This window comes from Paraburkholderia lacunae, from assembly GCF_003353175.1.
GTDB lineage: Bacteria > Pseudomonadota > Gammaproteobacteria > Burkholderiales > Burkholderiaceae > Paraburkholderia > Paraburkholderia lacunae.
Genome location: NZ_QHKS01000028.1, coordinates 1 through 57,671, shown reverse-complemented (window position 1 = coordinate 57,671; position 57,671 = coordinate 1). Strand labels below are relative to the sequence as shown.

At 60.7% G+C, this 57,671-nt stretch carries 45 protein-coding genes and 7 pseudogenes (1 of these 52 running past the window's edge); 16 read left to right on the top strand and 36 right to left on the bottom strand.

Annotation, left to right across the window (positions count from 1 at the left end):
* From DLM46_RS31285 to DLM46_RS31265, 5 genes are all read right to left on the bottom strand, one after another.
* Window positions 1-374, bottom strand: the beginning of a protein-coding gene (locus DLM46_RS31285) for an efflux RND transporter permease subunit (RefSeq protein WP_115107200.1). Its footprint begins 1,987 nt before the window's first position; only the first 374 of its 2,361 coding nucleotides appear in the window; the start codon lies at window positions 372-374; the stop codon falls past the left edge of the window.
* A gap of 45 nt (window positions 375-419) precedes the next feature.
* Window positions 420-2,249, bottom strand: a complete 1,830-nt coding sequence (locus tag DLM46_RS31280) for a DUF1302 domain-containing protein (protein WP_115107197.1) — start codon at window positions 2,247-2,249, stop codon at window positions 420-422.
* Window positions 2,250-2,325: 76 nt separating this feature from the next.
* Window positions 2,326-3,690: a DUF1329 domain-containing protein gene (locus tag DLM46_RS31275; protein WP_115107195.1), complete on the bottom strand. Its 1,365-nt coding sequence runs from the start codon at window positions 3,688-3,690 to the stop codon at window positions 2,326-2,328.
* A 76-nt stretch (window positions 3,691-3,766) separates the two neighbouring features.
* Window positions 3,767-4,180 (bottom strand): RidA family protein, encoded by a 414-nt coding sequence (locus tag DLM46_RS31270; RefSeq protein ID WP_115107193.1) that lies wholly within the window; start codon window positions 4,178-4,180, stop codon window positions 3,767-3,769.
* A gap of 17 nt (window positions 4,181-4,197) precedes the next feature.
* Window positions 4,198-5,031 (bottom strand): phytanoyl-CoA dioxygenase family protein, encoded by an 834-nt coding sequence (locus tag DLM46_RS31265; RefSeq protein WP_115107190.1) that lies wholly within the window; start codon window positions 5,029-5,031, stop codon window positions 4,198-4,200.
* 1,411 nt (window positions 5,032-6,442) lie between these two features.
* Between DLM46_RS31265 and DLM46_RS31260 the strand changes: the two genes are divergently transcribed.
* Window positions 6,443-7,042 (top strand): lytic transglycosylase domain-containing protein, encoded by a 600-nt coding sequence (locus DLM46_RS31260; protein WP_115107188.1) that lies wholly within the window; start codon window positions 6,443-6,445, stop codon window positions 7,040-7,042.
* Window positions 7,043-7,104: 62 nt separating this feature from the next.
* Here DLM46_RS31260 and DLM46_RS41170 read toward each other — a convergent pair whose 3' ends face one another.
* Both DLM46_RS41170 and DLM46_RS31255 read right to left on the bottom strand, forming a co-directional pair.
* Window positions 7,105-7,206: a hypothetical protein gene (locus tag DLM46_RS41170; RefSeq protein ID WP_341868613.1), complete on the bottom strand. Its 102-nt coding sequence runs from the start codon at window positions 7,204-7,206 to the stop codon at window positions 7,105-7,107.
* Window positions 7,207-7,315: 109 nt separating this feature from the next.
* A complete protein-coding gene (locus DLM46_RS31255) occupies window positions 7,316-7,636 on the bottom strand; it encodes an integrase core domain-containing protein (protein WP_115107186.1) in 321 nt (106 codons plus the stop codon).
* A gap of 32 nt (window positions 7,637-7,668) precedes the next feature.
* Between DLM46_RS31255 and DLM46_RS31250 the strand changes: the two genes are divergently transcribed.
* From DLM46_RS31250 to DLM46_RS31240, 4 genes are all read left to right on the top strand, one after another.
* Window positions 7,669-7,908: a DUF5372 family protein gene (locus tag DLM46_RS31250; protein ID WP_165848087.1), complete on the top strand. Its 240-nt coding sequence runs from the start codon at window positions 7,669-7,671 to the stop codon at window positions 7,906-7,908.
* 209 nt (window positions 7,909-8,117) lie between these two features.
* Window positions 8,118-8,579, top strand: a complete 462-nt coding sequence (locus DLM46_RS31245; protein ID WP_115107181.1) for a helix-turn-helix domain-containing protein — start codon at window positions 8,118-8,120, stop codon at window positions 8,577-8,579.
* Window positions 8,580-8,590: 11 nt separating this feature from the next.
* The gene (locus DLM46_RS39185; protein ID WP_133300398.1) at window positions 8,591-8,884 is read left to right on the top strand and encodes a hypothetical protein; all 294 of its coding nucleotides are present in this window, start codon (window positions 8,591-8,593) and stop codon (window positions 8,882-8,884) included.
* Window positions 8,881-10,962 (top strand): recombinase family protein, encoded by a 2,082-nt coding sequence (locus DLM46_RS31240; RefSeq protein ID WP_115107179.1) that lies wholly within the window; start codon window positions 8,881-8,883, stop codon window positions 10,960-10,962. Before DLM46_RS39185 ends, DLM46_RS31240 begins: the two co-directional genes overlap by 4 nt.
* A gap of 35 nt (window positions 10,963-10,997) precedes the next feature.
* On the opposite strand, the pseudogene DLM46_RS41355 reads toward DLM46_RS31240, so the two are convergent.
* The 6 genes and pseudogenes from DLM46_RS41355 to DLM46_RS31210 all read right to left on the bottom strand — a co-directional run.
* A pseudogene (locus DLM46_RS41355) lies at window positions 10,998-11,624 on the bottom strand (IS3 family transposase); the annotation flags it as partial.
* Window positions 11,621-11,935: a transposase gene (locus DLM46_RS41350; protein ID WP_165848086.1), complete on the bottom strand. Its 315-nt coding sequence runs from the start codon at window positions 11,933-11,935 to the stop codon at window positions 11,621-11,623. The gene DLM46_RS41350 and the pseudogene DLM46_RS41355, both read right to left, overlap by 4 nt.
* Window positions 11,936-11,978: 43 nt before the next feature.
* Window positions 11,979-12,956 (bottom strand): IS110 family RNA-guided transposase, encoded by a 978-nt coding sequence (locus DLM46_RS31225; protein WP_115107326.1) that lies wholly within the window; start codon window positions 12,954-12,956, stop codon window positions 11,979-11,981.
* Between the two features lie 363 nt (window positions 12,957-13,319).
* A pseudogene (locus tag DLM46_RS40640) lies at window positions 13,320-13,505 on the bottom strand (FMN-binding negative transcriptional regulator); the annotation flags it as partial.
* 1,134 nt (window positions 13,506-14,639) lie between these two features.
* Window positions 14,640-14,963 (bottom strand): type II toxin-antitoxin system RelE/ParE family toxin, encoded by a 324-nt coding sequence (locus DLM46_RS31215; RefSeq protein ID WP_115107171.1) that lies wholly within the window; start codon window positions 14,961-14,963, stop codon window positions 14,640-14,642.
* Window positions 14,960-15,235: a CopG family ribbon-helix-helix protein gene (locus DLM46_RS31210; RefSeq protein ID WP_115107168.1), complete on the bottom strand. Its 276-nt coding sequence runs from the start codon at window positions 15,233-15,235 to the stop codon at window positions 14,960-14,962. The genes DLM46_RS31215 and DLM46_RS31210 overlap by 4 nt, the downstream gene beginning before the upstream one ends.
* 317 nt (window positions 15,236-15,552) lie before the next feature.
* On the opposite strand from DLM46_RS31210, the gene DLM46_RS31205 reads away from it, so the two are divergent.
* A complete protein-coding gene (locus DLM46_RS31205) occupies window positions 15,553-15,888 on the top strand; it encodes a DUF4148 domain-containing protein (protein WP_115107166.1) in 336 nt (111 codons plus the stop codon).
* Window positions 15,889-16,098: 210 nt separating this feature from the next.
* Here DLM46_RS31205 and DLM46_RS31200 read toward each other — a convergent pair whose 3' ends face one another.
* The 5 genes and pseudogenes from DLM46_RS31200 to DLM46_RS31180 form a co-directional block, all read right to left on the bottom strand.
* Window positions 16,099-16,821 carry an IS6 family transposase gene (locus tag DLM46_RS31200; protein ID WP_208866357.1) on the bottom strand — a complete coding sequence of 241 codons (723 nt, stop codon included), beginning with the start codon at window positions 16,819-16,821 and terminating at the stop codon, window positions 16,099-16,101.
* 56 nt (window positions 16,822-16,877) lie between these two features.
* Window positions 16,878-17,027, bottom strand: a pseudogene (locus DLM46_RS40635) (IS6 family transposase); the annotation flags it as partial.
* A 450-nt stretch (window positions 17,028-17,477) separates the two neighbouring features.
* Entirely contained in the window at window positions 17,478-18,248 is a 771-nt protein-coding gene (locus DLM46_RS31190; RefSeq protein ID WP_115107163.1) for an ATP-binding cassette domain-containing protein, read from the bottom strand.
* Window positions 18,248-19,249 carry an ABC transporter permease gene (locus tag DLM46_RS31185; RefSeq protein ID WP_115107161.1) on the bottom strand — a complete coding sequence of 334 codons (1,002 nt, stop codon included), beginning with the start codon at window positions 19,247-19,249 and terminating at the stop codon, window positions 18,248-18,250. The genes DLM46_RS31190 and DLM46_RS31185 overlap by 1 nt, the downstream gene beginning before the upstream one ends.
* Window positions 19,246-20,325, bottom strand: coding sequence for a sugar ABC transporter substrate-binding protein (locus tag DLM46_RS31180; protein WP_115107158.1), 1,080 nt, complete (start codon window positions 20,323-20,325; stop codon window positions 19,246-19,248). Before DLM46_RS31180 ends, DLM46_RS31185 begins: the two co-directional genes overlap by 4 nt.
* 382 nt (window positions 20,326-20,707) lie before the next feature.
* On the opposite strand from DLM46_RS31180, the gene DLM46_RS31175 reads away from it, so the two are divergent.
* Complete coding sequence (locus DLM46_RS31175) at window positions 20,708-22,450, top strand: IlvD/Edd family dehydratase (protein WP_115107156.1); 1,743 nt, start codon at window positions 20,708-20,710, stop codon at window positions 22,448-22,450.
* A gap of 35 nt (window positions 22,451-22,485) precedes the next feature.
* Here the strand turns inward: DLM46_RS31175 and DLM46_RS31170 are convergent.
* Window positions 22,486-22,893, bottom strand: a pseudogene (locus DLM46_RS31170) (FadR/GntR family transcriptional regulator); the annotation flags it as partial.
* 1,227 nt (window positions 22,894-24,120) lie between these two features.
* On the opposite strand from DLM46_RS31170, the gene DLM46_RS31165 reads away from it, so the two are divergent.
* A complete protein-coding gene (locus tag DLM46_RS31165; RefSeq protein WP_115107154.1) occupies window positions 24,121-26,109 on the top strand; it encodes a thioredoxin domain-containing protein in 1,989 nt (662 codons plus the stop codon).
* A gap of 40 nt (window positions 26,110-26,149) precedes the next feature.
* Here DLM46_RS31165 and DLM46_RS31160 read toward each other — a convergent pair whose 3' ends face one another.
* Genes DLM46_RS31160 through DLM46_RS31145 form a run of 4 tightly spaced genes read right to left on the bottom strand, consistent with a single transcriptional unit; the run spans window position 26,150 to window position 30,637 of the window.
* The gene (locus DLM46_RS31160; protein ID WP_115107151.1) at window positions 26,150-27,316 is read right to left on the bottom strand and encodes an ABC transporter permease; all 1,167 of its coding nucleotides are present in this window, start codon (window positions 27,314-27,316) and stop codon (window positions 26,150-26,152) included.
* A gap of 8 nt (window positions 27,317-27,324) precedes the next feature.
* Window positions 27,325-28,479: an ABC transporter permease gene (locus DLM46_RS31155; RefSeq protein ID WP_115107149.1), complete on the bottom strand. Its 1,155-nt coding sequence runs from the start codon at window positions 28,477-28,479 to the stop codon at window positions 27,325-27,327.
* Window positions 28,480-28,500: 21 nt separating this feature from the next.
* The gene (locus tag DLM46_RS31150; RefSeq protein ID WP_115107147.1) at window positions 28,501-29,193 is read right to left on the bottom strand and encodes an ABC transporter ATP-binding protein; all 693 of its coding nucleotides are present in this window, start codon (window positions 29,191-29,193) and stop codon (window positions 28,501-28,503) included.
* A 1-nt stretch (window position 29,194) separates the two neighbouring features.
* On the bottom strand, window positions 29,195-30,637 hold the full coding sequence (locus DLM46_RS31145; RefSeq protein WP_244306427.1) for an efflux RND transporter periplasmic adaptor subunit: 1,443 nt from the start codon (window positions 30,635-30,637) through the stop codon (window positions 29,195-29,197).
* A gap of 93 nt (window positions 30,638-30,730) precedes the next feature.
* Here DLM46_RS31145 and DLM46_RS31140 point away from each other — a divergent pair, with 93 nt between their 5' ends.
* Complete coding sequence (locus tag DLM46_RS31140) at window positions 30,731-31,657, top strand: M28 family peptidase (RefSeq protein WP_115107144.1); 927 nt, start codon at window positions 30,731-30,733, stop codon at window positions 31,655-31,657.
* Window positions 31,658-31,993: 336 nt separating this feature from the next.
* Here DLM46_RS31140 and DLM46_RS31135 read toward each other — a convergent pair.
* A pseudogene (locus DLM46_RS31135) lies at window positions 31,994-32,272 on the bottom strand (cysteine synthase B); the annotation flags it as partial.
* 4 nt (window positions 32,273-32,276) lie between these two features.
* Between DLM46_RS31135 and DLM46_RS31130 the strand changes: the two are divergent.
* Both DLM46_RS31130 and DLM46_RS31125 read left to right on the top strand, forming a co-directional pair.
* Window positions 32,277-32,597: pseudogene (locus DLM46_RS31130) on the top strand (tyrosine-type recombinase/integrase); the annotation flags it as partial.
* A gap of 3 nt (window positions 32,598-32,600) precedes the next feature.
* Window positions 32,601-33,134, top strand: a pseudogene (locus DLM46_RS31125) (Crp/Fnr family transcriptional regulator); the annotation flags it as partial.
* Between the two features lie 494 nt (window positions 33,135-33,628).
* On the opposite strand, the gene DLM46_RS31120 reads toward DLM46_RS31125, so the two are convergent.
* The 6 genes from DLM46_RS31120 to DLM46_RS31090 all read right to left on the bottom strand — a co-directional run bounded on the left by DLM46_RS31120 (window position 33,629) and on the right by DLM46_RS31090 (window position 42,185).
* Complete coding sequence (locus tag DLM46_RS31120) at window positions 33,629-35,074, bottom strand: IS1182 family transposase (protein ID WP_115107141.1); 1,446 nt, start codon at window positions 35,072-35,074, stop codon at window positions 33,629-33,631.
* Window positions 35,075-35,212: 138 nt separating this feature from the next.
* Window positions 35,213-35,953 (bottom strand): OmpW/AlkL family protein, encoded by a 741-nt coding sequence (locus tag DLM46_RS31115; RefSeq protein WP_115107139.1) that lies wholly within the window; start codon window positions 35,951-35,953, stop codon window positions 35,213-35,215.
* A gap of 525 nt (window positions 35,954-36,478) precedes the next feature.
* On the bottom strand, window positions 36,479-38,485 hold the full coding sequence (locus tag DLM46_RS31105) for an acyl-CoA synthetase (protein WP_115107133.1): 2,007 nt from the start codon (window positions 38,483-38,485) through the stop codon (window positions 36,479-36,481).
* Window positions 38,482-39,438, bottom strand: coding sequence for a fumarylacetoacetate hydrolase family protein (locus tag DLM46_RS31100; RefSeq protein ID WP_115107130.1), 957 nt, complete (start codon window positions 39,436-39,438; stop codon window positions 38,482-38,484). Before DLM46_RS31100 ends, DLM46_RS31105 begins: the two co-directional genes overlap by 4 nt.
* Before the next feature lie 34 nt (window positions 39,439-39,472).
* Entirely contained in the window at window positions 39,473-40,543 is a 1,071-nt protein-coding gene (locus DLM46_RS31095) for a VOC family protein (RefSeq protein ID WP_115107127.1), read from the bottom strand.
* 13 nt (window positions 40,544-40,556) lie between these two features.
* The gene (locus tag DLM46_RS31090) at window positions 40,557-42,185 is read right to left on the bottom strand and encodes a bifunctional 3-(3-hydroxy-phenyl)propionate/3-hydroxycinnamic acid hydroxylase (RefSeq protein WP_425274033.1); all 1,629 of its coding nucleotides are present in this window, start codon (window positions 42,183-42,185) and stop codon (window positions 40,557-40,559) included.
* Between the two features lie 193 nt (window positions 42,186-42,378).
* Between DLM46_RS31090 and DLM46_RS31085 the strand changes: the two genes are divergently transcribed.
* Window positions 42,379-43,134 (top strand): TetR/AcrR family transcriptional regulator, encoded by a 756-nt coding sequence (locus DLM46_RS31085; RefSeq protein ID WP_115107317.1) that lies wholly within the window; start codon window positions 42,379-42,381, stop codon window positions 43,132-43,134.
* 429 nt (window positions 43,135-43,563) lie between these two features.
* Here the strand turns inward: DLM46_RS31085 and DLM46_RS31075 are convergent, their stop codons facing one another.
* Genes DLM46_RS31075 through DLM46_RS31065 form a run of 3 tightly spaced genes read right to left on the bottom strand, consistent with a single transcriptional unit; the run spans window position 43,564 to window position 49,264 of the window.
* On the bottom strand, window positions 43,564-45,027 hold the full coding sequence (locus tag DLM46_RS31075; protein ID WP_115107125.1) for an efflux transporter outer membrane subunit: 1,464 nt from the start codon (window positions 45,025-45,027) through the stop codon (window positions 43,564-43,566).
* A 2-nt stretch (window positions 45,028-45,029) separates the two neighbouring features.
* Window positions 45,030-48,203: an efflux RND transporter permease subunit gene (locus tag DLM46_RS31070; protein ID WP_115107122.1), complete on the bottom strand. Its 3,174-nt coding sequence runs from the start codon at window positions 48,201-48,203 to the stop codon at window positions 45,030-45,032.
* A complete protein-coding gene (locus DLM46_RS31065) occupies window positions 48,200-49,264 on the bottom strand; it encodes an efflux RND transporter periplasmic adaptor subunit (RefSeq protein WP_208866356.1) in 1,065 nt (354 codons plus the stop codon). Before DLM46_RS31065 ends, DLM46_RS31070 begins: the two co-directional genes overlap by 4 nt.
* 551 nt (window positions 49,265-49,815) lie before the next feature.
* On the opposite strand from DLM46_RS31065, the gene DLM46_RS31060 reads away from it, so the two are divergent.
* Window positions 49,816-50,589 carry a TetR/AcrR family transcriptional regulator gene (locus tag DLM46_RS31060; protein WP_115107119.1) on the top strand — a complete coding sequence of 258 codons (774 nt, stop codon included), beginning with the start codon at window positions 49,816-49,818 and terminating at the stop codon, window positions 50,587-50,589.
* A 230-nt stretch (window positions 50,590-50,819) separates the two neighbouring features.
* The gene (locus tag DLM46_RS31055) at window positions 50,820-51,875 is read left to right on the top strand and encodes an AI-2E family transporter (protein WP_115107116.1); all 1,056 of its coding nucleotides are present in this window, start codon (window positions 50,820-50,822) and stop codon (window positions 51,873-51,875) included.
* 478 nt (window positions 51,876-52,353) lie between these two features.
* Here DLM46_RS31055 and DLM46_RS31050 read toward each other — a convergent pair whose 3' ends face one another.
* Complete coding sequence (locus DLM46_RS31050) at window positions 52,354-53,274, bottom strand: LysR family transcriptional regulator (protein WP_115107114.1); 921 nt, start codon at window positions 53,272-53,274, stop codon at window positions 52,354-52,356.
* Between the two features lie 78 nt (window positions 53,275-53,352).
* Here DLM46_RS31050 and DLM46_RS31045 point away from each other — a divergent pair, with 78 nt between their 5' ends.
* Window positions 53,353-54,363 carry a quinone oxidoreductase family protein gene (locus tag DLM46_RS31045; RefSeq protein WP_115107111.1) on the top strand — a complete coding sequence of 337 codons (1,011 nt, stop codon included), beginning with the start codon at window positions 53,353-53,355 and terminating at the stop codon, window positions 54,361-54,363.
* 356 nt (window positions 54,364-54,719) lie between these two features.
* Here the strand turns inward: DLM46_RS31045 and DLM46_RS31040 are convergent, their stop codons facing one another.
* Together DLM46_RS31040 and DLM46_RS31035 are read right to left on the bottom strand one after the other, a co-directional pair.
* Window positions 54,720-55,877, bottom strand: a complete 1,158-nt coding sequence (locus DLM46_RS31040) for a PDDEXK nuclease domain-containing protein (protein WP_115107109.1) — start codon at window positions 55,875-55,877, stop codon at window positions 54,720-54,722.
* On the bottom strand, window positions 55,874-56,152 hold the full coding sequence (locus tag DLM46_RS31035) for an HU family DNA-binding protein (protein WP_115107106.1): 279 nt from the start codon (window positions 56,150-56,152) through the stop codon (window positions 55,874-55,876). Before DLM46_RS31035 ends, DLM46_RS31040 begins: the two co-directional genes overlap by 4 nt.
* A 657-nt stretch (window positions 56,153-56,809) precedes the next feature.
* On the opposite strand from DLM46_RS31035, the gene DLM46_RS31030 reads away from it, so the two are divergent.
* Complete coding sequence (locus tag DLM46_RS31030; protein ID WP_115107103.1) at window positions 56,810-57,187, top strand: DUF3564 family protein; 378 nt, start codon at window positions 56,810-56,812, stop codon at window positions 57,185-57,187.
* Window positions 57,188-57,671: the final 484 nt, after the last annotated feature.

The window sequence follows — 57,671 nt, the reverse complement described above, 5'->3', positions numbered from 1 at the left end:
TCGTCGGTGATCTCGTTCACGTAGGCGTTCGGCGTCCAGAGCGACTGCACGCCGATGCGGTCCACGTTCGGCAGATACGTGACGGCCTGGGTTACCTGGTACAGGCGCGTAAGCCCCTCCTTCGTCCAGATCGAACCCTTGCGGGCCCGCACGACGAAGGTGATCCGGTTCGCACCGAGCAGGTCGGAGCGGTACTTCTGGAAGGTCTGGATGTACTCGTGGCCGATCGGCATCTGTTTCTCGAAACCAGCGTCCATGCGCAGCTGCACCGCGAACACGGCCATGACGGCAGTAAACACACCGATTGTCACGAGCACGGCGATCCGATGGCCGAAGCACACCCTTTCCAGACTATTAACCAGGCGATTTAACACGGCATTCTTCCCTCAGGTGATTCAAAGGCCCACGGCATCGGGCGATCAGAAGTTGCGGGTGACGAACATCCCGACGAAATTCCTGTCCGCATATGGCTGGCCGACCGTGTTGTGGCCTCCCCAGAACAGCGTGTAGTTGATGCCCGCCTGCCAGGTGGTCGGGTTCTGGTTGAACAGCACGTAGAGGTTCAGCGACTTCGCGCCCTGCAGATAGTTCGCGTTGAGTGTCGGCGTATAGCCGTAGAGTCCATCGGCGAAGGTGATACCCGGCGTCACCTGCCAGCCGTGAATCAGCGTGCCATCATAGGTCCAGTTGAAATCAACGGTTGCTCCCACGGAGCTCGACGTGCCTTGCGCCATCCCGATCGGATAGCCGAGACTCGAGTTGTTGTTCAGCCAGGGAAGGTAGCCCGCCTGCGGCAACTGCGTTACCCCCTGTCCGTTGATCGTGCGCGTGATGCCGCTCGAACTCAGGCCCGGGTAGTAGATCCACGTCAGCTCCGCGCTCAGCGTCGCCGAATCCGCGCCGATCAGCTTGAGAAACGGATACTCGCTGCGCGTGAGGGCGAGGATGCCGTTGATGTCGTACTGAAACTTCTTCATGTCGGCCCACTGCTGGCAGTTGATGCCTGGCACACCATTGGTGTTCAGATCGGGCGCACCACCAGCGCCATAGCAGCTCGACAGCGCCACGGCGTCATGAGGCCGGTACGACAGCTCCGTGCCGATCGCCCAGTCGCCCAGCCCGAAATTCGCGCTGACACCGAACAGTTGCCGGTTCTGCAGATACGACCACTGCTCGGTCCCGTTGGCCAGTGACGAAAGCACAGGGGACTTGTCGGTATAGTTGATGTAGTAGAACGCGAAGTTCGCACCGAAGGAGCGCGGCGCGTAGTTGAACTTGAAGCCGAACTGCGGCTTGTACTTCGACGGCGCCTGCCAGTTGACCGGAAGACCGATATCGAAGAAGGGCGGCCCGGCGAATGCGCCATTGACGAGACCGTTGTTGATTCCGTCGAGCACATTCTGGTTGCCGCTATTCGAACCGGCAATCGTCCCCGCACTGGGACCCGCCACGTTGAGGTTGGCCGTGCTGATCGTGAGCGGCTGCGTGCCGCGGCCCAGGCTGTTCGTCGTTGACCAGTAAGATCCGACGGGCGGATAGCGGTTGCCGTTCCAATTGAACTGGTAGTAGTCCTCAGTGCTGAATCCATGCGAAAGATCGGCGGCGAAGCTCACCATCGGTGCGGGAAGTAGCGCCTGCTTGAGTTGCGAACCCGGTACCAGCAGCTTCTGGATATCGAGCGAGTTCGTGGCATTGATGCCGCCCTGTGCGAACAAGCTCTCGCCCCAGTTGATCACCTGGTTGCCCAGTCGCACGTGAGCGGACCGCCCGCCGATCGCGAAATCCTTCTGGCCCCACAGATCGAGCAGTTGCGCATCGTAGACGACCTGCGCCGATGCAGTGCTCGACAGTGGCGTTCTCGCCGTGTCTTTCGCGAGGAAGTCGTACATCCCCGTGCCGCGGATCATGAACTTGAGACCGGCGCTCGGCATCTTCATCAGCAGCTCGCTGGTCGCGCTCACGTAGGTACTGAAGGCCTGTCCTTTACGGTAATTCAGGTCGCCGTTGTCGCCGAATCCCCATTGATTGGTGTTGGCCGCCGCGCCGCAACCCTCGGAATTGGGATCGCCCGTAAGCGAGCAACTCGGGCTCTTGGTCCGGATCCCCGCGCCTGCCGTCAGGTTGGTCACCCACGAGCCCGTGAGATCGTTGATTCCTGTCGAAAACTCGTAACCGTACGCGCTCGACGCTGCCGCTCCGAACATGGCCAGCGATACCGCAACATATCTGCCGATGATCTTCGTTTTCATGAGTCTCCCCTGCCGTCACCCTCGATGCCGACACACACCACCGGCGCGCGTCGGTCCCCTGCACCTGCGCCGAACCTCAGCGCTCGCTCACCGATCTCAACGATTCTGCCGTGAAGAAATCGGTCTTGAAACGCGGGTCGCTGACCTGCTCGTACCAGTGAAGGTCCTTGCCCTGGCCAATCGACGAAGCGTCGAACACGTAGCGTCCGTTGTTGAGGTCGTACTGCGCCATCGGCTCGTTATCGCAGGCGCCACCCAGCTCCCACACCGGGATCGGATAGCTCTCGCGCACCTTCCAGAGCTTGCCCTGCGCGTCATAGTCCTCGCCTACAAGCGCTAGCCAGCTATCCTCGTCCAGGTAAAAAACCTTCTTCGACGCGACGTGACGTGCCGTGGGCTTGAGCGTCGCCTCGACCACCCAGACGCGGTGCACCTCGTATCGACGATGGTCGGACGCGATGCCATTGGGCGTGGCGACGTCACGCAGCTTGTCCCTGAAGGTGTACATGCCGAAATCGTCGTACGGAACGATCATTTCCTTCTTGCCCACAAGCTTCCAGTTGAAGCGGTCGATGGAGCCGTTGAACATGTTGGATTCGTCGATCAGGTACTGATTCTCGAAACCGATCAGCGGTGCATCGTGCGTATAGGCCGGCATACGCCTCACGCGGCGCTGGCCCGGAAAGTAGTAGTACGTCTCAGAATCCTTGTCGAAATACTGACGCTGCACGAAGGCTTGCCCGGCCAGCGCAGCCGGTGAATCGACCGAGAAATACGCGCCGAGGTTAAACTGGTCGACGTCCTGCGGTGTGGTCTTGCCTTCCTTGCCCGCCGGGAAAAAGAACGACTGGGGACCGATTGCGTCAATCCAGTCACTGCTGCCGGGGCGCGGGGCGATGGACGTGACAACCGGCGACCACTCGACGCCCTCGCCGCGATAACGTGTCTCGTAGTTGAGGATCGCTTCGGCGCCGTTCTTCGGCTGCGGGAAGGCCACGCCGGGGAGCACTGCGGCCTGCACCGTCTCGCCGTCCGAAGCGAGTTTCGCCGTCGTGAGATTTGCCTTCGAATTCTGCTCGGCAAAATCTGGCAACTGGCACTCGCGATGCGACGGATAGACGTCCATTCGATAGCCCTTCAGTTGCTTGACGAGCTGGATCAGCCCCGGGGAAAGCTTGTCGGCATATTTGTCGACGTTCGATGCATCGATCGTGTACAGGGGCTTTTCATTCTTGTGCTTCCAGAAGTCGCCGCGAATCTTGCCCCACTCCCAGCCGGCCGGCGTCGCTTCCCGGCCGGCAAACGCCGGTACGAGCCCGTCCTTGCTGGCCGAGCGCTCCGCGCCTACCGACGTGAGGTCGTCGGCAACGGCGGCCCCGGCCACGAGCAGTAAGGCTGCCGCAATGGCCGACAAGGCTCCGATAGTGTGCTTTCTCATCATGACTCTCCTTTCGATTTCAATCTAATTCGCAGTACGAAGTGTCAGATTCAATCCTGACGCATCGAGACCAAACCGCTCAGCCCTCGCCGCACCCTGCCACGGCCACCGCCCGAATCTCGATGCACAACTCGGGTAATGCCAGTTGTGTTACGCCGACCGCCGTCCACGAGGGATAGCACGCCGGGAAGTACGTGTCCTTGACCGCCGAAAAGGCCTCGATTTCGCCGCGCAGATCTGTATGGAACGTGGTCAACTCCACCACATCAGAAAGGCTCGCGCCCGCCGTCTCGAGCACGGCCTTCAGGGACTCGAAGGCGATACGGGCCTGCGCCGACATGCCTTCGCCGGCTTTCATATCCGGACCGATGCCGACCTGGCCGGAGACCCAGATCGTGTCCCCCACGCGGGTCGCGGGTGAGAAATGATAGGCGTCGTAGAACGCCTGGAACGGCGGCGGGATGATTGATTGCCGCGTAGTGGACATTGTCATGATGGTGGCCCCTTTGGTCAGACTAGTTGACGGAAACACGGTGCGCGAAACGGATCCCCTTCTCTCAACGCGGCAAGTTCTTCAACGAACAACACACCAGCCGGCGTGAAGCCCGAGAGGCTCGGTTGCGGCAGCGGGCTGAAAACCGCGTCGTCGCCGAAGAAGCGCAGCACGAGCGTGTGGCGATCCGGAAACGCGGTGTCCACCGCGCCGCCACCGTGTAGCACCCCCGGATGCAGCAGCAGGACGTCGCCGGGCTCTGTCGCCCAGGAAATGATTTCGTAAGCAGACGGGCTAACGCGGCGCTCAGCCTCGATATTCGGCAGGCGTGGCCAGACATCGCCGCCATGCAGAGGATCAGTCGGATCTTCAGCATTTTGAAAGGTCGTGCCGTCGTGCCGCGGGCCTCGATGCGATCCCCGCACAATCTCGAGCGCGTTCTGTTTGGGTACGGCCTCGAAACTGATCCAGGCATTGCCGAAATGCATGCCCTCCCATGGCAGGTAGGAAGTGTCCTGATGCCACGGCGAGCGACCGCTCCTGCCCCCGCTTTTGAGGAACAGTTCCTCCGCGAAATACCAGACGTTGTCTGAGCCCCAGAGATCCGCGAACAGTCGGCCGAACGGCAGCTCTCCAGCGAGCTCGTCCAGACGCCCCTTCGCATACGGATTGGCGTTGTCGTTGTGCGTCTTGTGCACTGTGCCGTCGAAGAGGCTGCAGGCCATAGGCCCGGGGTTCTCTATACCCCAGTCGAAGACCTGTCGGCACCGGGCCAACTGTTGCTCGCTGAGAAGGCCCTTGACCAGAACGGCGCCGTCCTCCGCGAACGCCTTGCGCGTGGCTTCATCCATAGCTGAACTCCTGAATCGTCAACAGGCGACCCGGTTGCAAACGCTTCCTGCGGCGCCTTCGTAGAAAATACTACCAAAGTTAGGTCATAATACAAAAATAAGAAAAAGAAAAAAGACAGGGAATTCCCTGTGTTCTGCGGGTTACGGCCAATGGCGAAGTATCAAACGTGCCCCAGATCCTGCCAGACCAGCGAACAACCGGTCGAACCGCGACTGCCCGACCAGTTCGCCCGGGCGGCCTTCGCGAACGGATTCGCGTTTCGGCCGTGAGTCTTGTGCGCCGTGCCTTCAAGAAGCAGGCAGCCATGGGTCCAGCTTTTCCATCCTCTGGTCGTAAATCAGGAGGCGCCGGGCCAGCTACTGCTCGCCAGGAAGATCCATGGCCAGACGACACCTTCCTCGTCGAATGCCTCGCACGCCTTCATCGATCGTTGAACCCTTGAAACGTCGTTGTGTGCTCCGGTTGCAATCGCTTCCAGAATAATAATAGGAAATGGTACCGAAAGTAGGTCAGAAAGAAAAACATTGTGCAAGAGGAAAAGAGAGGGTATTCCCGGTCTTCCCATGGTTACGCACTAGCCTGCCAGCCCCACGACAACTCCCGGGAAGCGGTTCCGGCACCCGCAAGCAGCTTGAGCGCTCGAGACCGCCTTTTCAGGCGCGAAGCCAGTGGACACGCCGCCAAAGTTTTTCTTGACGTCGTTGGTATGTTTACCTATCTTAGTCATCATGTACTATCTATTGGTAGCGACGTGCTGCAGGCGAACGAGTTTGCAGCCCGGCGCCTTGGCATCGGAGGACATGAAAGCCGGCATGGAGCGGCCTTTGTTGTAAAACCGGCGCCCATTAATGGTGGAAAAAGTAGGAGACGATGATGTCCAGCATTCTCAGCAATTGGATTTATGTGGGCAGCAATGCATACGACGAATACACGTTCGTGCCATGGCTGAACAGGAACGTCTACCGGCGGACTGTAGATTTTAATACGGTATGCTTACTGTAGCGTCGAGGATTAGTTGGCATTGAAGGAAAATTGTGATGGGTATCGAAAAGACTTCGAGCGACCCGGGCATGGCTGGTCGAGCTGGATGAACAAATCAAACGTGAAGAATGCAAGAGCGTGGACAGGTGCCTGCAGCGCACCAACGCTATGCCAACAGCGTTCGCGAGTTGGTTGCGAGCGAAACGTGCGCAGCTTGCATTGATCGGGCGCTCGAGCGTCTGGCTTGACGACTCTGCTGTTTCCGCTGCGGAAGGTCTGGGCAGATTGTTTAATTTCTTAAAGACTGAATTGGACAGTACACGATACTTCGATTTTCTACTTTGTTGTTTTCATCTATTCGTCGTCGTGTCGTTCCATGGAAGACCGATTGAACCGATCGTGACCATGGAATATTGAGGAACATAGACCATGTTCACGAACCTGAGCGAAGATTCAATTGGGTGGCTACACACTCTTGCTCGCCGCCTGCGCGACATCGTCCTCTCGGCTATTGTGGTTTTCTGCTCGCTAACGGGGCTGTGTTATGGCGCCGTTGCGCCGGCTTGGCCGACGTCGGCTGAAGCGGTCGACCTGCCGCTAGAGGAAGCACCCACAGCAGAGGAAATCGCAGCTGTTGTGAGTTCTCGTTTTCATATAGGATTACACGACGCCTTGGGAATCGGTCACGCGGTGCTAACTGCGGCAAGGCGTTACACAATCTCGCCGTTGTTATTGCTTGCAGTGATCGCAGTCGAATCTAGTTTCGACCGATTTGCGATAAGTGTTGTTGGCGCCAAGGGACTCATGCAAGTACTTCCATCTCAACACAGAGACCGTGTCCTTCGCACGTCCGATTTGACCGACCCGCGCACCAACGTCCATATCGGGTCCGCGATTCTCCGAGACTACATAAGGGCGTCAGGTGGAGACCTCGAGGGCGCGCTATGTCGCTATAGCGGGGGCGCCAAGGGCTATGCACGACGGGTTGCCGATCGCTTGAGCATGATGAAAACGGCATTTGGTTTGTAGACGCAGCCTTGTTTGGATTCGGTTGTGAGGTAGTGCCTGGACGCATCGACCATGTTCCATGGTTATGGCTGCGAGGCTTTGTGCGCGCGCGTCAACCGATCGATGACACTGCGCGCATAACGCTTGTCGTCGATGATCGCGATGCGTCCGCGAGCATGGAGAATTATGTAATTTCAGGTCGGCACCCGCTCGTGCAGTTCATGCTTGCCCGGATACCAGTTTGAGGTTGACCCGGTTCAGCGGACAGATCTGCAGTCAGAAATTGAATGTGATTTAGCCTCCATTGAGCGTTAAGCAGCGGGTTGTCCATGGACGGGCAGCGGGGCGCCTCTCTCGCCCATGACGCTGCCCGTCGGTGGGCAACCCGCGATGCGACGAGGTTTGCGTTTGCGCGTGCAGCTGTTCGAACTCCAGCGGTGAACGGTAGCGCAGGCTGCTGTGCAGGCGGCGCAGGTTGTACCAGCTTTCCAGATACCAGAAGATGCGGCGCCTGGCCTGTTCGTGGGTATCAAAGTGTTCGCGATCGAGTAGTTCCGCCTCGAGCGTGCCAAAGAAGGATTCGCACATCGCGTTGGAGTCCGCAGACAACTGCACCCGTGAGTGACACTGGAAGCCGACGTTTTCAGGTGACCCATCCGTACCATCCCCTTCATTTGCAAGAATTCGAACGGGTCCTTCATGCCCAGAACTGGCATGAGGACAGGGTTTGGTTTCACGACGCGAATGGCCGATTTCGGGCGCTGCCCGCCAGTTGGACGAGCGTCGTCGGCGAGGACCCATTCAACGTGGTCGCTGCCGGGCGCGCCTTGTTTCGCGTGGAAGAACTGCTTGAACTGGGGCGTTTGATCGCCACGCTGGAGCCATGAACAGCGCTAGCGCGTGTAAAGCAAAATACGCCGGTGATGTAAAGTTAACTATGCCGGCACGCTCCTTCCACGACTACCTTTGTTGCCCACATTATTGCCTTTATTTGGCGGATTTGTCGCATGTTTCCGAGACATCTAACTTGTAACGTTAGAAATATGGTACATAATTGTATTTACATTGATTTGGGCGCTTTCCCTGGAGTTCATGCATGGCGACAGACCGACGCAAAGAGGACAAGCACCGCGTGCTGCGGCAGCAGGCGAGCCTCAATCCGCGTCCAGACGCCGTGACGCATCCGCTGTTTCGGGACGGAGAGTTCTTCGATCCCCACGATCTGCTGCAGGTCAAGTACGAGATGCTGCGCGCGGTACGCGTGGACAAGCGGCCGATCAGCGAAGCGGCCCGGGCGTTCGGCTTCTCCCGACCGTCGTTCTATCAGGCTCAGACGGCTTTCGAACAGGGTGGACTGGCCGCGTTGATTCCGCAGAAGACCGGGCCGCGTAGCGGCCACAAGTTGACGCCGGTGGTGATGGAATTTCTGAACCGGGCGCGGGTTGCCGAGCCGGCCGTGCGGGCGGAGCGACTGGCCAGCCTGGTGCACGAGAACTTCGGCGTCCAGGTACATCCGCGCAGTATCGAACGGCAGTTCCTGCGCCAAAAAAAACCGTAACGAAACCGTCCGTGTCCACTCCGGACCGTGCGCTGTGCAATGACGGACTGCTCTCGCGTTATGAAGATCTGAGACAACAGGCACTTGGATTGCCGTGCGAGATTCCTCGCGGCCAGGGCCTCGCGCTGTTGATGCGCAGCGGCATGAGAGCGTGGATGCAGGCATGGGCCCTATGCGCGACCACGGTTGTACGGCGGCAGCCGCCGCCTGGTGAGGCAGAGATCGTCCCCTTCACGCTGCATCAGGAGGCGACGTTGATTCTGGCTTCAATGCTTTTACACCGGCGTCAGGAGGCAGCAGCATGAAGAGCGATCCTCACCAGAAGGTCCAGGCGAGCCATCTGAAGCGCAACGCCTATCTGTATATCCGGCAATCCACATTGCGTCAGGTGTTCGAGAACACCGAGAGCACCAAGCGCCAATATGCGCTGCGCCAAAGGGCGGTCGCCCTGGGGTGGTCCGAGGACCGCATTATTGTGATCGATAGCGACCTGGGCCAGTCCGGCGCGTCATCGGCGGACCGCGAAGGATTCCAGCGTCTGGTCGCCGAAGTCGGCGTGGGCCATGCGGGCATCGTGCTCGGCCTGGAGGTGTCGCGCCTGGCGCGCAACTCCACCGACTGGCACCGGCTGCTCGAGATCTGCGCAATCACCGACACATTGATACTTGACGAGGATGGCGTATACGATCCTGCTCACTTCAACGACCGGCTGTTATTGGGGCTCAAGGGCACCATGAGCGAGGCCGAATTGCATGTGCTGCGGGCACGCCTGCAAGGAGGAATCCTAAGCAAAGCGAGGCGCGGCGAACTGCAGATGCGCCTGCCCGTCGGCTTCGTGTACAACGCGGTGGGTGCGGTCGTTCTCGATCCGGACCAGCAGGTCCAGCACTGCCTAAGGTGGCTGTTCGATACCTTCCGGGGTACGGGATCGGCGATGGCTACCGCGCGCGCCGCGCATCATCTCGAACTGGCGTTTCCGCGACGGTGCTGCAAAGGTCCGCACAAGGGCGAATTGCTGTGGGGCAGCCTCGGACACAGCCAGGTCGTGCGCATTCTGCACAACCCGCGGTATGCCGGCGCATTCGTCTATGGTCGCACCCATACACGCAAGACAGTCGATGGACGCACGCGTGTGATTCGCGCCCCGCGGGACCAGTGGGATACGTTGATTCCGGGCGCCCATGCCGGTTATCTGTCCTGGGAAGAGTACGAGCAGAATCAGAAGCGTTTGCATGAGAGCGCGCAGGCGATCGGAGCCGACCGGCGCCGAGGCGCGCCGCGTGAGGGTCCAGCACTGCTTCAGGGAGTCGTGGTCTGTGGTCGATGCGGGAACCGCATGACGGTTCGTTACCACAGCCGCCAGGGCTGCCTGTGTCCCGAGTACATCTGCCAGCGCGAAGGCATTGAGCAGGCCGAACCGGTCTGCCAGCGCATCCACGGGGCTGCCATCGACGAGGCCATTGGCGAGCTGCTCGTCGAGGCGCTCAACCCGCTTGCCATTGAGGTAAGTCTGGCGGTTCAGAGCGAACTCCAGTCCCGCATCGAAGAAGCCGACTGTCTGCGTCACAAGCAGGTGGAGCGCGCCCAGTATGAAGCTGATCTGGCGCAGCGCCGCTACATGCGCTGCGATCCGGAGAACCGGCTGGTTGCCGACTCACTTGAGGCTGACTGGAACCATAAGCTGCGAGCGCTGACTGAGGCTAACGAGGAATATCAGCGTCGCCGTGAACAGGACGCGCGTATTCTGACGGACGAGCAGCGCGCCGTCATCGTCTCGCTGGCGTCCAACTTCCCCCGGCTATGGCGTGATCCCGCCACGCCCGACCGGGAACGCAAACGCATGATCAGGCTGCTTCTGGAAGACGTCACCCTGAACCGGGGCCAGCAGGTTACCGCACAGATCCGTTTCAAGGGCGGCGCTCACCGGACCCTCAGGCTGCCGTTGCCGCTAAAATCATGGCAGCAATGGGTCACACCCGCCGCGGTGATCGAGGAGATTGATGAGCTGCTCAATCACCATACTGTCCTGCAGATCGCGAATATCCTGAACGAACGTGGCGTCCCGTCGGGCAAGGGTGGGCCCTTCAATGCAAAAATGGTCGCACGCCTGCAGCGCAACTACTGTCTGAAGCCACGTTATGATCGGTTGCGCGAAGCGGGTCTCCTGACGCTGCAGGAGATGGCCGACGCGCTGCACGTCACGCCGACGAGCGTGAAAATATGGAACCGTCGCGGACTCATCCACGGCCACGCCTACAGCGACAAGAACGAGTGCCTGTACGACCCACCGGGCACTGACTCGCCCAGAAAGGCAATGGGCGTCAAGCTGTCCCGCCGGCGTCGCCATCCCGACGTCGTTTCTGATCGCCGCAAGGAGGTGTAGTGTGAAACGCAATCCTTGTCGTAGCAGTCGCCGGCCGTCCCCATTGAGGGCTGCACGCCCGCCTCACGGCAGCGCCGCCCGAAGGCAATCGACGTGTACTGGGCGGAGTGATGGATCACGCCGTCGGGTCGCCGCTGCAGCAGCGCCATGTCCAGCGCGCGCAGCATCAGCTCGGTGTACAGATGGTTGGACATGGCCCAGCCAACGATACGCCGACTGAACACGTCCAGCACCACCGCCAGGTACAGGAATCCCTCGCCGGTCGGGATGTAGGTGGCATCGGCCACCCACAGCACGTTTGCCGCTTCGGCGCTAAAGTGCCGGCGCACCAGATCCGGTGCGCGCCGGGCTCCCGCGCGCCGATGCGTGGTGCCCTTCCAGCGCCGTCGGCTGGCCCCACACAGGCCGGCCATACGCATCAGGCGCGCCACCCGCTTGCGCCCGACGTGCACGCCCTCACGCGCGAGCTGCGCATGGATACGCGGCGCGCCGTAGGTGCCACGTGAGCTCGCGTGGAGCGTGCGGATGCGCGCGAGCAGTTGCGCATCGGCCGACGTTCGCTTCGATGGCTCGCGTCTAAGCCACGTGTAGTAACCGCTGGGGGAGACCTGCAGCAGCCGCGCCATCATGGCAATGGGCCAGCGAGCCCGGTTCGCCTTCATGAATCCGTACCCTTCGGTGGTACGGCCCCGGTCTCGCGGGCGAACCAGGCGGCCGCGTGAGAGAGGATGTCGCGCTCCATCTCAAGCTGGCGTACCTTGCGACGCAGGCGCGTGAGCTCCTGCCGCTCGGCCGTGGTCAGTCCGTCCTGGCGTACACCAGCATCACGATCGGACTGTGCCACCCAGTTGATGATGGTCTGCGCCGTTGGCTCGAACTCGCGCGCAAGCTCCTGCGGTGTGCGTCCGGCCTTGACCAGTTCCACCATCTGCGCGCGGAATTCGGGCGGGTATGGGTTTCGGTGCTTTGCCATGATGGGCACCTCCTCTTGAACAGGATAGCAACTGTCTTGGAGGTCAAGCATTTCTGAGGTCCGTCTCATGAAACGATGCGTCCCACGGCCTGCCGGCTTTGACCATCGCGTTCAGAATGGTCAGCAGCTTGCGCATGCAGGCCACGAGCGCGACCTTCTTTGGCTTTCCGGCTTCGACGAGGCGGCGATAAAATAGCATGATCGCCGGGTTGTGACGGGCCGCCACCAAGGCAGCCATGTACAGGACACGTCGCACACTGCCTCGGCCCCCAAAGATCGTTCGTTTGCCGCGCATCGTGCCTGAATCGCGATTGATTGGCGCGACGCCAATCAGCGAACTGATTTCCCGCCGCGTCAGTTTGCCCAGCTCAGGGACTTCGGCAATCACAACTGAGATCGTTGCATCGCCCACGCCTTTAACGGTACGAAGCAACGCTGACAGGTCGGCAAAGTGTGAATGGATATGCCCGCCCATATCCCTATCGATACGGGCTATTTCATCCTTCAGCGTCTGGATAATGGTTTCGATGCTTTTGCGGGTTTGGGCATGCGCCAGCGCCAGCCGGTTGCGCTCGGAGACGAGCATCGTGATCAACTGCCGACGCCGCGCAACGAGTGCCGCCAGCGCTTGCTGTTCGACGGTCGGCAGGGTCTTGACGAATTTCTCGCGCTCGGGATGACGTTCGATCACTTCGCCGAGCTGGGCGAGAATGCGCGCATCAATGCGATCAGTCTTCGCAAGCTTCCCCATCGCGCGAGCAAAGTCTCGTGCCTGACGTGGATTGATCACTGCCACGGCATATCCGGTGGCCTGCAATACGCAAGCAACTGCCATTTCCAGCCCACCTGTGGCTTCGAGGACGATCAGCGCAACCTGGTGGCGCGCCAGCTCCTCAAGCAAAGTATCGAAGCCATCCGTCGTGTTGGAGACACTCAGCGGCTTTGCCTTGACGCCAATCGCTACATCCAGCGTAGCCTTGGAAACGTCAATGCCAACGGTGATCGGTTTCGGATCTGGCAAGCTCGTCACTACCCCTCCTTGTACATGCGAATTTTTTTCAAACAACTGTTCGGGCTTTTGATGAGCGGCTCAGCTCGTGCGCCATTCGCTATCCTGCGGGCTGCAAACCCAAGGTGTCATCAGGCTGCACGAGCCTTGCCAAACCGACACAAACCAAGGCTGTGGATTTGTGGACGATGCGCCTGCGGCGCACCGGAAAGCTTACCGTGGACAACGCTGCGCGTTGCCCACCGCGCTCTCCTTCGCCCACAAGCTCCACAGCCTCCAACTACGAATGATAAAGAGAAGCTTCAAAGCCGCACTTCAAGATACAAGGTGTCCACGAAAGCGGGTCAACCTCAGTTCGGCGACATGCAGGCTTCGCCCGGCATGAAAGACCACAAGCACCTCGTCGCCATTCGCGACTTCCCGGCATACGTGGCTCGCCCGCGCGACGCACGCGCAGTACGCCCTGACCTCCCTCTCCCATCGCTAGTTCGAAAGGAATGTGTTGGCGTCGAGTCCGCTTTTCCCATGCGCGACTAACGTGCCAAACGGATGTTGGGCAATGCGATCACAGGCCGGTGTTGATGCAAGTTAAGCGAGGCTCGTGCAGCCAGAACTTCCATGGGGTTTGAAGCCCGTCTCTAAGCATTAAGGCGCAGTGCCGAACTGCTCATCGAAAGCCCGAACAGTTGTCTGTACCGAATTCGCATGTACAAGGAGGGGTAATGACGAGCTTGCCAGTTCCGAATCCGACACTGGTCATTGCTGGCATCGACGTGGCGAAAGCCACTTTGGACATAGCAGTTGGTGTGACATCCACTCCGTTGACTCTTCCGAATGATCATGTCGGCTTTGACTCCATGCTTGAGAAGTTTGCAGGTCACCACGTCGCGCTAATCGTCATGGAGGCGAAGGGGGCCGGGAGATGTCTTTTACCTGCGCACCGCAAGCTTCCCGGCACTCGGCGGCCGTCATCAATCCCCGGCAAGCCTGCGACTTGCACGTGCCACGGGCAAGTTGGCGGAGACTGACCGCTCGCCCAGCTCGATGAAGGGTCGCATAGCGACGGTCATTTTGAGTGCATACACCGCCGCCTATATGTGTACCCAACACAGGTAGACAGCAACTAGCTGATTTTTATATAAAAATATTTGGGGACGCAAGGCAATGCGCCGCCAGGCAAGGGCGCCCTAACGGGAAACCTGCGCGAAAATCAAGGCCACACCCGGCTCCACGGCGTTCGCGCAATCGGAGGATGTGCAAGTCATTGATCGATAACGATTTTTAGGATCAAACCGCCATAAATTGCACGAAAGGTACGAATACCCCCATCTGAACGTTAGTCTCGCCGACTTGGTTATCCGGCTGCCCGTCCTATACTGAAAGGAGCCGCGCGGAAGCCGGCCCCTGAAGCAGAAGCGGACGAGAAATCGTTCATTGGGGCGCGGTAGCGGGGCCACGGAAACGCCTGCGTGAATAGCGCGGGCGTTTTCTTTGGAGCCCTCATGAACGCTACGCCACAAGTGTCGGCATGTTCACCAGCGCTGATCTTACGGGTCCCAGGCCATTCAGTGGCATCGTCTCGAGCCCGGGTCCTCCCTTAACGCGTGCGAAGTGTGGCTACGTCGGCATGAGCGGCTGCAAGGCAACTTGCCCCGGTCACTCACCGCGCAAGCGGGCTAATGCCCCGCCCGTTGGTCAGCGGTCCTGCCTCGTGTCCCATACCCGGAGCACGAAGATTGTGGTGGGGAGATCGGCGTAGGCGGGTTTGATTTCGAGATGGATTTCGTATCGCCCGCCCAGGCACACCCACTTGTGAACCTCGCGGGGCGGCGGGCCGTCGTACCCGTCCAGTTCTTCCCCGAGCCGGTGGTGGTGGTCCTCGCCCAGTTTCTTCGCTTCGGCCAACAGTGCCTTAACTACCTTTCGCGCCACTGCGGCGTCGTTGTAAAGCTTGACGTGGTCAGCGATCTGAGCGAAGTCGGACATGGCCTTGCTGGTTAGTTCAACCGGCACGGTCATGCGCGCGGCACCGGCCGTTCGTTTTGCGTCCCGAGGCCATCCGCCCATGCGTCGGCTTGCTCCATCGAAACCACACGGCCTGCGTCAACGTCGTCCAAGCCCTCTTGGATCAGACGTCGCTTTTCCTTTTCACGCGCCAAGTACGCGATCAAGGCTTTCTTAATGATCCATTGCTTCGGACGTTCGATCTGCTCGGCCAGGGCGTCAACCTCCTCGGCCAACGCCACGGGTACCTGCGCAGTCAGGGTCCGGGTTGTCGCTGTTGCGGTCATTGCCACCCCAATTATGAGTTTCCAACAGCCTCTATTATAAAACAATACACTTTGGCGAATCGTCTGAAGGCGCGAGGACTCGAGGTGGCCGGATCGAGGCTGGAAAAGCTCCGTTCAGGTGATGAAAATAGATCCAGGCTGGATGCCTGGGTCGGATCCTGCCTGGATCGCGATACAAAAAAAAGGGGTAACTCGGGAATGAAGGAAATTCTGCCCGGGTATTGCAAGAGCGTGCCGAGTCATTGCAAGAACCTTTGATGGTTTTCTAAGCGGCACGAAATCCCGGCGCAAACTGCGTGACTCGATTGGCGTCGGGCATGTCATGCACCATGCTGGAGAATATGATGAAAGCTCTGACTTTGATCCCTATTGCCGCATTGACGTTGTGCACCACGTTCGCCTATGCGGGTGACAACGCCGACACATCCACGACGGCCTCCGACAGCAACGCAGCTATGACGTCGGACGCAGTCGGCGGTACGTCCGTGGGCAGTAGCGGGAGCGGTGCCTTCCACGGCAAGACTCGCGCGGAGGTCAAACAGGAATTGCAGCGCGCCCAGCAGGACGGCACGCTTGAACGCGCTCTACGGCGGGCAGTGAGCAGATGCACGGGATTGGGGTACGGTGCGCGCCGCACAGCGTCCCGGGTGTGAACTTTCGCCGTTAAGGAAAGGAGCCAAACCGTTTTCGGCATAAAGGCGCCGAGGACTTTTCGGCGTTTAGGCGCCACAAGTCTTCCGGCGTATTGGCGCCAGTAGATTTTCGCCGTAAAGGCGCCACTGGCGTCTGAGTCGGGCGCTCGAACTGGTTGTGTCGCGTTAAGGACGATGCGACGATCAGGCGCCTGAGATGAAGAGTATTGCTTACATCGCGAGAGAATAGAATTGTTCGGCTGCAGTCGAGGCGACGCCATCGTCACACATCTGTCCCTTGCGGATCATGTGCGCGATCTCTATGCCAGACAGGATGATGCGCGCGCAGCGGAAATCCTTGAGCCCCATCATCGGTTTGATGATGCGCTTGATGGCACGGTGATCCTGCTCGACGGCGTTGTTCAGGTATTTGTTTTGCCGGACCTTGATCGGCATTAAACGCTCGACATTGAGCGCTTCAAGTGCAGCCAGATTCGCGCCGCTCCTGTCCACGGTAATTGTCTCGGGCTCGCCGTTCTGTTCAATCGCCTTCTCGAAGTAGCGGCGAGCAGCGGCCTTATCACGATGGGCGCGCAGCAGGAAATGCACCGTGTTGCCCGCCTTGTCGACGGCACGGTACAAGTATTTCCATTGGCCTTTGACCTTGACGTAGGTCTCATCGACGCGCCAGCTCTTGCCGACAGGCCGTTTGCGTTTGCGGAATGCTTGTTCAAACGCCGGCAGCAGCTTGATAACCCACCGGTGCACGCTCGAATGATCCACCTCGATACCCCGCCCGGCCATCATTTCCTCGAGGTTACGTAGGCTCAGTGAGTACGCCACGTACCACCGGACGCACAGCAGGATCACGTCCAGCGGGTAGTGCAGCCGCTTCAGCACCGTGCCAATGCCAGCGGGCAGCGTCTTGCGCGGCGACTTCGTCTTTGCCATCATGCTTGTCATGTGTTGCGGTCGACGAATTTTACTTGTCCGCGTTAATGCGACAAAACCGCCAGCGACAAACCCCGTTCGGCCATCATCTCGACCAGATCGCGCAGGCTGAGCTTGTAGCGGAGCTACCAGCGAACGCACAGAACGATGATCTCCCGATCAAAATGGCGTCCGCCGAACAACTCCTCCAGACTCTTCAGCTTGCTCATCGCGAAACATCTGTTTGTTTCACCCCCACAACTCTAACCGATTCGCCGATCCCATTTGCGCCAGAGCCATTTGGAACACCACCCGCGTTTGACGAAATTCTAGCGTCTGCCCATCTACTGGATGTCGCTGTCAATCAACAAAGATAGCGACGGGAATCCGTCACCGCCCTCTACTGTGCGACCGAACGATCGATAGCCATTCTGGCGCGACGACCATGATTTAAGGCCGGGAGTCGCTCAGAGTCCTGCGCCCTCTGGCAGCAACCATCGTCATGCCACGTCCTGTCCCGGCAAACTCGCACCACTCTTACAAACCAATCGCGCTGAAACAAATACTCCCGATCCTCCTCTCGGCGCTATCGCCCCTCAGCAATGTGCCGCAGGCGTCCGTTTTTGAAAGCGCGGGTGGATTAATCCCGACTCGAATGCTCAACATGTAACGGTCTGATGTCAGTTCATCGTTGTCCGCATTGCCCGATATTCGCGTCGCACGATATCCATCAATTCCTCGACCGACGTGCTGGCTGCCTCCCGCTGGTAAGTCACCCGTCCGCGCTGCATCAGCATCACACGATCCGCGATGTCGAGCGTCTGCGCGTAGTTGTGCATGATCATCACGATAGACCGACCACCTTTGTTCTTGAGCCGAAGGATCAGGTCGATGATCAGTCCAGCCTCGCGGGCGCCCATCGCGGCGAGCGGTTCGTCAAGCAGCAGGATCCTTGCATTCGAATTGACCGCGCGAGCAACCGCGATAGCCTGTCGCTGCCCGCCGGAAAGCTGCTCGACCGGCAGGTCGACCGAAGGCACGTGCACGCCGATTTCTTCAAGACACTCTGCGGCGCGCTCACGCATTGCGCGATTGTTCAACAGGCGAAACGGCCCTCGACGTATGATTTCCCGGTTCAGGAACATGTTGTGATAAATGCTCAGCGAATTGGCAAGCGCCAGATCCTGGTAGACGCATTCAATGCCGAGTGAACGGGCGTGATCAACGGAGCGAAGCATAGTTTCCTCGCCGCCTACAAAAAGCTTGCCGCTTGTCTGCTGATGAAAGCCAGTCAGAATCTTGATCAACGTCGATTTGCCTGCGCCATTGTCGCCAAGGACGCCAAGGATCTCGCCCTGTCTTAGCCTCAGCGTCACGCCATCGAGCGCGGTGACCGCGCCGAAACGCTTGACAATATCTTCGCCACGCAGCGCCTCCAGCACCTCGGACATCACAACTCCCCCTTGCGCGCGAGACGAAGCACGTGGATGTTGAAGATCATGGCTCCGAGGATCGCCGCGCCGAGAATCATGTTGAAGGTGAAGGCGTTGATGCCGATCAGCGTGAAGCCGTCGTTGAGGATGCCGAGCACCGTCGCACCGATTAGCCCACCAATGATCGTGCCCGATCCACCGGCGAGGGGCGTGCCGCCAATCACGGCTGCGGCAACTGCAAGAAACATGATCTGGTTACCGCCCGCTTGCGGATCGATCGACGTGATACGAAAACCCTCCAGAATCCCGGTAAAACCGGCAAGCAGCGCGGCGAGAATGAAGTTGCCGAGCTTCAGGCGCCTGACCTGTATCCCCGCTTCGCTCGCGCCCAGCGAATTCGCTCCCGACGCGATCGTATGCAAACCCCAGCGTGTATGACGAAGCAAGACGTGCATGACTGCGGCAATGGCAAGCGTCCAGATGATCTCGCTGTAACCCCATTCCCCCATGAACGCCGCAAACGCTGAATTCTCCGGTGGCGAAACTGGTGTACCCCGTGAGATTGTCAGCGTGAGACCGTTCACGAAGAACAACGTACCGAGAGTCGTCACGAAGGATGGGATGCGCAGGTACACCGTCACCGCGCCGTTGATCAGCCCGACGAGGCCTGCTGCAATGACGCCGGTGAGCATCGCAAGCCATGCCGGCAAGCCTGCCTCGAGGGCAAAATGCATGATGAAAGGTGCAAACGCAAAGACCATCCCGGCGGAGAGATCGATCTCCCCACCGATCATCAGCATGATTTCGCCAAATGCAATGATCGCCACCGGGGCGATGAACTGCGAAAGATTCTGAAGACTCGCGCCGGTCAGCAGGAAGTCATGGTTGACTGTCTCGAAGTAGATGCTGAGGATCAGCGCGACCGCAAAGATCCGAATCTCGCTGGAGCGCCCGAGCGCGCTTGACCAGCGCCTCGGAGGTCTAGCGGGTTTCTGAGCGTCCGTCACGGAAGACGTCACCCTTTGATCGCACCTGTGCGTGGCACGATCTGGGCTTTCGTGCTCTTGCCTTCATAGCGCGTCGAAGTGCTGAGGTACGGATCGACTGTGCCCTTGGTGACGAACTTCAGGCCCGTGTTGACATTGGCCGGCCCGACGAGCCCACCGGAGGCGAGAAAGATGAACGCCTCGACCACCGTATAAAAACCCTGCACGTAAGGCTGCTGGTCGATCGTGAAGTCGAGGAAGCCTTCGTGGATCAGATCGACCGTGCGTGGCAACAGATCAAAGCCGCCGCCGTGGACGCCTTTAGACGGCAGATTGGATTCTTTCATCACTTCGGCAACGCCCTGGGTGCTGCCCGCGTCCACCGCAAACATGCCTTTGAGATCCTGGTGGCCGAGAAAGAAGGACTTGATCTTCGATAGTTCTTCGTTGACGGTCGCACCGGTTGCGATGGTCTGCACGTCGATCTTTTTGCCCGATTTCTTGATTGCAGCCACCGCACCGTCAAGCCGAGGCTGAATGTTGAGCTGGCCTGGCGTTGCGATAAAGAGCCCGACGAGGCCGCTATCGATGAGGTTTGCGATTCGCTCGCCCATCTGGTAGCCAGACAGATAAAGATCCTGGCCGATATAGGCAAGGCGCGGATTCGTCGAACCCGAGGGCGCATCCGCGTTATAGGCGAACACCGGAATGCCGGCGTCGAGCGCGGCCTGGATGGGCTTGTCGAACGCCTTGGGGTCAACGATCGGTACGGCGATTGCGTCAGCTTTCCCGGCAATCGCCGCGTTGACCGCGTTCACCATTTCGCCGATGTCGGCATTGGCCGAGCCGGTCCATTGATAGTCCATCCCCAGCATGGCGGTCGCGTCCTGAATGCCGTATTGCGTCGGAACGAAGAACGGATTCGTCGTGACGTGGTTGACGAATACGATCTTCCATCGCTTGTGCGCCGGGAACGAACCGGCTTCCGCCGCCTGGGCCGGGGTGATCATGCCACCCAATAGCGCCAGTGCTGCAGACAGGCCCGCGCCCTGCAGCAATCCCCGACGCATGCCTTGCACTTTGTCCTTGTCTTCCTTCGCTTGCGCCATCTCAATCTCCCGTCTCTTAGTTGTTGAACACTTCACTGCCCATGACGGCGCAAGCAGGAAAAGCCCCGGCAAGAAAAGCACCGGAGCTGGGCATCACTCCTTTGATGAAACCCTCGTGCACGCGCGTGCGCACGACTACCCTCCAGAAAATGCTATATCACGCCCTTTTACCTACTAATCAATGTATACCCTTAACTAGTCCGACTAATTAATTTTTTGCGATGCAGCGCAGCCTTCTGTATTCGCATCCAGCAGTGCAGCGCAACACGATGACGGGACAGGTCTGACTCATCGGCCGCGAGTGATGTGTTGTCGACATGATCCGCACTATGTGCCGCTTTAATAGTATTACTATCGAGTTAGCATCTGGAAGGAGAGGGACATGACGAACGGAAAGCGCCCGCTACGCTCTGCCCAATGGTTCGGCTCAGCCGACAAGAACGGTTTCATGTACCGAAGCTGGATGAAAAACCAGGGCATTCCCGATCACGAATTTCACGGCAAACCAATTATTGGGATCTGCAACACGTGGTCCGAACTGACGCCGTGCAATGCGCATTTTCGAAAGCTTGCCGAACACGTGAAGCGCGGCGTGCTGGAAGCAGGCGGCTTTCCGGTGGAATTCCCGGTGTTTTCCAATGGCGAGTCGAACCTGCGTCCCACGGCGATGCTGACACGCAATCTCGCGAGCATGGACGTCGAGGAGTCGATTCGCGGCAATCCGATCGACGCTGTCGTACTGCTGGCCGGTTGCGACAAGACGACCCCCGCGCTTCTGATGGGCGCGGCAAGCTGCGATGTGCCGGCGATCCTCGTCACCGGCGGCCCGATGCTCAACGGCAAGCATCAAGGCCGCGATATCGGTTCAGGCACAATCGTCTGGCAATTGAGCGAGCAGGTGAAGGCGGGCAAAATCTCGCTGCACGACTTCATGTCTGCTGAAGCCGGTATGTCGCGCTCGGCAGGCACCTGCAATACGATGGGCACCGCCTCGACGATGGCCTGCATGGCGGAAGCGCTTGGCGTCACGCTCCCTCACAACGCGGCGATTCCCGCGGTAGACGCGCGCCGCTACGTGCTGGCGCATATGTCGGGCATGCGTATCGTGCAGATGGCGCTTGAGGATCTGCGTCTGTCGAAACTGCTCACGCGCGAAGCATTCGAAAATGCGATTCGCGTCAATGCCGCGATTGGCGGCTCGACGAATGCGGCGATTCATCTCAAGGCGATTGCGGGACGCATCGGCGTGAGCCTTGAACTCGACGACTGGACGCGGATCGGACGCGGTACGCCGACGGTCGTCGACCTGCAGCCGTCGGGCCGCTACCTGATGGAGGAGTTCTATTACGCAGGTGGCCTGCCTGCGGTATTGCGCCGACTCGGCGAAGGCGGTCTGCTGCCGCATCCGGGTGCGTTGACCGCAAATGGTCAGTCTCTGTGGGACAACTGCAAGGATGCCCCGCTCTACAACGACGAAGTCATCCGCACGCTCGACAAGCCGATTTTCCCCGATGGCGGCTTATACGTACTGCGCGGCAACCTTGCGCCCAATGGGGCGGTGCTCAAACCTTCTGCGTCCACAGTCGCGCTCCTCAGGCATCGTGGACAGGCGGTGGTGTTCGAAAGCTTCGAAGACTACAAGGCACGCATCGGTTCGCCCGACCTGGACGTGACCGCCGATTCGGTGCTGGTGTTGAAGAACTGTGGCCCGAAGGGCTATCCCGGCATGGCCGAAGTCGGAAACATGGGCCTGCCGCCAAGACTGTTGGCCCAAGGCGTGACGGACATGGTGCGACTATCCGACGCGCGGATGAGCGGCACCGCGTACGGGACGGTGGTGCTTCACGTAGCACCCGAGGCTCGCGCGGGCGGCCCGCTCGCGGTGGTGCAGGACGGCGACTGGATTGAAATGGACTGCGATGCCGGACGCCTGTATCTCGACGTAAGCGATGACGAACTCGCCGCACGGCTCTCCGCGTGGACTAAAGCTCGACAAGACGATCCCGCGGACGCGAGCGGCTACCGGCATCTGTACGTTGAGCACGTATTGCAGGCCGATCAGGGATGTGACTTCGATTTTCTGGTGGGCTGCCGGGGCGCGGAAGTGCCGCGCCATTCGCATTGAGAGGCGCAGGCTCTGCCGCAGCGTTCGGGTGAGGGTTACGCCGGATACTGGCTGCCGGTTTCCAGAACGCTCTCGGCGTCCGCGCGCGCATTGTCGAGCTGGACCAGACTTGCATGTCGCGCGCCCAGTGGGTCACGGCTCTGGATCGCAGTGAGAATCGCCTTGTGACGCGGCAACGAAAGCGCATGCGTGTCAGGGTGACGGCTCGTCAGTTTGATCGATTCCGACAGGGCAAGGGACAGCATGTTGCCAATATAGGCCAGCAGATCGTTGTGTGTGGCCGCCATGATTGCCCGGTGAAACTCCAGGTCGGGATCCAGAAGCGCGCTTGCGGTCTCCGCACGTTCCATCTGGTCATAAGCCGATGCAATGCGCGCAAGATCATCGCTTGTTGCCGCAGTGGCGGCGAGCGCAGCCGCCGTGGGTTCGATAATGCGGCGCACGGGGGTCGATAGGGCTAACGCAACGGCCCCTGATCAGATTAAAGCGCTGAAATCTGATGTCGCGGCACTGGCCGAGCGAAACGATGCGCTTACCCACCGGATAGACAATTTGGAAAAGCGATTGGTGCCTTCACGAGCAGCGCCATAGAGAGGTGACTGAGCGTCGTCGCGAACGGCCGCTTTCGAGAAAGTCGTATGCCTCCACTCGTTTAGGCTTGTCCAACACCTGCCCGCATGCGTCGTCGTGCCCTCACGCGGCAGCAGACAACGGCAGGCATCGAACAACCCTAAACGTACCCGGCCTGTTGCGACTGTCCGTTCTCGACCCAAGGGGCCAAATCCTGTTCGCTCGTTAGGCAACACACCGGCATCGAGTAGGCGAAGGCCTCGCGGTTTTTATCCAACGAACTGTGTGAAACTGCTTGCTCGCTCACGCTGTGCAGGAATGCCGGCGATGGCTCGGACCGACGTCGGCGACGCGCATTGCATTTTGGAAAGAATCTCCGGGGGTGCTTACGGATATCGAACGTAAACCTTGGGAGGTTTGACACGACTACGAATGACGAAGATGGTTTGTCTGCTGGCCCACTTCCAACAATCGACCCCGTGAACCCGGGGGATGACCCGCCTGTGCCCGATCCGATAATCGACCCGATCGGCACGATAGTCGACCCCGCAACCCCGGGACTCGAGCCATCGTTATCTGGCGACCCCATGCCGGAGCCGGGTTAGGAACCCGTTGCAGTTGTAGCTGCACCTCCCCCGTCTGAATTAACTGATGTAACTGATCCTCCCGTTGAGGGTGGTGACGGTGGTGGTGGTAAAGGCGATCCAGATCCCGCCGAGCAATAGTCGCAGTCGCCTGAACTTCGCACGTCTGCGGCCGGGTACGGCTGCCATGCCGCGATTCGCCTGCGCAATGCGGCCCCGCAGGCAATCCCGCGGGATTGGGGCGTACCCGATGTTCATCGCGACTCGACCCTACAGAGGGCGCCGCCTCCTCTCGGCGCCCAGGCAATCCCCCTATAGCACGAGGCGAACGGTGATCGAGGCCGGGGGGCGTGTGCCTGCACGGCACGCTCATGCTGCCGTCATGAGCGTGCGCCCCGGTCCCGTGCGCGCACGGCAGTGTCGGCCAGAAACTCGCCAGCCGCGCACTTGCACAGCGCACGGCTCTGCGCGACATTTGTCATGCCGACCGGCGCGTAAACCCGGCTGGAGACTGCCATGACAAACCTGCTCGCCACCGAAACCTCCTCTTACCTCCGGCAACACGCCGAGAATCCGGTGGACTGGTATCCATGGAGCGAAGAGGCATTTCGCCGCGCCCGCGACGAAGACAAGCCGATCCTGCTCTCCGTGGGCTACGCCGCGTGCCACTGGTGTCACGTGATGGCGCACGAATCCTTCGAGAATCCGCGTATCGCCAGCCTGATGAACGAGCGCTACATCAGCATCAAGGTCGATCGGCAGGAGCGTCCCGACATCGACGACATCTACCAGCAAGTCAGCCAGATGATGGGACAAGGAGGCGGATGGCCGCTGACCGTGTTCCTCACGCCGCAGGGAGAGCCGTTTTTCGGCGGCACCTACTTCCCGCCGGACGACCGCTATGGCCGCCCCGGGCTCGTGCGCGTGCTGATGAGTCTGAGCGAAGCCTGGCGGCATCGGCGAGAGGAGCTGCGCGACACTATTGCGCAGTTTCGGGAGGGGTTCCGACAGCTCGATCAAGCGAATCTGGACGGCGAAGCCACCGGTATCGGGGATCTGCCAGCAGAGGCAGCCCGCGCCCTCGCACGGAACACTGACCCGGTTCATGGCGGACTGGGCGGCGCCCCCAAGTTTCCCAACCCGAGCTGTTATGACCTCATGCTGCGCGTCTATCATCGAAGGGGCGAGCCCACGCTGCTTGACGCAGTGGAACGCACGCTCGACCACATGGCGGCTGGCGGCATTTATGACCAGCTCGGCGGCGGATTCGCCCGCTACAGTGTCGACGCGCGTTGGGCCGTGCCGCACTTCGAGAAAATGCTCTATGACAACGGCCAGCTCGTGAAGCTGTACGCGGACGCCTACCGGCTGACCGGCAAAGAGGCCTGGCGCCGCGTCGTGGAGGAAACCATCGGCTACGTCTTGCGCGACATGACGCACCCCGGTGGCGGCTTTTACGCCGGCGAAGATGCCGACAGCGAAGGACAGGAAGGCAAATTCTATGTCTGGACAGTCGCCGGGATCGAAGCAGTTCTTGGTGATTCCGACGGTGCAATGGCGTGCCAGGCCTACGGTGTGACAGAACACGGCAACTTCGAGCACGGTGCTACGGTGCTCCAGCGTGCGGTCGAGCTGGATGCGCTGCAAGCAGCGTGTCTGGCGGGCTGGCGCGAGCGGTTGCTGGCGGCGCGCGGCCGACGCGTGCGCCCGGCGCGCGACGACAACATTCTCACCGGCTGGAACGGCCTGATGATCGAAGGGCTCTGTGCCGCTTTCCAGGCAACGGGCTGCCTGGAGTATCTCAGCGCAGCACAGCGTGCCGCTAGTTTCATCCAGAGCGAGCTGACCCTGCCCGACGGCGGCGTGTACCGTGCCTGGAACGACGGGAGAGCCAAGGTGCCGGGGTTTCTCGAAGACTACGCCTTCCTGTCCAATGCGCTGCTCGACCTGTACGAGTCATGCTTCGACAAGCGCTACCTCGATCGGGCCGTCGAACTCGCTGCACTCATCCTCGACAAGTTCTGGGAGGACGGGCTGTATTTCACACCGTGTGACAGCGAGCCATTGGTCCACAGGCCGCGCGCGCCGTACGACAATGCATGGCCGTCGGGCATCTCAACGAGTGTATTTGCGTTCTTGCGCCTGCATGAGCTTACCGGCCACGATCTCTATCGTGACCGCGCCGAGCACGAATTGCGGCGATACGAGGCCGCTGCCGCCAAGGCGCCAGCCGGTTTCGCGCACTTCCTTGCCGCCCTGAACTTCGCGCGACGCAGCCCAGTCGAGATCATCTTTGCGGGCGACAAATCGGGCGCCGCCGCACTGGTAACAAGCGTACACCGCGCATACCTCCCCGCGCGCGTGCTGGCCTTTGCCGAAGACGTGCCGATTGGCCGGGAGCGCCACCCGGTCAAGGGCCGCCCAACGGCCTACGTGTGCCGAAACCGCACGTGCGCCGCACCGGTGACCGACGGCAAGGCGCTCCTCGAGCTTTGTACATCCTGACGGCAGCCCTGCACGAGCCGGTTGCAGGGGGCGCCCGCCTTCAGCGTGCACGCAGCGCATCGACGATGTTCATGCGCGCTGCACGCATGGCAGGAAGGAACCCGCCGATGAGACCCATTGCTACCGAGAACGCAAGCGTTTTCACCACGATTGCCGAGGTGAGAATGAAGCGGAACGAAAGGTCGGCAAAGGTCTGGAAGTTGGTGGTGGAAAATGAGGCGAACTGCATCAACGCCGCGCAGCCAAGCCCGGCCGTCCCCCCCACGAGGCCGAGCAGCATGGCCTCGACGAGAAACGCGGCGAGCACGTTGACGCGTTTGAAACCCAGTGCGCGCAAGGTGCCGATTTCCGCAACCCGGTTGGCCACCGACGCATACATCGTGATCATCGCGCCGATCATCGCAGCGATCGAAAAAATCATCGATAGCGTAAAGCCCAGAATGTTGATGAACGTCGATAGCGCCTTCGATTGATCGCTATAGAACGCCTGCTCACGTTTCGCTTCGTCGGCAAGCCGTGGGTCGACATCGATGTCTGTCTTGAAACGGTCGAAGAGATGTGTCTGCGCGAGGCGCACCACCATCGACGAGTAACTGGTGCGGCGAAACGACTGCATGAGCTGGTCCACATCGCCCCAGATTTCCGAGTCGAAGCCGCTGCCGCCTGCGTCAAAGGTTCCGACAACGGTCCAGTCACGCTGGGCAAAACGCAAATGCTCGCCGATCTGCGTCCCGCTGAAGCCCTTCGCAACGCTGCTCCCGACAATGATCTCGGACGACCCGGCTTTGAACATGCGTCCCGCCACCAGCTTCACCTGTGGACGCAAGCCCGGGCCCGTCGGCGAGACCCCGCGAATGACCACGTTCGACGGTTTGTTCGAGCCGCTCTTCACGAGCGAGATGAGCACCACGGCTTCTTTCGACGCCAGTGGCCGCCCGTCCTCGCCGATGGCCACCGACGGATGCATTTCCATGATGCTTGCCTGGTTGCGGTCGATCGCGCTCTGCACCTCGGTTTCCGCACCCTTGCGGATCACCACCACGTTGTCGCGTTCGCCGGTGGACACGAGTGTCTTCTTGAGGCCCGCGTCGAGCATCAGCACCGTGGCGAACACGAACACAACCAGCGCCAGCCCCCCGGCTGTGAGCATCGTGGTCAGCCGGCGTGTCCACAGGTTGCGCGCGATGTAAGCAAGCGGAATCGCCACAAGAACCTCTAACCGATTGCCCGCAGGCCTTCGACAATACGAACCCGCGCCGCGTGCAACGCCGGTACGATGGCGGCGGCGAATCCGACGGCGAGCGCGCATGCTGCCTGCAGCTCGATCGTTTCGATGGATACATTAAAAACGGGGAACACGCCGCCCGTAGCTTGCTTGAACAGGCTCGCCGCCGGCGGCGTGGCGAGAATGCCGAGGCTGCCGCCGATCGCGCAGATCGCGATCGACTCCCCGAAAACCAGCAACGCCAGAAACGTGGGCCCGAAGCCGAGCGCCTTGAGCGTTGCGTACTCGACCGTACGCTCGCGCGCACTCATGGCCATTGCATTGGCCATCACTGCCATGATGATCACGATCACCACATACGACACGACGCGAATCGCCGCAATGATCTGATTCGACATGGCAACGAAGCCAAGCTGAAACGCCTGCTCGGTTTCGGTGAGGGTCTCAGCCAGCGAGTTCTTGAAGACGCTATCCACACTGCGCGAAATCGCGGCGGCATCATCCGGGTTCGAGATGCCCAGAACGTAGACACCGACTTGATCCGCTTGCCTGGGCGTCGTCTTGCGCACGGTTTCGTTCAGGTATTCCCAGTGGAACAGCAACTGACGCGTGATCGTCGTTTCGTCCCGTCCGTCCAGAATGCCGCGAACGACGAATTCCCAGGTGCCGGGGTAAATCGTGCCTTTAATCGGAATCACATCGCCCAACTTGAATCCGAACTGGCTCGCGAGTTGCCGTCCCACGAGGCACCCCTTGCGATCACGCTGGTAATCGGAGCGCTGTTGCGCCGGCAGTACGAACTCCGGGTACAGGTCGAGATAGTTGTCCGATACCGCGAACTGCGCAAAGAAGTTCCTGGGCTCGCGATAGATGCCCCCGAACCAGTTGGAACGAGCCACCAGTGTCACCCCGTCGACGCCCCGGATACGGTTTTCATAGCTTAGAGGCAAGGGGAAGACGAGCGAGATGGCGTTGCGTGTCACGAGCCGTGCATTCGAGGCTGCGGCGGCCCCCGCATACCAGGCGTCCACCACCGTGTGCAGCAACCCGTAGGCTAGCACCGCGATGGTCAGCCCCACCACGGTCAGAATGGTGCGCAGCTTGTGTCGCAGCGCGTTTCTCGCGATCAGCTTCAGCAGGTACATGGCGCAGCACCACAACCCGGTTCAACGGATCTTTCCATCGCTCAGCTCCCCCTTCTCCAGATGCACGAGCGCCTTCGCCGCGCCGGCAGCGTGAGCGTCGTGGGTCACCATGATGATGGTTTTGCCGAGCTCTCTGTTGAGCCGTTGCATCATGGAAAGAATTTCCTCCGCTGACGCACGGTCCAGGTCGCCGGTCGGCTCGTCTGCCACGATCAGTGTCGGATCGGTGATGAGCGCGCGAGCGATGGCGACGCGCTGCTGCTGGCCGCCGGACAGCTCGGAAGGATAATGGTGCATGCGGTCGGTCAGGTTCACCATGTCGAGCACCAGCCCAACGCGCTCACGCCGCTCTCTCCGGGTCAAATGAGTCAACATCAGCGGCAGCTCGATGTTCTCGAAAGCGGTGAGCACGGGCATCAGGTTGTAGAACTGAAAAATGAAGCCGACGTTGGCCGCGCGCCATTCGGCCAGCGCCGCTTCCGGAAGTCGCGTGATGTCGAGCCCTCCGACCCGCAGCTCGCCGCTATCCGGCCTGTCGATGCCGGCAATCAGATTGAGCAGCGTGCTCTTGCCCGATCCCGACGGGCCCATCAGTGCGACGAAGTCGCCCTCTCCGATTCCTAGCGAGATGTTGGCCAGGACTGGCACGGTCTGGACTCCGCGTCGGTAGGATTTCGCGACGTGGCAAATTTCGACGAGCGGTGCGGTACTCACGCTATTTCTTCGCCACAGTCACTTTGGCGCCGTCCCTGATCTTCTCGTTCGGAGCCAGTACGAGCGTGTCGCCCGGGTTCACGCCATTGACCGCGACGAGCTCGCCGATCCTGGCGCCCGTCGTGACAGCGACCTCCCGCACTGTGGCGTCCTTGACCACGTAGACCACTTTCTTGCCTTCGTGCTCGACGATCGCGGCGGGCTGCACCGCGACAACGGGCTGCTTTTCTTGCGGCGGAACCGGTCTGGAGAGGAACGCAATCTTTGCGCTCATGTCCGGAAGCACACGCGCATCGCGATCCACGAAACGCACCTTGACCAGCACGGTCGCTTTCGAGCGGTCCACCGTCGGCACGATGCGCGAGACCCGGCCTGCCAGTCTCAGATAGGGCAGCGCGTCGAGCTGGATCTCGCACGACTGATCCACATTAATTCTGGCTATGTTGGACTCCGCCACGTCCGCTTCGACTTCGAGCGTTTCCATGTCGGCGATCGTCACGACCGCACCCTTGCTGTCGGATGCCTGCGAAAAGGGGGTGATGTTGTCGCCCACGTTCGCATGCTTTTCGATCACCACGCCATCGAATGGCGCACGAATCACCGTCTGATCGACAGCGACTTGAGCGGCACGGGCGTTGGCCTGCGCCGACAGGATGGTGGCCCTGCTGTTGTTGATCGACGCCTTGGCCTTGTCGTAGCGGGCAAGATCGGCATCGTATTCTGTTGCCGGTATAGCACCCTTGGGCGCCAGTATTGCGGAGCGGCGAAGATTGGCTTCGGCGTTCTTTTGCTCGGCAACTTGCAGTTCAAGACTCGCCTGCGCCACTTTCACTTGCGCCAACGCCTGGGCCAGCGCTGCCTCGACATCCGCGCTTTCGAGCCGGGCAATCACCTCGCCTTTTTTCACGTGGGTGCCCTCCAGTACCCCGAGCCACTCGAGACGGCCCTGCCCCTTCGATGCAACCGCGGCCTTGCGCTGCGGCACGACGTAACCCGTGGCATTGAGCAGCGTGTAGCTCTGCGACGGGTAAGCGGATGTCACGGTCGCCGTTTCGACCGCCGGCGGACCGGCCAGCCTGACGGCAACGCCGAGCACCGCTGCGATGAGCAGCGCGATGACCGCGTAACGGATCCAGCTGCGCCGCCGCGGGACAGTGCCGGCCGACGGCCGGTCGATTCTCAGCCTTTCCAGATCGTGATCAGCCAATTTTCGGGCCTTGCACCGGCAAGCGGTCACGTTCGTCGAGCGCCGTACAGGAACGCCGCTTCGACGTATCGCCACGCCGGCTTGTGGAGCGGTGAACGGGCCCACAGTATAGCGCCGTGCCCAGTCCGGGCCGAACGCCACGGTGGCGCCGCCGTGGCGTTCGGCCCGGACCTGCTCAAGCGACTCGCCGATTGCAATGCGGGCAAACTCGTCGTCGCCGCTCGAAGCGGCGCACATTCGAGATATGAATCGCTCCTGGAGTTACGCTCGCTGGTAGCCGTTTCCTGCTTCAATGGCGGTATTAGTTCATGAGCGGGTGGAGAGAATCGCATGCTGACTGCGCACGTCCCGGACCTCGCTGCGGCATTGGAACGCCATGTGAAGGTTCTCGCCGACGACATCGGCGAACGCAACGTGTTCCGGCCGGACGCGCTGCACGCGGCAGCCGACTATATCGTGCAGCAGTGGACGAGGTCTGGCCGTGCAGTGACGCATCAGGACTACCAGGTGCGAGGGGTTCCCTGTGCCAATATTGAAGTTGCGCTCGAAGGCTGCGTTCGGTCTGACGAAATCATTGTGCTGGGCGCGCATTACGACACCGTGCGAAACAGCCCTGGCGCCGATGACAACGCCAGCGGCGTCGCCGCGCTCCTCGAGATCGCGGGCATGCTTCAGTCCCTCTCGCCTCGGTACACCGTGCGCTGCGTTGCGTTCGTGAACGAGGAAGCGCCGTTCTTCTTCCGTGGCGACATGGGCAGTCTGAGGTACGCGAGAGCCGCGCGGCTGCGCGGGGATCGCATTCGCCTGATGCTTTCGCTCGAGATGCTCGGTTACTACCGGGACGAGCCGGGTACCCAAAGGTATCCGCCTTTGCTGCGTTACTTCTATCCGGCGTGCGGCAACTTTATCGGTTTCGTCTCCAATCTTCGCTCGGCGCGCCAATTGCGATGGTTCGTCGACGCGTTCCAGGCCTCGTCCGATTTTCCGCTCGAAGCAGCGGCGCTGCCGTGGTGGGTGCCAGGGGTCGCCTTGAGCGATCACTCTTCCTTCTGGCTCCACGGCTATCCGGCCGCCATGGTGACCGACACCGCCTACCTGCGCAACCCGCACTACCATACCGCTCACGATGTCCCCGCGACGCTCGACTATGGGCGCATGGCCGCCGTGACGCGCGGGTTGGCTGCAAGCGTGGCGTCGTTGGGGCCGGGTGGCGCGAATCCCGGCAAGACCCGGGCCCCAGAAAAGAGGCGGTTGTGACCGTGGGGGCCGCTTTCGAGGCGAGGCCTCTGTCAGCTACCGACCGAGGCCGTGTGAAAGCGCAAAAGTACTCGGTTTTCGGGTGTCGTTTTACCCTTCCGGAGTTGGGGTTGTCGTACTTTCCATGCAGAATCTGGCGCTTTGATCCTGAAAATCCATACTGATCAGTTACTTGCGTAATCACTGAATGCGCGAAAGCTACCGAACGGTCGAGCCTTGCTTCAAGCGGCTCTGCGCGCGGCCACCGCCAGATTTTGCATGGAAAGTACGACAACCCCCTCCTGCGCTAGAAGCAACAGATTGCAGGAAACGCCAGACCAGCCCTCGCGATGTCCATCACGCTGGAAACGCGCCTGTCGACAGGTAACGATCACCCCGATCACAAATGACGAACACGATTGTGGCGTTCTCAACTTCCCGAGCTATGCGCATTGCCACAGCGCATGCGCCACCCGACGAAATCCCGCAAAAAATCCCCTCAATCGCAGCAAGACGACGGGCCGCAGTTTCAGCCGTTGCCTGCCCCACCGACTCGGTCCGATCGATCCGCGTGGGCTCAAAGAATGCCGGCAAATATCCGTCGGCCCATTTGCATATGCCAGCAATCCGCGAGCCGAAGATCTTTCACGGCCTGCCGTCCGTGCCGTCTGGCAACGAACAGGGTCCGGTGGTGATGAGCATCGGCGGCGACGCCACGCGCTACCTGACGCCGGCGGCGGTGTACCTGATCGTCAAGGAAGTCTTCCGGCGCGCAGCCGATGAGATCGAATCGACCAACCCGGTCGGCGCCGCCACGCTGCACCGCGCGTCGACCCACTGGCTGCGCCACAGCGCGGCCTCGCACCAGGCCGACGCGGGCACCGATCTGCGCTTCATCCAGAAGAACCTGCGGCACGCGTCGATCGAAACGACGGGTATCTACCTGCATGCCGAGGAATAGAAGGAAGTCCTCACCGGCGTGGTGACTGGGCTGATCAAGATCGGCACGGTGTCGCCCGAAGGACGCAGTGTCACCTTCACCGGCGTGCCGGCGGGCGGCTGGTTCGGCGAGGGAACCGTACTGAAGAACGAGCCGCGCCGATACGACATCGTGGCCTTGCGCGACACGCGCATGGCCTTCATGGAGCGGGCCACGTTCATGTGGCTCCTCGAGAACAGCGTGGGCTTCAACCGTTTTCTGGTGCGCCAGCTGAACGAGCGGCTCTCGCATTTTATGGCGCTGCTGGAGTACGACCGCCTGCTCGACGCCACGCCCCGGCTCGCACGTTGCATCGCATCGCTGTTCAACCCGGTGCTCTATCCTGGCGGCGGCGACCACCTGGACATCACGCAGGAAGAACTGGGCCTGCTGTCCGGCATCACGCGACAGGTTGCCAACCAGGCACTCAAGACGCTACAGAAGGACGGCATTGTGCGGCTGGAATATGGCGGCATAACTGTGGTGGACCTGGAGCGGCTGCGCAACTACGGCGCATGAGGGCGTTGATAATCCTGTAGCGGGCCTCGACGTCGCGGCGAGAGGCGCGGAGGTAGAGTCAGGGTGTGACAAGCCCCTTTTACCTGACGGAGGCCGACATGAAGATCTGCGGAATAGACCTGCACTCGAACATCCGTGTGGCGGTGGTTTGCGTACAACGATGTGGCCTTGAAAATCCACTGTGTGAACCTGAAGCACGCTCTTGGCCAGGTTCAGTCCAACAGTCGCTATGTTAATGATGAACGCCCCTTTGCCGTGGACATCACGACTTCTCCACTGGCATGAATCCCTCGCCGCTTAGCGGGGTCGTCCATCATCAGAGCCTGTCGGAGTGCTTCAATCCCATGACCCAACCAACGTCGGCCTCTGGCCGAGGCCGTGTGGAAGCTGTTTTCTTTTCCCTAAAGCTCAGCTCGCCAGCCCGACCAATGAAGTTTAATAGTTACGGCCCGCGCTAACGCAACGTTTCGAGCGTAAAAAAGGCCCTACAGGCCCTAGGCTCCAGCCATCTTCATCGCCTTTATTGCCCTGGCAACTCCAAGTATCTTCATGACGCGCTTCAGGTTGTAGGCCAGCACCTGAAGACTCATTTCGGTGCTCACCCGTCCGAGCGTTCGGGTCAGGAAGTGTGTGGCACCCATCCAGTGCTTGAGCGTGCCGAAGACATGTTCGACGGTGCTTCTGCGGATGGTCATTGCGTCAGGCTTGCGGTCTAGCCGACGCTGCATGGCCTCAAGTATCTGTTCGTGCTCCCATCGTCGGATGCGGCGGTAGTCGCTGGGTGAACATCGCTCCTTGAGATGGCAACGCGGGCAGGCGCTGGGCCAGTAGACCTGCAGAGTCATCCCGTTTTCAACGGTCGTGAATCGACGAACGGCACGCTCGCCGGCGGGGCATCGATACTCGTCGTTCCTTGCAACGTAGACGAAGTCCCGCTTGGTGAAGAGCCCCTTCTTCCGTGATGCTGAGGTGAGTGGCTTCGGAACATATGCGGTGATGCCGCCCAGTTCGCACGCGCGGATATCCGGACCGCTGAAGTAGCCCCGGTCAGCCAGCACCTTCAGCTTTGGCTTGCCCATCGCGCTCTTCGCCGACCGAGCCATTCTGCTGAGTTGTCCGTGATCGTTTCCGACGTTAGTTACCTCGTGCTCAACGATCAGGTGATGCTTCGTGTCCACGGCAGCCTGAACGTTGTAGCCGACTGTTCCGGTTCTTTTGCCACCACTGGTCATGGAACGGGAGTCCGGGTCCGTAAGCGACAGCTGTCTGTCCGGTTGTTTCTTCAACTGCTTTCTGATCTGCTTGAGCTCGCGCATCTGCTGGCGCAAGCGGGCGATCTTCTCGTACAGGCGAACGGTCTTCACATCGAAACCTGTTGGACTGGTCCGGTCTACGGTTTCAATCAGGTCGAGATACCGCTGCACGCTTTCCTCGATCTGCTGCTGACGCTTGTCGATCTTGCTCGCCGTGTAGTTTCTGTCGCGGCTGTTTGACGCCTTGAACTTGCTACCGTCGATGGCCACCATGTCACTCGATAGCAGTTTCAGACCGCGACACAGTTCGACGAAACGCCGGCATACGTTGCGAATGGCTGCGCCGCTGTCATGGCGAAAGTCGGCGATCGTCTTGAAGTCGGGAGCCAGACGTCCCGTTAGCCACATCAGTTCGACGTTGCGCTGACATTCGCGCTCAAGCCGTCGGCTGGAGGGGATCCGGTTCAGATACCCGTAAATGTAGATCTTGAGCATCACGCCCGGGTGATAGGACGGGCGGCCCGTGATCGCTGGCGTGCTACCGTTGAAACCAGGATCCGCAAGGTCCAACTCGTCGACGAAGGCGTCTATGACCCTGACCGGGTTGTCCTGTCCGATATAGTCATCGACGCATTCGGGAAGTAGTGCAACCTGCTTGCGGTCATCGCCTTCAACGAATCGCTTCATGAGTCACCCAATCTGAATGCATTGATTCAGTTTAGGCGATCAATGCGTTTTCACACGGCCTCGGTCGCGAAAAAATAACTTCCGTGTCTTCGACGAGCGTTCAAATCCCTCGATTGGCGCATCGACGACCTGTACGCGCTAGAACGTATAGGCGACGTTCAGGAAGACGTTAAGCGGATTGAGCCGGAGCGTGGATTTGGAAACGATCTGCGTTCCCGTTGCGGTCTGCCCGTATAACGTAAGGTGGGTCTTCACCGGAACGTAGCCAAGAGAGGTTCCGACCGACCAGTGTTTTGTAATCGCGTAATTTGCCCCGACCTCGAATACAGGGTTCCACGATGAACTGAGTGTCGCACGTGCCGAGCCGCCTGGACCAAGGCTATCGGTGACAAACTGGCTATTGGTTGTCCGAACCTGGGTGAACCACGTATAGTTCACGCCGAGCCCTATGAACGGACGGAATTTCGATTCGGCTGAAAACAGGTGGTATCGTAGTTCGATGGCGGGCGGCATCGGCCTTGTTGTGCCGAGCTTGCCATACTTCTGCAGCGTCCCGTCACCAATCAGATCCACCTTCATTGGTAGTCCAAAAAGCATGGCGACACCAATGTTGTCCGTGACGTAGTACTCGGTGGTAATTCCCACCGTATCAGTTGAGCTCGCATGCGCTCCGCTACCAGATAGCTGGTGATTCACCGCTACACCGCCAATGCTTTCCACGGTTAGTGGCGTTGCGTCGCCCTGCGGCGCAATGTGAAGCCATCCTGTTGACAGCGTTATGCTTCCGGCCGACTGCGCATTGGCATTGTCGATAAGCCCAGCCGAGCAGATGCAGGCCGCCATACCGACCGATCTGATTGCGCGTTTGTAATTCCTCATGTCTCTTCTCCTGTCGCTCTGTCTGGAAATTTTTATGAATCGTTGGCGTTGCGGCTGGATCTGCTCAATTGATTGTTTTCCTCCTTTCGTATGGCTACACATGCCGCATCCTCCGATCGCCCTGCACCCCTAGTACGCGTGCATGGCCAGGCGCTGCATCTCAGGCGGGAACACGCGCCACGCACCGTCGCGGTGCCAGAAGAAAAAGAATCCAAGCGGGCCTGTCGGTAGCAGTAGCTCGATACGCACGCAGGGTTTCTGATTCGATCGCGCGCGACTGAATCGGGTAACCCGAACCGGTGTCGATGAAGTCGGTCCGAGCCATTTTTCAACCTGCGAACGCAAAGACCTTTCTGATGCAATACTCATCCTCTTTCCCTTTCAAGCGAATAGGTGTACTAAATCCAATACGCTGGCAGGCATTTCAACGCGGCATCGCGACGGGTACTTCCGATTAACCTCTAATCCGGTCGCACGACCGAACACGTCCCTTTGATGTCGTGGCTCGTGTCACGTTGGCCTGCCCTACGCATCTGTTGCTGCCGGGTCCGTCCCCGTCGATTGCTCCGCCCGCGATGGCCTCGCGGCGGCCGAGATCGAAAATGCGAACGGGAAGCGTCCGAGCGCGGAAGTCGCCAATGCTTCGAACGCTAGGTCGCCAAGTTCGACGTGAAGTGAAATTCCACGCGAAGTGTCATCAATGAGGCTAACGGTTGCATCCTCGACGCCAGCCTCTACGAGGGCCGACTCCAGGGCGTCTGCCGTTTCGCGTCGTTTCAGCGCCGGCTTGAAGATCTTGCCGACGCCGGTCAGTGGCATCGCATCCACGATCCGTATCCCCTTTGGCAACGCGGCGCGTTCGTTGATCTCGCGACGCAGAAACTCGGCCAATTCCGCTTCGGTTGCGGTTGTGCCTGACTTTAGCTGGACATAGGCGACCGGCAACTCACCCGCATGCATATCGGGGCGCCCTACAGCTGCGGCGATCTGGACTGCGGGATGGCGATGCAGTGGTTCCTCGATTGCCGCAGGGTCGATGTTGTGTCCGCCCCGGATAATCAGCTCCTTCCGCCGGCCGGTGAGCCAGAAGTAACCGTCGGGGTCGCACCGTCCGAGATCGCCGGTATTGAGCCAGCGGCCGCCGTCACCACCTTCCATCCAGATGCCACTGTTCTGCTCCGGCCGGGTATAGCCAGCGAACACGTTTGGGCCGGAGATAACCAGCTGGCCGACCTCATCCGCAACGCAATCCCGTACATACCGGCCACTTTCATCGGCCACCACTGCTTTCATTGCCTGACCGGGCAGACAAAGACCAATCGAACCGACCCTGCGCTCGCCAAGCGGAGGGTTCACGCTGCTAACGCAGGTACCTTCCGTAAGGCCGTAGCCCTCAAGGATTCTGATTCCTGTACGATCCTGAAAAGTGCGAAGTAATTCCACCGGCATGGGGGCGGCGCCGCACAGGCCATACTCGAGCGAGCTGATATCGTGCTCGCCAACCGGAACGTCCAGCAGCGATCCGTAGAGTGTCGGGACAGCACTAAAGAAGTTGATGCGGTAATGCTCGACAATTTCCCAGAAGCGCTTTACAACGCCTTGGCCCCGATAACCTTGCGGTGTGCCGAGCACGACGTGGGCACCACGCGAGAACGCCAGCAGACCTGTCACCATCACCGCGTTCACATGAAAAAGCGGCAGTCCGCAAAAAATCGTTTTCCCCGGACCAATGCTTTCTCCGAAGAATTGACCCGCGTTCCACGCATTGGCCACCTCGTTGCCGTGCCGGCGAATTGCAATCTTCGGCAGCCCGGTGGTGCCGCCCGTGCAGAAGAAGGACGACACATCTTCGATGCTCATTCGACGCGCGCTGCTGAGCGCCACCCCGGACTCCCTCGCGATGGCAGTGCTGAAATCGTGGATGCCGACATGCGCAGGAACGGCACCGTGAATGCCGCCAGGCCCATGCAGTTCTGAACACTCGCCACGTTGAAGCATCCGGGCCGCAAATCCCTTTTCGCCCGGCATGCGGTCGGCCGGGTTCACGAGCACCAGATGCTGCAGGCAAGGGATCTTGCGCAACACCGCTTGCACCTTCTGCCAGAGGTCAGTTCCGGGAAACGGCGCCAGGGTCACAAGCACGCTCGCACCTGAGGCGTTGAGCAGTTCGCCGATGGCTTCACTCTCAAGCAGCGGATTGATCGCGCAGACAATCCCGGCGGCTTCCCCGCCCCAGATCACAAAGTGCGTTTCAGGAAGGTTGGGCAGAACGTATGCGACAACGGAGTCGCGCTGTACGCCCAGGCGCGCAAACATGTTCGCGGTTCGCGTGACATCACGCACGAGTTCACTATACGTCCAGCACTCAGCGTCCCGGTGGTCGTCGGCCGTTGCAAAGAACGAAAGTGCGGGTGCCGATGGATTGATGGCGGCGCCCCGACAGATCATCTCGTAGGTACTCGACGGAAGATCCGCTGGCTGCCCCTGCGTTTCAATGGCAAGGACATTGTGTACGTTTGCGACGCCTTTCATGCCGCCTGTTCCATAACGACGTTATGCTGTACGCCCAGATCGATCGAGCGGTCATGGCTGACGATATGCGCCTCCACGACGTCACCCACGCGCAGATACTGAGGCCTTTCCTCCTGCATCTTCAGGAAGAGACGCCATTTTTCTGCATCAGGCAGCTGCGCCGCGGCGCGCATCTTTTCAGGTGACGGAATGCTCAGCGCACAGCCGGAGGGCGTGCCGGTCGCGAGCAGGTCCCCGGTGCGCAGGTCGTGTATACCTGAGAGCTCCGTTAAGGTCTCTGCCGGACCGTAGACGAGGCCCGCCGTGGAGTCATTCTGGCGAACCGTTCCGTTTACCGTCAGCGTCAGCACAAGCTCCTTCAGCTTTGAAATGTCCTGTTTCTCCAGGAGACAAAGGTAAGGGCCGATGGGGCCAAACGTGCGATAGCTTTTGCCCTTGTAGAACTGCATTTGCGGAATCTGGACATCGCGCGCCGAATAGTCGTTGACGATCACGGCGCCGGCGATGTACTCGTGCAGATTCTCCTCGGTGACAGTTTCGCGGGACGTAATGTCGCGTTTGAGGACGAGACCGAGTTCGATCTCGTAGTCGAGGAACTGCACCCCGACTGGTTTAACCACGGGCGAGTCGGCCGGAACGATGCAGCTCGTCGCCTTCGTGAAGATCATGTTGAATTTCTTCACATCCGGGTCCATGCCGGACTCGATCATATGCTGGCGATAGTTTGCGCCCTGGCAGATGAACTGCTGATTGGGGGTCACGGGAGACAACCATTGCACTTCCGACTCGGGAATCGTCGGACCGCTTAGCAGGAACAGCCGTTCGACCGGGTTGGCCTCGATAAACTCGGCAGTCGACTTGAACTCGCCGGGAATCGGCGTGATAGCGCCATTAGCGACCACGCCCCACTGGGCGCGGTCTTGATGCAAATAATGCAGAACGTGAAGTGCCATTTATCGATCTCCGGATTCTATGGAAGGGGTTGGTTCAGGCGAAAAGCTTTGCCAGCGTCCGCAGCTTGCTTAGTGTCAGGTCGGGGCTGCGGCGCAGGTTCCTGAAGAGCGCCACGATGCTCGCGGGCGTGAATTTGGGTTTTGTGAAACTGCGCGGCATCGTCGGCCCCCATTGGGCCATTGCTTCGCGGCTCACCGCGTGCAGGCCCGAGGGCGCATCGGCCGTAAAGAGATCGCCATCGCAATAGTGCTCGTGCTTGTTGCCCCACGGGTCCTGCCAGTAGTCGAAGATCTGGCTGCCCAGGATATGGCGGCCGATCCCCCACGCGTGCGTCCAGCCCTTCTCGCGCAGGACGCGCTGACCCATGCCGAGCGCGTCGGCGTCAACGACTTCGTAGGCGCTATGGCTGTAGGTGGGCAGGAAGCCTTGTGCAAGCGCGAGCGTATGGTGATCGGCCGGCTTGTCACCCAGATCAAGCCGCATGAACGCGACGACGGGCGAGCCATCGGGAAGCACCTGCACATCGCTCGGGATGAAGCCGAAATGCTGCGTATACCATGCGCAGGTTTCCTGATAGTCGGCGAGTTCGAGCACGACATGTCCGAGCCGGATAACTTCGGGCGCGCGCTCGGGCGGTCGCTGCGTCCCGTTAATCCGGACGGCCGCATCCACGGAGTTGAACAGCAATGGCGGCCGATGGGACAGCGTTGAAGCTGGCGCCTGGCCCCATATTGCATCGACGCGAAAGCCGGAAGGGTCGGTCAACCGTACGATATAGCCGCCGCCAGGCAAGGACGACCGTTCGGCCTCGGAGGCGCCAGGCACTTTTGCAAGTGCATCAAGATCCGCCCTGCTGTCGACCTGCAGCCCAAAACCGACGAACCGGGATTTCGGCGCCTTTCGGACGACATAGCAGAAATGCGAAGCACCCGTTCCCCGCAGAAGCAATAGCGCTTCACCGCGCGATACGGTCTGTAGCCCGAAATCATTGAGAAATTGCTCTGCTTTCCCAAGGTCTGGCCGCTCGAATATCAGATAGGCTAATGCCGACGCTTTCGACGTGGGATCAGGGTGACGAGCCGGCTGCGCAGTGGTCAGTTTCATAACGGATAAGAAATCAGGCGGTCCGAATAGCGGTTTCAACTTCCGGTGTCTGCACGCTCACGGGATTACCCAACAAGGCAAGACTCTCGCGCACGATACGGTTTGCATCGGTGGCCGGGCCATCGTGGACGATCGTCTTGTCGGGCCGGACTATGGCAGCCCACCCGAGAGGCACCAGCCCGGGAAGAAATACGCCTTCGAGGTCTTCCCAGCTGTCGCGCGGGGCGAGATGCAGCCGTTGCCCCCGATGGGCAATCTGGACAACGCGCCCTCCGGCACGCGCAAACGCTGCGGCCGTCGCGTGCTCGAGCGCAGCCGCCGCATCCGCGCCAAACCCGATCAGCGTGAGGCCCTGCCCGAGCACGTCGTCGCTCAGACGCGTGGCGCCATCCGAACCTCTCACCCAGCCTTGCGCGATGACAGCGCCACGAACAAGCTTCGTCGACGAGCGGCCCTGGACGAACAGTCCCCGGCGAAATGCATTCTTCGGCTTGATCTGCAGCTCCTCGAATTGCGCGCGCAGGCGCGGTACCAGTCTCGACAGACGCATCAACCCGTGAGTCAATAAGGCGACGACACCACTTCGGGGCATGACAAGCTTGCCCATGAACTTCGCGAGGTGGATCATCGCCTTCGCGTGGGGGCGCCGCTCCTCGTCATAGGTATCGAGAATCCCTGGATCGGCACGTCCTTTCACCACCCATGCGAGCTTCCAGCAAAGGTTGGCGGCATCGCGAAGACCTGCGACCAACCCCTGCCCGACAAATGGGGGCGTGATGTGGGCCGCGTCGCCCGCCAGGAACACCCGGCCCTTGCTGAATGAATCGACAGCGCGCGCATGGAAGCGGTACACGGCCTTGCGCTCGATGATCATGTCTTCCACATTGCCCCAGGGGGAAAGCAACTCCCGGATACGCGTCTCGGATTCCATGTCCTCGCGACGCTCGCCAGGCCGGAGCATGAATTCCCAGCGTTCACGGCCGCCAGGCGCGACCATATGCGGGATCGGCCGACGGTGATCGCAGATGAACTCGATGTGATCGATCGGACGCGGTACTTGGCGGGCATCGACAATCAGCCAATCCTCGGCGAACGTCTTGCCCTTGAATTCCTGCCCAATGAGCTGGCGTACCAATGAACTCGCTCCGTCCGCGCCGACCAGATAGCGGGCCCGTATCACATGAGTGCGCCCCTGGCCAAGATCTAACGATGCGAGCACATGATCCCGTTCCTCCGTGAAGCTCTTGAGCTCGACCCCCAACGCGATATTCGCACAGTCGTATGTCTCGAGCCGGGCGCGCAGGCACCGTTCCAGGTCTGGCTGGTAGAAGGTGACGAGCTTCGGATGGCCATCCAGGCTGCCCAGCGAATTCACCCTGCCGAACAGCCCTAGCATGGGTGACCTCATGCGAACGTACGGTATGGCGATCGTCTCGAAATCACTCTCCGCAACGCCGGCAAGCTGAAGGATGCGCAGCGCTTCGTTATCGAGCGCGATTGCACGGGGCGCCATGAATACTTCAGTCGACCTGTCGACAACCATCACGTTCACGCCGTGCCGTGCCAACAGATTGGCAATCGTTGCACCCACCGGTCCGCAACCCACCAATAAAACGTCCACGTCTCGCGGAAATGCCCCGATCGGCGCACGACCCTCGCCATGCCGACTGCACGGCGCGGATCCATCTTTTGCTGCTGTCTCCACAGTCACTCCGTCTGTTGTTTGTTAGACCGGCGCTAGGCGGCCGTTAATGACATTAAAGTCATAGTTGAGTGTTTTGTCAATATAGACAATAGCATCTATACTTCGGTGTATGGCCAAAACTGGACCGATCATGCCGAACACTTCAAATCGCCCGCCAGCAAAACGTCCTACCCGTGCGGCGCCAGTCTCCCCGGTTGCCGTTCCCGAAGAGCGCGAGCCGCGTGGCGCGCGTCGCAAGCGCGAAACGCGCAGCCGCCTGCTCGATGCTGCCCTCAGGCTGATGGCCGAAAAGGGCATGGAAGGTGTAGCCATCAACGAAATCACCGAGGCCGCCGACGTCGGCTTCGGGTCGTTCTACAACCACTTCGAGTCGAAGGAAGCCATCTACGCGACGCTTGTGGACAACGTATTCGAGGAGTTCGCCGACATGCTCGATCGCCTCACCGGGGGCCTGTCCGACCCCGCTGAAGTGATCGCCGTCTCGGTGCGCCATACCCTGATGCGTGCGCGGCGCGATCCCGTATGGGGACGCTTCCTGATACGCGAAGGCTTTTCGGCGCGCGTCCTGAGCCGCGGGCTGGGTCAGCGGCTGCTGCGGGATATTGGAAATGGCATCGCCGCCAAGCGCTTTATGGTGGCCGACCCCTTCATCGGCTTTCTTTCGGTGGGCGGCACAGTGCTCGCGGCAGTTGCAGCCGAGCTGAATTTCGTTGCGCCGGGCGCGCCGGCGGCGCAGTTGCTCGGCGAACTTGGCTTCAGCGGAGAGCACTTCGCCGAGCGCACGGCAGCAACGCTTCTGCAGACACTCGGGCTCAAGCGCGCGGAGGCGGAGAAGATTGCAATGCGAGCGTTGCCGCTCGTCGAGGCGGAAATCGATGGGGATTGAGGCGGGCGACGTTAAGGTAAGTGACGGGATTGGAGTCATCGCCCCGGTACGATAGGCAACGGTGCTTTCCGGCTGGCCTTGTCTATCAATCTGTTTCTGTGTCTGGACTCAGTTCAACCGCCGACGCGAGGCATTCCTTTCAGACCCGCTCCGCAGCGCGCGCAACGCGCCCCCCACCGTGGAGGCTTGCGGAATAGCAGATTGCATCCGTGGCAGGCAATCAGATTCGGATGTTCCATACTGGGACGCGACAAGGGAAATTTCGGCGCCATGCGGCGCGGGCGGTAGCGCCCGCTCAATTGCTTTAGCCGACGGCGCACCCTCTTTCCTGCATAACGAACTGGTAGGGCTGACCTGGCACCGGAAGTGTCGCCCGATGGAGAGCGACCCGGTTCATCGTGACGCTCTCCCCGACCAGCGGAAAAGAGGTCATTCTCTTGACGTTACGTGCGGCCGATCGGCAGGCAATTCGCCCATCGCCTGGAACAGTGCAGCGGTATCGCTCATACGCTGGCTCCCGGCGCGGACGGCGCCAAGCTGTGCATTGAGAAATCGCTGCTCGCTGGCGTGCTGTGCCGACGACGGCAGGGAACCCAGGCGGGCGCGCGACGTCGTTTCGTCGAATGCCGCATGGGCCGCCTGTGCCGCTCTTTCGGTTGATGCCAGCGTCTGCGCGTCGTTGTCCAGTGCGGCAAGCGAATCCGCGACATCCTGGAATGCCGACAGAACCGTCGACTTGTAGTGCAGAACCGCGGCATCGTAGGTATCGATCGAGGCTCTGCGTTGCGCGAACAAGGCCCCACCATGGAAGAGCGGCTGCGACAGGCCCGCACCGATCGCCCAGAGCCCGCCCGCGCCTGAGAGCATCGCGGGCCAGCTAAAGCCGCCGCGGCCCATCGAGGCCGTCAGCGACAGGCTCGGAAAGAGTTGCGCGGTCGCAGCGCCGACGTCTGCCGCGCCGGCCTTCACGGCGGCGTCGGCTGCCTGAATGTCCGGACGCGAACGCAGGAGATCCGACGGCACGACGACCGGCACATGGTCGGGCAACGCCATGCTGTCGAGGTCGGGAACGGTCGGTGCGTTGTCGGGCGTCCGGCCCATCAGTACCGCCAGCGCGTGGACTGCTGTGGCGCGCTGCTGGCGCAAGGCCGGAAGACTCGCCGCGATCGAATCTGCCTCCTGCGTCGAGTTGAGCGCCTGCACGTGCGAAATGGACCCGAGCGCGTACCGTTGCTGATCCTCGTTTGCGGTTTCGCTCGCCACGGCGACGAGCCGTTCGGTGAGCGCGATCTGGCGATTGAGCGCCGCCACATTGATCGCCGTGCCGACGATGTTGGCGGCGAGCGCGCGCCGGGCCGCTTCCAGCTCATACCCCTGCACGTTTACGCGAGCGGCAGCCGCAGCGTTTGCGTAGCGCGTCTGGCCGAAGAAGTCGAATGTGTAGTGCGCCTGAAGCTGTCCGGCGAAAAAGTTGTACTGCACCTGCTCAGGGCCGAGCCCCGGCACGACGGGCGAACGCGCGCGTTCAACCTGGGCGACACCGTCGACTGACGGCAGCGTGGATGAGCCGACCTGCGCGCGCAGTCCCTCTTGCGCGGCCGCGAGCGTTCGCTGCGCACCTGCAAGCGTCGGGCTGTTGCGCAAGCCTTCGTCGACGAGTGCATCGAGCGCGTCGGACCGGTAAAGCCGCCACCACTGCGGCACCGATGTCGCGCCGATATCGAACTGCTGAGCAATACCGCCTGCGGCAACAGTCTTCGAGGGCTGCGCCTGCGCCCCGTAGTGCTCGGGCGAAGGCATCGACGGCGGCACACCGCTGGGGCCGAACGAGCAGGCCGTCAGTGTGAGTGCCGTAGCCACTGCGAGAACGGATGTCTTATAGGCAAGCTTCATGATCAGATCTCCGTATGCTCGACAACAACCGGTTGCGTCCCGCGCTCATCGCGCCGGATCCTGAAGCACGTCGCATAGAGCGCCGGCAGGAAGAAAATGGTCAGTACCGTGGCGATCGTGATACCACCCATCAGCGCGGTCGCCATGGGCCCGAAGAACGCTGAGCGCAGGAGCGGAATCAAGGCGAGCACGGCGGCGGCGGCCGTCAGCATGATCGGCCTGAAGCGCCTCACGGTTGCACCGATAATCGCGTCGAAGCGCCCTTGCCCCGCCGCGATGTCCTGATCGATCTGGTCGACCAGAATCACGGAGTTGCGCATGATGATGCCGAACATGGCAATCACGCCGAGCAACGCGACGAAACCGAAGGGCTTGCCGAACAGGAGCAGCGCGGCCACGACGCCGATCAGCCCGAGCGGCGCTGTCAGCACGACGATAAACGTCCGCACGAAGCTCTTCAGCTGGATCATGAGCAGCGTCAGCACGGCGATGATCATGAGCGGCATCTCGGCGTTAATCGAGGTCTGGCCTTTCACGCTTTCTTCGACCGAGCCGCCCACGTCGATCCGATAGCCGACCGGCAGTGTGGCTTTTTGCTCCGCAAGTGCGTGCTCGATATCGCGGGTCACGTCGATGCCCTGCGCGTTGCCCCGAATGTCGGCCTGCACGGTAATCGTCGGCTGGCGGTCGCGCTGCCAGATCACCCCATACTCGAGCGCGTCCCGAACATGTCCGAGGGAACCGAGCGGAACCGGGCCGTTCGGTGTTGGAATCGCGAGGCTCGTGAGCTGCGCAGGATCGACACGCTCGCTCTTCGGCGCACGGAGATCGACGTTGATCAGCTTGTCCCGCTCACGGAACTGCGTGACGGTATAGCCAGAAAGCGTCATGGCCAGGAAGTTCGATACGTCCTCCGACGACACGCCAAGCTGGCGCGCCCTGTTCTGATCGATCTCGAACGAAATCGACCGTTCTGCCGGCTCGTCCCAGTCGAACTGGACATCGCGCGTGCGGGAATCGGCGCGGACCGTCCCGGCGACCCTTTCAGCAATTGAGCGCACGGTCGCAATGTCGTTGCCGCTCACCCGGAACTTGATCGGGAAGCCCACGGGCGGACCGTTCTCGAGTCGCGCCACACGTGTGCGCACGCCGGAGAACTCTTTCCCGAGTTTGGCATCGAGCCAATGCATCAACTCGTCGCGGTTTTCGACGCTTTTGGCCGTGATCACGAACTGCGCGAAGTTTGGCTGCTGAAGCTGCTGGTCGAGCGGCAGGTAAAAGCGCGGTGCGCCGGTGCCTACAAAGTCCACGAAGTGCTCGATCGCGGGCTGGCCGTCGAGCACCTTTTCCAGGCGCTTCGCTTCACGCAGGGTCGCCTCGAACGAAGCGCCTTCCGGCAGCCGCAGGTCCACGAGCAGCTCTGGCCGTTCAGAGTTGGGGAAGAACTGTTGCGGCACGCGCGTGAAGGCCGCCATCGCGATCGCAAAGAGCACGGCAGTGACGCCGAGCACGGCCCAGCGATGCTCGATACACCACGAGACCCACCCCGACAGGCGCCAGTAGAAGCCCGTGCTGTAAACATCGTGCTCATGATGGTGCCCGCCACTCTCGTGGCTCTTGCGCTCGGGCAGCATGTGGAAGCCCAGCAAGGGGACCAGCACGACGGCAGCGAACCACGATACGATCAGCGCAATGGCCGACACTTCGAAGATCGAGCGCGTGTATTCGCCCGTACTCGATTTCGCGAGTGCGATCGGCAGGAAGCCCGCTACCGTCACGAGCGTGCCGGTCAGCATCGGGAATGCCGTGCTCGAGTAGGCAAAGGCCGCCGCGCGCACGCGGCTCCACCCCTGCTCGAGCTTCACGGCCATCGTTTCGACGGCGATGATCGCGTCGTCGACGAGCAGCCCCAGCGCGAGCACGAGCGTGCCAAGGGAGACCTGGTCCAGCCCGATATTGAACACATGCATGCAGAGCGCCGTCACGGCGAGGACGATCGGAATCGAGATCACGACGACCATGCCGGTGCGCAGGCCGAGCGAAACGAGGCTCACGACCAGCACGATTGCTACCGCTTCGCCGACCGACCTGACGAACTCGTCCACCGAATGCTTGACCGCGTGAGGCATGCTCGAGACGGGAGCCAGCTTGAGTCCCGCCGGCATGGCCGCCTGCAGTTCGGCAGTTTTCGCGTCGAGCGCCTTGCCGAGGCTGATCACGTCGCCGCCTTTTTGCATCGTCACGCCGATACCGAGCACCACCTGCCCCCCGACGCGCATCTGGGTGACGGGCGGATCGTCATAGCCGCGCGTGATCTTCGCGATGTCACCGAGCCGGAACGTGCGTTTGTTCACGGTGATGAGCGTGTCGGCGAGCGCCTGCACGTCCTTGAACGCGCCGCTCGGTCGCACGAACACCCGGTCGTCCGCCGTCGTAATGGTGCCAACGGGCGCAACGGTATTTTGTGCGGCGATTGCCTGGGCGAGCTGCTGCGGCGTGATAGAGAGTCCCGTCAGCTCTGCATTCGATATCTCGACGAAGATGTGCTGGTCCGGGTCGCCAAAGTAATCGACCTTGGCGACGCCGGGCACGCGCAGCAGGATCGTGCGCAACTGGTCCGCGTAGTCGTGCAGTTGCGCAGGCGTAAAGCCGTCGCCTTCGAGCGCATAGATGTTTGTGTAGACGTCACCGAACTCGTCGTTAAAAAACGGTCCAACCGTCCCCTTAGGGAGCGTCGCGGCGATGTCGCCCACTTTCTTGCGCACCTGGTACCAGGTCTCTGGGACCTCCTTGACCGGAGCCGAGTCCTTCATTGCGAAGAAGATCATCGACTCGCCGGGCCGCGAGTAGCTCTTGATGTTGTCGACGTACGGCGCCGCCTGCAACTGACGGCCGATCCGGTCCGTGATCTGTTCCTGCACCTCGCGGGCAGTCGCGCCCGGCCAGTAAGTTTTGACCACCATGGTCCGGAACGTGAACGGAGGGTCTTCCGACTGGGCGAGCTGCGTATACCCGATCACGCCGAACAGGGTTGCAAGCCCGATCAGAAAGATCACCAGCTGCTGATGGCGCAACGCCCACGCGGAGAGATTGAAGCCACCTTCGCCATCTGCGTCGGCGTCGGATGGGGTGACGGGCGCGCTGTCACGCGCGGTTTCACGGTCGCGTGCGTTCATGACGAAAAATCCTCCGGATGCAACGGGGCCACCACCTGCACGTGTTGGTCTGCGCTCACTGCGTGCACGCCCTGCATCACGACGCGGTCGCCGTCGTGCAGGCCGCCGGTGACGGAGACCGTGCGCTCGTCGTAGCGCGCGATGCTGACAGGGCGCAGCTCAAGGGTGTCGCTGCCCGCGCGCACCAGCCACACAGCGGGATCCTCGCCTTTGTGAAAGAGCGCCGTCACAGGCAGCGCGAACGGACGTGCCGTTGCCGCGTCGCCGGCGGCATCGAACGTGACATTGGCCGTCATGCCGAGGCGAACTTCGGGGCTCGGCGCGGCCAGCGTGAGCTTCACGCGCCAGGTGCGGCTTTGCGGGTCAGCGGCGGGCGACACCTCGCGCACCCGTGCCTCGAAGGTCTTACCGGGCATCGCAGACAGGCTCACGCGCGCATTGCTGCCGACGGTCAATGCGCCAAGCGTCCGCTCGGGCGCATCGCAGACAACATCCACGTCTCCCGTCCAGTCGAGGTGATAGACGGCTTGATCTGCCTGAATATTCTGGCCGGTGTCGGCGTCCTCCGACGTGATGACGCCGTCGTGGTCTGCCGTGAGCGTGGCGTAGCGCAGGTGATCCGTGGCGAGCGCCATCTGAGCGAGCGCCGAATCGCGCTGCGCGAGCGCGGAAGCGTAGGCGTCCTGGGTCTGCTCCATCTGCGCCGTTGCGATCAGGTTTGCCTGCGCCTGAGCGTGGTCGCGATCGAGCTGCTGTTTGGCGTACACGAGACGATGTTCGGCGGCGTCGAGCTGCGCTCGCGCGTTGACCAGGTTATTGCGCAGGTCGGTAGGGTCGAGCAGCGCAACGGTCTGTCCCGCCTTGACGGTATCGCCGATGCGCACCCGCCGTTCGGTGATTTTGCCTCCGATCCTGAACGAAAGAGGCGTGGAGTACCGCGCCTGTATCTGAGCTGGCAACGAGGCGCTCGCCGTGCGCCCGTCGGGATGAACCGTGACAGCAACGACAGGCTTGGGCTCAGGAGCGACGGTTTCGCGCTGGTGGCAGGCCGTTAGCAGCATTGCGCCGCAAGCCGCAATGAGAAGACGTCCCCGGAGGGATGGCCGGACGACGGACGACAGGAAGGGGCGCGCAAGCGTCTGCGCATTAAGACCGGAAAGTTTCACGATGTTCACAAGGCAGGTGATGGTCCAGCAATAAAAATGGGCGAGGCATCGGAAGACACGGTGTGTCTGGCAGCATGCTTTGCGACGTGCGCGAGCACTCGATCCGGCATGTCTACAACTTAGTATTCCTACTCGCTTCGTCTGATACAAACCGCTTGCAACTCTTCGTACTTCGCCATCGCACGCGGCCACTCCCCACGAGACAGCTAGAGAACGAGCGTAAAACAGATCCTCGCCCCAAGCCCGGCGCTGGTGGATCGGGACGGCAGTGGACGATTCGTCTTCAGCGCTGCAACACCCTGTTCCAGGTACCGTCGCAACTCAATTCGTCTGTCCATGCGGTCGCTGATCCGTTCGCGACAGTGACATTACATCCCATAACTGATGCTATTGTCAATAATGACGTAAAAATCTACAATACGACGCTACAGAAATCTGGAACCGAGATGCCTGATACCCCGAACTCCCGTGCAACCCGGCAGCGCACACAAAAGCTGCCCGCTCCGGCCCAGGCGACCGAGGGGCGCCAGCCGCGCGGCGCCCGCCGCAGGCGGGAGACTCGTACCCGCCTGCTCGACGCGGCGCTCAGGCTAGTGGCCGAAAAAGGGATGGGTTTAGTGGCCATCAACGACATTACCGAGGCCGCCGACGTCGGTTTCGGCTCCTTCTACAACCACTTCGAATCGAAGGAAGGGATCTTCGCCGCGCTCGTCGAGTGGGTGTTCGAGGAGTTCGCCGATTCGCTTGACCGCGTGGCCAGCGGACTGTCCGACCCGGCCGAAGTGGTCGCGGTCTGCGTACGCCATACGCTGATGCGCGCCCGCCGCGAGCCGGTGTGGGCACAACTCCTGATCCGCGAGGGTTTTTCGGTGCATGCGCTGAACTGGGGTCTCGGTCAGCGACTGCTGCGCGATAGTCAAACTGGCATTTCAGCGAAACGCTTTGTCGTCTCGGACCACTTTCTGTGTCTCATTTCCGTGACGGGCATCATCTTCGCGGCGATCGCCGCTGAGATGCACTTTTCCGCCTCCGTCACACCAGCGGTCCAGCGGCAGAAGGAAACTGGACTCGGAGAGCAGAACTTCGCGGAGCGCGCTGCGGCGGTCGTGCTACAGGCACTTGGACTCAAGCGCGCGGAGGCGGAGAGGATAGCGCAGCTGCCGTTGCCCACGGGTAAGCCGGAAATCAAGCTCTGTCGAGCAAAACCGCGCGTCCGCTGATCGGGTAAACAATCCCCACGAGTGTGAAGGCTGCTGTTACACGATCGAAAGCATTGATCTTATGGACGACCATCGAGTCTGTTCGGCGACGCTGTCGGTCAACTCACTTGGCAGCTGGACTACTGTATTTCTCAAGCCCCCTAACGAACCGGACCGATATTCGCCGGGCAGTTCGGAATCTCCGATAACCCAGTGCGATAGCACTCGATTCCTTACCACACCTTGCGCTTATGACTTTGTACAATCGCCAAGCCCTGTCATGGGGCGCTGTAGCCCTAACGGTCGCCGTCCTGCTATGGATCTTGCGCCCCGTTCTCCTGCCATTCCTGCTTGGCGGCCTCATTGCATATGTCCTCCAGCCGGGGGTCGAGTGGCTGGTTCGTCACCGGACGCCACGCGGGCTCGCGGCGCTCGCGATGATGTTGTTATTCGGATTGATGGCTGCGCTGCTCGTTCTACTCGTGTTTGCCGTGATCCATAAGGAGGGACCTGAACTGGTCGGCCATATTCCGTCCTTGGTAGTGACGCTCAACACGTGGTTGCAATCCAAACTGGCTTTCCTGGGCCTGAGCTACTCGCTCGATTTGAGCAGTGTCCGCGACATCGTGGCGGTGAAACTCAAAGCGAGCGAACAGACAGTCGCGTTGGGTGTGTGGCAGTCCCTGCGCGCGAGCGGCAATGTGATGATTACTGTCGTCGGAAACGTCGTGCTGGTGCCGCTCGTGCTGTTCTATCTGCTCTATGACAGGCACGAGGCGTTCGCTCACCTGGAAAGCTTCGTTCCACGACGCTGGCTGGGCAAAACGCGGGAGTTCGTGGCAGAGATTGACCAGATGCTGTCGCAATACCTGCGTGGCCACCTACTCGTGATGGGAGTGCTCGCCGCGTTCTATCCAATAGCACTGACGATCGCGGGCTTCGAAATCGCGTTACCCGTCGGTCTCTTTACCGGGCTGGCGGTTTTCATTCCATATATCGGATTTGCAACTGGGCTGGCGCTTGCTCTTCTAGCCGCGCTGCTGCAGTTCGGTAGCTGGTATGGCGTCGGCGCGGTGGTCGCCGTGTTCAGCGTCGGCCAGATTCTCGAAAGCTTCATTCTCACGCCACGCCTCGTTGGCGAGCGCATCGGCCTGCATCCACTCGCGGTGATTTTCGCCCTGCTGGCGTTCGGTCAGCTCTTCGGATTCTTTGGCGTGCTACTTGCGCTGCCGGCCAGCGCGGTCCTGGCGACGGGTCTGCGCGAACTGCGTCGCCGCTATCTCGCGAGTGCGCTATATGGAAGCTGACTGATGTCTACAGCGACACAGGATCCGGCCCAACGCCGGAAGAACCGGCCCTAAGACGCGGCGCTTTCCAAGCACCACTTACGTTGAGGGGCGGCGACTCGTTTAGCCGCTCGGCGAATGACTGTCTGAGATGGCGTTCCGTATCGCCGTGGTGTCGACGACCAAACGCGCCTGCTCGCATCTAGTGCAGGCAGGATCGGCGGATTCCGCAGAAATCGACGCCACTAAAAAATTACAGAGCACGATCCCCGAGATAACTTTGATTTTTCTCATTGTCAGACCCCGTTGCTACTTGTTCGGAAGGTCGCACGAGTTTGCCAGCGTGGCACTCCGTCGATCGGCGCGATCTTCGGCTTCCGGCCAGGAAGAGACGATGGCGGGCACCTCAGGCATCTCGAAAGCAGACTGTCGCCCCTGGCGGCGCTCGATATTTCTTCCTCTGGCGAAATCTTTGCCAGAGGTATTGCCGCGCAAGCTTTCAAGGTTGTTTAACTTCTAGCGATAACTCCGGGGTTTGGCCGACCAGGTTGACAAGCAGATCGGCAATCAGCCGAACACGGGGCGAGCGTTTGACGTCCGGGTGCATTACGAGCCACAACTGCCGAACAGTCGAGCAAGTGTGATCTGATAGCAAACATAGTGTTGGGTCATGCGCGGCAAGAAAACAGGGAAGTGCAGCAATGCCTAACCCTGCTCGGGCGGCATGGAACAATGCGGCCAGATCGTTGCTCCGGAAGGCAAAACGACGGTCTCCAGCAATCTGATTGAGCCAACGCTGCTGAGGCACTTGACCGAGATTCTCGTCATAGCCCAGAAATTCCCATTCTGGCTGCGGTCGATCCGCATACCCGTTGGCAGCATAGAGGCCATAGCCCATCTTGCCTATGCATCGCGCGACCAGGCCTGGAGCGGTTGGCCTTGACATGCGAATGGCCAGATCGGCCTCGCCACGAGCCAGATTTGCGTCGCGCGATTCGCCTATCACTTCCAGATCGATGTTCATCCACTGGGATCGCATTTCAGCCAGGCGAGGCACCAGAAGATGGCTCGCCAATACGGGCGGAGCAGAAATGCGAACGGTACCCTTCAGGGACGATACGCCCACGGCCGCCCGGGAAAAGGCCTGCGCTTCGTCATCCAGGCGTCTCGCCTGCCTCGCCAATGTTTCGCCTTCTGGTGTAAGTGACCAGCCTTTCGGCAAGCGATCAAACAGCCTGACCTCCAGTGATTGCTCCAGCGCTTCGACCCGTCGAGCGACAGTTGAATGCTCGACACACAGCTTACGTGCTGCTCCCGAGAGGCTTCCGATCCGCGCCAGTTCGAGGAAATACCGGACGTCGTCCCATTGCAGACGCGGGCTTTCCGACGGCGCCTTCCCTGTGTTTTTTTGCACACTCATTGGCGATTTATCTGGAATTGTTCGGTAATTTTTCTCAGTGCAACATGAGCTTGCCAGAACAATCGCCAGGAGAACAGCATGACTTCCAGATCCGCATCCGGTGCGCCCTCGCTTCACACGGTCCAGGTCGCAATCGAGCAATACGGCGACGCTTCGCAACTGAAATTGCGCGAGGTTACGCTTCCCGCTCCCGAGGCCGGCGAGGTTCAAATTCGCCACACTGCGATTGGCGTCAATTTCGTCGACATCTATCACCGCACTGGCCTCTATCCTCTACCGGTGCTACCCGCAATCCTCGGCGTCGAAGCCGCCGGTGTCATTGACACCGTTGGCCCCGGCGTCGAATCTCTGCACCCGGGAGAGCGCGTCGCCTATGCTGGCCCACCGGTCGGTAGCTATGCGAGCGTCCGCAACATTTCTGCCGACCGCGTTCTACCGCTGCCCGACGACATCGGTGACGACATAGCAGCCAGTCTCCTGCTGCGCGGCATTACCGCCCACATGCTGTGTTCCTATGTGTATCCCGTCAAAGCGGGTGACACAGTACTGATCCATGCAGCTGCCGGCGGTCTTGGCCTCGTCATGGTGCAGTGGGCTAAAGCGCTAGGCGCCCGTGTTATAGGCACGGTTGGTTCGGCGGCGAAAGCGGAACTGGCGAAAGAACATGGCCTGGACGAAGCGATTCTGTATCGCGAGCGGGATTTCGTCGCCGCGATACAGGCAATGACCGACGGTCGTGGAGTCGACTACGCAATTGATGGTATCGGTGGCAAGACACTCATCGAGACTTTGGGTACCGTACGCCCCTTTGGCATGATCGCCAGCATAGGTCAGGTAAGTGGAGCCTCGGGGCCGATCGACCTGTCTCTGCTCGGTCCGGCCCGCTCGGTTGCCCTTTCTCGCCCAAGCGTATTCCGCTTCGTGTCGGATCCGGCACGCTACCGGGAAGGGGGATTGGCCACGTTTCAGCGCTTGCGAAGTGGCATGAGGGCTAAGGTTGGAGCAGTACTTCCTCTGGCCCAGGCGGCTGAAGCACAGCGTCGTCTGGAAATGGGCGAAACAAGCGGCTCAATACTTTTGCGGCCCTGAACTGGCCGGATGCCCAAAGGCGCGACACGCCAACGCAAGCGCGCAACACTCAGCTTTGCTTGAACGGCCGCTTTCTGCTTAGGTGTATGACCGCAATGGGTCCGACAAGAGGCGGTTGTGCCATCCCGACAGCGACCGTTCACGAACCCAGCGATGAGATCATGGGAGGCGAGGTCCCGGTTACAAATGCGCTTTCAGACCAGTCCATTAAGATAACCAATCGTATCTTGGTAGCTCAATTTCCCGCCTAAACTGCCAGATGTGGAAGCGCGTCACTCTTTCCACATGATGATGCGGTACCGACTCGCGGCCTCACCTTCAGATGACCGGGATCTGTCGGGCGCCGGGACCATATCTTACCCAGCCCCGGTACGCCGCTCCAGTTCTGCTGTCGTGCGCTCCAGCTCCTGCACGATCATCGCCTCATCGGGCAACACCGTCTGGTATTCCGCCGCGAGAATCTTGTTCGGCAGGTTGTCCAGCGCGTAGTGTGCTTCGGCCGCACCTTTTTCGGCGCAAAGGATCAGACCGACAGGTGGATTCTCCCCAGGCTTCATCCAGTGCTCGCGCGCGTAGTTCAGATAGAGATGCATCTGCCCGGCGTCCGCGTAGCTGAAACGACCGACCTTGAGATCGATGATGACCAGGCATCTCAAACGTCGATGGAAAAACACCAGATCGACCCTGAACCACGTGTCGTCGATTCTCAGGCGGCGCTGCCGGCCGACGAAAGCAAAGTCGTCGCCGAGCTCCAGCAGGAAATCCGCCAGATGCTGGATCAGCGCCTCCTCAAGATCCGACTCCGAGTACTCGTCCCTGATGTCGAGAAACTCGAGGACGAACGGGTCGCGAATCGCCTCCTCTGGCGTGAGGAGATCACCTGGCCGGACATCAGCGGCTTTCCTGAGCAGGGCCGCCTTGTTACGCGACAGCGCCAGCCGCTCGTAAAGCTGGCTACTGATCTGGCGGTCGAGCTGGCGCACCGACCAGCCTTCGCGCAACGCCTCGGTTTCATAGAAAGCGCGCGCGGCCGCCGTCTTCACTGAAAGCAGGCGCACATAAGCGGACCACGGCAGCGTAAAACGGGTGGCTAGCGCCAGGTAATCGGGCGCCGTTGCCGTGGCGTCGACAACGTCGTTCGCCGGCAGCGATTTTCCAGACGGCGTCTGGACATTTTCGGGAGCTGCAGATTTTCCAGACAGTGTCTGGAAAATCTCCACCGCCGGCCAGGCGGAATAAAAGGCGCGCATGCTCGCCAGATTGGCCTTGCCGAATCCGCGTCCGAAACGGCGCGTCAGGTCATCCGCGAGCCGGGCGATCAGCGCCTGTCCGTAGCCGGCGCGCGCCTGCCCGCCCTGCTCACTGGCGACGATCCGCCGCCCGATCTCCCAGTAGGCGGCGGTCATCACCGCATTGACGTTGCGTGCCGCCGTGCGTCGCGCCGACTCGACGACACTGACCACTTCCTTGTGCAGCCCGGCGTAGTCGCCGGGCGCGATCGCCACCTTCGTCATGGTGTGTTGACGGCATCCTTGAATGCCTTGCCGGCCGTGAACTTGACCGTCCTTGCCGCGGCAATCTGGATTTCGGCGCCCGTCGACGGATTGCGTCCGGTACGTGCGGCGCGCTGCCCCGTCGAGAACGACCCGAAGCCGACCAGTTGCACGGCGCCGCCGTCGGTCAGCGCGCGCATGATCGCCGCGCGCACCGCATCGATGGCTTCGCCGGTGGCGGCCTCGGTGTCGCCGGTGCGACCGGCGACCGCGTCGACGAGTTCCTGTTTGTTCATGGACAAGCCCTGTTCTGTGAGTAAAACCCGCACCCTACCTCATCGCACGGCTCCCAGGCAAACCCGAGGCAAACCGGACGCTGGCCGCCGTCAGCGCGTCGCCGGCGCCCTGCCCTGCCTTCGCCCCAGGATTCCGGGTCGCCGGCGACGACCGGAAAACGCCGTGCAGAAAAATCGCCACAACTGATAACTGGAGTAATCGCGAATGGTGATTTGGCTTGGCGGATTTCGCCCGTTCCGCTACGCCGCGCGGCAAGCCCCGCCCGGCAAGTCTTCCAGTCGCCCTGGCTGCCGCGGCGGAGGATGCGAAGATCCACCGGAAAGTTGCACGCACGGCGTCCGACGGAATGGAAGTTGATCCACCGCAGAAGTGAAAGTAATTGCTGTGCACGCTCGCCTGACTTCGACGGCAAAGTAGCGACAGGCAAAGCGGACGGGGCTCCCCGGTCCCCGGCCGATGGTGCAGCTCAATCAAGCGCTTTGCGCCCGAAGAAGTTCGTTCAGGTCTCGAGCGTAGGCGTTACGGCCCCAATTTCCGAAACCGCAGATCTTCCGATATCCACTATTTGGGAAACCCACTTGCGGACCGGATTTTCCGTACTAGACTGAATATCCTAACTCCCGCGGCTCTCTCTGGCGCCTCCGGACGCGACTGCTATGCGCCTGACAGTTCTGATCAATGGCCCTGATCCCACCGTCAACCATGACTACGCGGTGCTGTGGCTCGACACAGGCGAGCAACGCTGGTCTCGCGAGGCCCATGCGGGCATCGATCTGCCAGAGTGGGGCGAAATACATTACAGCGGCGACACAACGGTCCTCAGTAGATCCGCAGAGTCGCTTTGCGTCCTGCATGGTCTGCGCGTGAGCCGTCGTGAGGAAGTAACTTGTGCGGACGGTATCGCGACGTTGTCGCACGAAGCTTCAGATGCTCAGATTGCTTGGCACTGGCGCCTGCAGGCAGTTGATCGCACGCGGATACATGCGGACAGCGCATCGCGGGCGAAGTATCAGTGCGCGCGTCTTCCCCTATGACCGCTCTGACCGGTGCCACGGCAGCTCGCGTGCTGTCGGGCGACGTACGGCGCCCCGGTTAGCGATCTAGTCGTCCGGCGCGGCAATCCCCAGCGGACGCTGCTCGCCGTCCGGCTTTGGTATATAGCGAACTACAGTCGCTGTTCACCTAAAATCAGGCGGTATCAGCAGAATTAGCGTACCCAGTCGCGGAATTAACGAACCTCAACACCTGTCCATGAGTCAGTTATAAAGGACTCCTATCTGTTTAGGAATCTGATCAACCAACGTTTGAGTCGACTTCAACCGGACGGCCCCCGGGCTACGATGCAAATGTCACCTACCGGACCCGTGCAGCCGCCTTGAGAACCGAATGGTCGCATTGTAGTGGTCAAGTTATTTCGGACAGGGAGATAGGTTCTTTCACTGTCGGTTTCGCCTCGTAGGCAGCGGGCGACAGATAGCCCAAAGTCGAATGCAGGCGTACGGCATTGTAGAAACCGAC

Bases quoted from the DNA above. Each gene is read 5' to 3' on its own strand.
- DLM46_RS31155 (WP_115107149.1), bottom strand. From the start codon at position 28,479: ATGTACCTGCTGAAGCTGATCGCGAGAAACGCGCTGCGACACAAGCTG.
- DLM46_RS31045 (WP_115107111.1), top strand. From the start codon at position 53,353: ATGACTTCCAGATCCGCATCCGGTGCGCCCTCGCTTCACACGGTCCAG.
- DLM46_RS31085 (WP_115107317.1), top strand. From the start codon at position 42,379: ATGCCGAACACTTCAAATCGCCCGCCAGCAAAACGTCCTACCCGTGCG.
- DLM46_RS31205 (WP_115107166.1), top strand. From the start codon at position 15,553: ATGTCATGCACCATGCTGGAGAATATGATGAAAGCTCTGACTTTGATC.
- DLM46_RS31050 (WP_115107114.1), bottom strand. From the start codon at position 53,274: ATGAGTGTGCAAAAAAACACAGGGAAGGCGCCGTCGGAAAGCCCGCGT.
- DLM46_RS31280 (WP_115107197.1), bottom strand. From the start codon at position 2,249: ATGAAAACGAAGATCATCGGCAGATATGTTGCGGTATCGCTGGCCATG.
- DLM46_RS31060 (WP_115107119.1), top strand. From the start codon at position 49,816: ATGCCTGATACCCCGAACTCCCGTGCAACCCGGCAGCGCACACAAAAG.
- DLM46_RS31095 (WP_115107127.1), bottom strand. From the start codon at position 40,543: ATGAAACTGACCACTGCGCAGCCGGCTCGTCACCCTGATCCCACGTCG.
- DLM46_RS31165 (WP_115107154.1), top strand. From the start codon at position 24,121: ATGACAAACCTGCTCGCCACCGAAACCTCCTCTTACCTCCGGCAACAC.
- DLM46_RS31040 (WP_115107109.1), bottom strand. From the start codon at position 55,877: ATGACGAAGGTGGCGATCGCGCCCGGCGACTACGCCGGGCTGCACAAG.
- DLM46_RS31075 (WP_115107125.1), bottom strand. From the start codon at position 45,027: ATGAAGCTTGCCTATAAGACATCCGTTCTCGCAGTGGCTACGGCACTC.
- DLM46_RS31265 (WP_115107190.1), bottom strand. From the start codon at position 5,031: ATGGATGAAGCCACGCGCAAGGCGTTCGCGGAGGACGGCGCCGTTCTG.
- DLM46_RS31175 (WP_115107156.1), top strand. From the start codon at position 20,708: ATGACGAACGGAAAGCGCCCGCTACGCTCTGCCCAATGGTTCGGCTCA.
- DLM46_RS31275 (WP_115107195.1), bottom strand. From the start codon at position 3,690: ATGATGAGAAAGCACACTATCGGAGCCTTGTCGGCCATTGCGGCAGCC.
- DLM46_RS31240 (WP_115107179.1), top strand. From the start codon at position 8,881: ATGAAGAGCGATCCTCACCAGAAGGTCCAGGCGAGCCATCTGAAGCGC.
- DLM46_RS31105 (WP_115107133.1), bottom strand. From the start codon at position 38,485: ATGAAAGGCGTCGCAAACGTACACAATGTCCTTGCCATTGAAACGCAG.
- DLM46_RS31200 (WP_208866357.1), bottom strand. From the start codon at position 16,821: ATGATGGCAAAGACGAAGTCGCCGCGCAAGACGCTGCCCGCTGGCATT.
- DLM46_RS31065 (WP_208866356.1), bottom strand. From the start codon at position 49,264: ATGCTGCTAACGGCCTGCCACCAGCGCGAAACCGTCGCTCCTGAGCCC.
- DLM46_RS31245 (WP_115107181.1), top strand. From the start codon at position 8,118: ATGGCGACAGACCGACGCAAAGAGGACAAGCACCGCGTGCTGCGGCAG.
- DLM46_RS31120 (WP_115107141.1), bottom strand. From the start codon at position 35,074: ATGAAGCGATTCGTTGAAGGCGATGACCGCAAGCAGGTTGCACTACTT.
- DLM46_RS31035 (WP_115107106.1), bottom strand. From the start codon at position 56,152: ATGAACAAACAGGAACTCGTCGACGCGGTCGCCGGTCGCACCGGCGAC.
- DLM46_RS31215 (WP_115107171.1), bottom strand. From the start codon at position 14,963: ATGACCGTGCCGGTTGAACTAACCAGCAAGGCCATGTCCGACTTCGCT.
- DLM46_RS31070 (WP_115107122.1), bottom strand. From the start codon at position 48,203: ATGAACGCACGCGACCGTGAAACCGCGCGTGACAGCGCGCCCGTCACC.
- DLM46_RS31270 (WP_115107193.1), bottom strand. From the start codon at position 4,180: ATGACAATGTCCACTACGCGGCAATCAATCATCCCGCCGCCGTTCCAG.
- DLM46_RS31055 (WP_115107116.1), top strand. From the start codon at position 50,820: ATGACTTTGTACAATCGCCAAGCCCTGTCATGGGGCGCTGTAGCCCTA.
- DLM46_RS31140 (WP_115107144.1), top strand. From the start codon at position 30,731: ATGCTGACTGCGCACGTCCCGGACCTCGCTGCGGCATTGGAACGCCAT.
- DLM46_RS31210 (WP_115107168.1), bottom strand. From the start codon at position 15,235: ATGACCGCAACAGCGACAACCCGGACCCTGACTGCGCAGGTACCCGTG.
- DLM46_RS31260 (WP_115107188.1), top strand. From the start codon at position 6,443: ATGTTCACGAACCTGAGCGAAGATTCAATTGGGTGGCTACACACTCTT.
- DLM46_RS31180 (WP_115107158.1), bottom strand. From the start codon at position 20,325: ATGGCGCAAGCGAAGGAAGACAAGGACAAAGTGCAAGGCATGCGTCGG.
- DLM46_RS31030 (WP_115107103.1), top strand. From the start codon at position 56,810: ATGCGCCTGACAGTTCTGATCAATGGCCCTGATCCCACCGTCAACCAT.
- DLM46_RS31115 (WP_115107139.1), bottom strand. From the start codon at position 35,953: ATGAGGAATTACAAACGCGCAATCAGATCGGTCGGTATGGCGGCCTGC.
- DLM46_RS31190 (WP_115107163.1), bottom strand. From the start codon at position 18,248: ATGTCCGAGGTGCTGGAGGCGCTGCGTGGCGAAGATATTGTCAAGCGT.
- DLM46_RS31145 (WP_244306427.1), bottom strand. From the start codon at position 30,637: ATGTGCGCCGCTTCGAGCGGCGACGACGAGTTTGCCCGCATTGCAATC.
- DLM46_RS41350 (WP_165848086.1), bottom strand. From the start codon at position 11,935: ATGGCAAAGCACCGAAACCCATACCCGCCCGAATTCCGCGCGCAGATG.
- DLM46_RS31100 (WP_115107130.1), bottom strand. From the start codon at position 39,438: ATGGCACTTCACGTTCTGCATTATTTGCATCAAGACCGCGCCCAGTGG.